Raw genomic sequence first — 55,793 nt, 5'->3', positions numbered from 1 at the left:
GGAAACTACAAGGTTGAGACTCTGGGGGTGCTATCGGGCAGCGGCCTCACGCACGGCCTTGTAGGCCAGGCCGTCGAGTGCCTTGAGGAGTCCGTTGAAGTCGACCACGAGCTTGCGTGGGTCGGTGTCGAGATCGAACCTTGCGTACCAGGTGCGCATCTCCGCGCGGACATCCTCGGCTTCAGGGCTGCGGTCGAGTTGGCTGCCGATCTCCTCTATTAGTGTGACGACGTCCTCCCGTCGGGCTTGGCTTTCGTGAGTGCGCGTGAAGTCCCTCTTGGCGCGGTTGATGCGGCTGGAGATTTTCTGGACAGACTCGGCTCGCTCGGCTTTCCGCTGGCACAGGGCGATGTGCTTGAGTAGTAGGCGGAAGTTCCCGATCGCGGTCTCGCTGTCGTCCTTGGTTGCCTTGAGATCGGCGACTGTGCCTGTCAAGGCATCGATCGTGGCGCGTGCGAACGCCACTTTGTCCAGGTGGAAGGTTGGGATTTCCGTCTTTGAGGCGATGGCCTTCTCGAGGAACTTTAGGATGCCGGAGTTCGTCGGCACCTTCCCGTCGGAACCGGTTGCGCTCGGGTAGACGTTCTCAGCGGTCAGTTCGAGGTCGAGCGGGCTTACGTTCGGAACGAACTCCCGGCAGTAGATCGTGGCCGCGAGGACTGCGACGTTGAACGGGACGATGTCCTCAATTCCTGCGATGCCGAGCGGATTGTCTGTCACTAGGCCCGCGAGGTCGTCTTGTGCAAGTTGAAGGACCAAATCTGCGTCGATGAGCTTGTCACCGTACGCGCCGCCTGCAGCGAGGTCGTCCTTCGCTTCGTTGCCGGCTTTGTCGTTGTCGAGGAGAGCAACGACGGGTGGCTTGTCGATGTCGCGCCCACGGGCCAGGTAGACGAGGTAAGGGATGTGGCGGGTACCGCCGGCGGGAACGATGGTGATGTGATTCAAGTCGAGTCGGTCGCGATCGGCGACGCCGAGCTTCTTCAGCCAACGTGACGCACCGGCGATGAGTACCTGGTCGGACGGTCCTTCGACTATGAGGTTGCAGTTGCCGATGAAGGTGGTCTCGGCGACGAAGCTACCAAACGCGGACCGCAGCGGCTCGTAGTGGTTCGCGGAGCTGCTGGTGACGACACGGGTGCCTTCGTCGTACTCGCCCTTCTCGACGACGCGGATGCGGTCGGCTTCGTTCTTATCGATGAGGAAAGGTGAGTGCGTCACGTATACGACCTGGACAGGGTCGCGACCTGCGTCCTTGGGGTCGGCGAAATCGTCGAACACCCGAAGCAGGTCCTGTTGGCCTGAGGCCGACAGGAACTGGTCAGGTTCGTCCATAAGGAGGATTTCGGGGCGACCGTCGGGCCGTACTTCGTGGGCGAGGTACTGGACGAAATACGACAGGAAGTACTTCAATCCGGCGCTGCGCTCGTCGAACCCGTAGGTGCGTCCGGTTCGGTCACGAATCATGAAGACGAGGTCGAACTCGTACAATGAGACGAACAGCTCGAACTGCGAGTCCTGGGACCACCAGTGAGGAAAGTCGAGGGCTTTCGCGAGTTCGCTGTTGATAGTGTCAACGATGCTGTTCGCGTAGCCGTTCTTCTTTTTCACATGGTCCTGGAGCTCCTTGACGAGTTCCTTCTTGATGCCGGCGACCTTGAATATGAGATCGGCGGCGAGCTTGTACATCTCGACCTCCTCCTCGGTGGCCTGACGAACGGGCCGAAATAGCTTGGAGATCGCGCCGGCATTGCTCGTGATGGTCTGATCGGACTCGAACCAATCGTTGTGCTTCTGGAATCCATCCCAAAGCTCCCGCAGGAGGTCCCGGCCCAGCGGTGCGGCCTTATTGCCCGAGACGAGGTAGTCCAGGGGTACGCTGTCTGGGAGTGGAACGTCAGCGTCGATACGGAACGGAACGGGTACACCGAGTTCTGCGAGCGCGGTGGGTTTCTCGACACGTTCCGGGCCGGTCCAGTTGTCCTTTTGCCTCACGTAGACTCGGAACTTCGGCGTATCGTTCATCCGGAAGAAGGCGACCCGCTCGACATCGTGAAGACCGCTGTGCCCCGAGATGCTCTCGATCAGTTTGACCGTCTCATCTGAGATGTCAGTGAAAACCATGCCAAACTCAGGGAGCACGATGTCGTTGTGGACGCCAAAGAACCGAGAGTAGCGGCAGAAATCACTGCGCTCGAACCCTTTGCCAGTTAGCGCGGCTTCGGTGGCACTCAGGATCTGGGACTTTCCGGACTCGTTCGCGCCGACGATGGTCGTGATGCCCGGTCGGAGCTTGATCCGGACGAATGGGTAGTCCCCCTCGGGCGTGGAATCCCACGGGTCAGGCTCGTACTTCTCACCCGATGCCCGAATGAAGTCGTAGTTGAGCGACCGATAGAAACGTGCATATATGCAGTGAAGTTTCATTTGGTGTCCTGTCTTGGGTCAGTGTGAAGACTCTGCCACGGATCCGACGTTGTGCGGCTCAAGACGAGGACTCAGCTTGCGAGCCGGTTGGATGGCTGATGCCGCCGTCTGCGCAGTCCAAGGTGCGTCATTCCGCCACTTGTGACTCAACGTACGCCGAAGGCCGCCGAGGAAGGCTCGAGACGAGAAAACCCGGCCCCAGAGGGGCCGGGTGGTGTGACTCAAGAGTAGCAGCGCCACGGCTCTGGTTACCAGGGTTGTGGTTTGACGATGCGCGTGCCGATGGTCGGCGCGAGCTGGTGGGCGTACCAGTCGGAGGGCTGCATCTGGTACCACCAGTGGTTCCCGACGCCGTCGCTGTGCGCGCCGGCGAGCTTGCCCGCACGGTAGCCCTTGGTGGGGTTGACGAGGCCGATCGACACTCGATCTCGCGCGAAGGCGATCGGGTAGGCCAGGTCGCTGTCGTTGGAGATCACCACGGCCGCGTCCACCGCCTCGGTAAGCACATCGATGAGGAGATGAGAAGCGACGTTGACATCGGAACCCTTCTCTTCGCGGCGTGCGACCGAAGCCATGAACCTGGCGTCTGGGACGTCGTGCTCGGCCCCGTCCTGCACCATCAGCGGCCACTGGGGATGACTGATGACCGGCTTGCCGTTGCGGCCGGCGATCGCGAGTGGCGCTGTGGCGACCCGCGCGACGTAGTTGCCGTAGCTGATTCGAGTGGCCGAGCCGGAGCGTTCCAGCGCTCGGAGGTAAACGTCCTGTTCGCGTTGCCCGACGGGGTTGCTAGCTCCGCTCACACGCGCAGTGCAGTAGGTGACCGTCTCGATGATCGGGTCTTGCCAGCGTGAGTGCGTCACGATCAGGTCGGAGGCAAGCGCCTTCAGGTTGAGCCACCGCCACCCGGGGGTCGAGCGACCGCACCAGCCGCGACCGCCGTAGTACAGGTTGTACCCGTCGATGTAGACGCCGACTCGCATGACTCAGACCGTAGGCGGAGGGTCCGACACTCGCCGAGGCTCGACCGGCATGCAACACGCGGGAAGAATAGGAGCAATGAACGACCGAGTGGTTGACGATCCCGCGCCGGCGGTCGATCGCGCAATGGTCAGGAAGCTGATCGACGACCTCGCCCATTTCTCACCCGCCCAGGTATGGATGGTCGAGCTCTCGCGACGTGATCCGAAGTCCGATGAACCCTTGGCCTCCGGCGAGAAGCCAGAGAGACATCGCGCTGGAGGGAGCCGGCAACGAGACGCCATCGAGGGACGGACGCGGTCTCACCGGAGCGATCGGCGAGGTGCGCGTCAGAGGCATTCACTTCCGCTCCCGGCAGGGACCACGCAGGCACTACTTCCGCCGCTTGTGGCCGACTACGCGGACGGTCTGACTCAGGTTCAGATCGCGGAGAAGCATGGGATCCATGTCCAGACGGTTCGGAAGCGGCTCATCGCCGCTGGCGTTGACACGCGCATTCGTCTCCGGGCGTTGAACGACGACGAGATAGGTGCGGCTCTGGTCACGACAGGCGAGGGAGCAAGCATCAGAGAGATCGCCCGCGGACTCGGCGTCGCGCATACGACACTGGCCCGATCATTGGCACATCGTCACGAGATACCGAAATCACCATCGCGCACCACGAAGGCGGGGTCGCGGACCTCGACGACGTCGGTCCGGGCACGGCGATCACCATTGCGCACCAGCACGGAAACAATGTCTGACCAGGACAAACGCAAGAATCAAACCAGCCCCAGCATCGAGATGCTGGGGCTGGACCCTGGGTGAGTAACGGGACTTGAACCCGCGACCCCCTGGACCACAACCAGGTGCTCTACCGACTGAGCTATACCCACCATGTGCCCGTCACCGGGCAACCAGAAGATTCTCTCACAAACCGGAGGCGAACGACGACACCGTCGCCGCGGCCGTGTCGCGGGCCTCTTCGCTCGTGGGTCCGGGCTCGGGGACGAAGACCGCCTGACGGTAGTAGGCCAGCTCGCGGATCGACTCCATGATGTCGGCGAGGGCGCGATGGCCGCCGTCCTTCGACGGCGCCTGGAAGTAGACACGCGGGTACCAGCGGCGCGAGAGCTCCTTGATGCTGGACACGTCGACGTTGCGGTAGTGGAGCCATCGGTCGACCTGAGGCATGTACTTGGCGAGGAACATGCGGTCGGTGCCGATCGTGTTGCCGGCCAGCGGCGCCTTGCCCTCGGGTGCGAAGCGCCGGATGTAGGCGAGGGTCTCGGCCTCGGCCTCGGCGAGCGGGACGCCGTGCGGGATCTCGGCGAGCAGCCCCGACTTTTCATGCATCGCGGTGACGAAGTCGCCCATGTTCTCGAGCGCCGCCGCGCTCGGCCTGATGACGATCTGGAACCCGGCATCGAGCTGTCGCAGCTCGAAGTCGGTCACGACGACGGCGATCTCGACCAGCTCATCGACCGCGAGGTCGAGACCGGTCATCTCGCAGTCGATCCAGACGAGGCGATCGTTCTCTGCGGCACTGACCATGCGGACCATCCTAATGACGGCGTCAGACACGCACTCCGGCGGCGCTACTCTGGATGTCTGCACGTCTGTTCGTGCGTGCGCATGCCCCCGTAGCTCAGTGGATAGAGCGGCGGCCTTCTAATCCGCGGGTCACAGGTTCGAATCCTGTCGGGGGCGCCAGCACGGCCGAACCACGTCTACCGGCTCAGGCGCAGGCACTCGACGGCCTCGTCCGCCGACCAGAACTCGCCGATCGTGCGGAACGACCGCGTCGGCGCGTGGAACCGCTGCGCGCGAAAGCGGATGTCGTCGCTCTGCGCGTGCCGTTCGAGATGTCCGAGCACGCGGCCCCGGCGATCGAGCACCCGCCATCTCCGCTCGCCGACGGCGATGAGCGTCGCGTTCGGCGGTGCCGCCGGCACCGAGGTTCTCTCCAGAAGTGCGACCATGACTGCTCTCTTCTGAGGAGAACATACGTGCGACCTCCGACATCGATCCGACGGCCCGGACGGCCGCTGCGACGCCTACGATGGGAACGTCAATCCCAAGGAGATCTCATGGAGACCTACACCCTGGCCGGTGGCTGCTTCTGGTGCCTCGACGCGGCCTACCGCGCGCTGCGCGGGGTCGAGAACGTCGAGTCGGGCTATGTCGGCGGATCGGTGCCGAACCCCACCTACGAACAGGTCTGCACGGGGACGACGGGGCACGCCGAGGCCGTACGAGTGACCTTCGACCCCGCCGTGATCCCCGGCGACGTCATCCTCGACGCGTACTTCACGATGCACGACCCGCGTCAGGCGAACGGTCAGGGCAACGACATCGGGCCGCAGTACCGCTCCGCCATGTTCCCCGTCGACGACGAGCAGCGCGCCGCGTTCGAGGCCGCGAAGGAGCGCGCGTCCGAGTGGTGGGGCGGCGGTCTCGTCACGACCTTCGAGGACCCGGAGCCGTTCTACCCGGCCGAGGACTACCACCAGGACTTCTTCGCGAAGAACCCGGGCCAGGGCTACTGCCTCGCGGTCGCCGTGCCGAAGGTGAACAAGGTGCGGGCGCGCTTCGCCGACTACGCGCTCGCCTGAGTCCTCGTCCCCAACCGCCTTTTTCTGCGATCTGTCCTCAGATCCGCCCGATCGCGCTCCGCGGCGCCGGGCGGCGATCGACGATGTGAGTGCTCCGGCACCCGCCCAGGGCACACGGGTGCCGGAGCAGCCGGGGACCGTCCCCGGACTCTACGAGAGGACACGCATCATGCACGATCGCATCACCGTCGTCGGCACGGTCGCCACCGTTCCCGAACGGCGGCGCACCAGCACCGGCGCGCCCGTCATCAGCTTTCGCCTCGCGAGCACGCACAGCCGCCTCGATCCGCAGACCCGGCAATGGGTGCAGGAGCAGACCAACTGGTACACGGTCAGCGCGTTCCGCTCGCTCGCGGAGCACGCGCTGGTCTCGTTCCACAAGGGCCAGCGCGTGATCGTGGCGGGTCGCTTCCGGCTGCGCGAGTGGGAGGCGAACGGCAGGCAGGGGCGCGAGGCCGAGATCGAGGCCGACGCGCTCGGCCACGATCTGCTGTGGGGCACGACGGCGTACGCGCGCGACGAGTCGCACGCACCGCAGACCCTGCACGCCGCTCCGCAGCATCCCCTCGATGGGGCCGCGCCCGTGGCCGACGCGTGGGCGCCGCCGCCGGCGGGCGACACGCCCGAGGAGAGGCCCGCTCTCGTCTCCGTCGCCGCGAGCGCACCGCCGACCGCGGGCGACTGGCACGCGCGCACGGGCCCGGACGACGAGGTGCCGTTCTGAACGCCGGACGTCGCGCGTGCACGGCGGGGAGTCTCTCTAGACTCTCCGCTGTGCCCCTTCGACATCCTCGCGCCCTGCGCAGGGCCGCCTCGCTGATCGGCGCCGCCGTGGGCGTCGCGCTGATCCTCAGCGCGTGCACGCCGACCGACGAGCCCGCGCCGGTGCCGACGAGCACGCGCACCGCGACGCCCACCGAGCCGACGCCGGAGCCGACCCCCTCGGGTCCCGTGCTCGTCGCCGACGGCACCGCGGTCGACAACCTGCCGATCTTCGAGGTCACGGTGCAGGCCGTGGCGGGCTCCGACGCACGCATGGCCGCCGGAGCGTACACGGCCGCCCTCGTCGCCGCGGGATTCGGCGCGGAGACCGTTCAGGCCACGGCCGACCGCACGAGCGTCGGCGACCCGGTCGACAGCCTCCAGATCGCCGTCGGCTGGGCGGGGGAGTGCCTGCTCGCCCACATCCCCGCCGGCGATGCCGGCGCCGTCGTGACGATCGTGCCCGCGCTCGCGTCGGGCGGATGCCTCGTGGGCGACGTCGCGGGCGCCGGCGGCTGAGGGCACACCGCGGGCGCCCGCTCCGGCCGCGTAGACTGGGACGCCTATGGCTGAGTACATCTACCAGATGGTCCGTGCCCGCAAGGCTGTGGGCGAGAAGCTGATCCTCGACGACGTGACGATGGCGTTCCTCCCGGGCGCGAAGATCGGCATGGTCGGCCCCAACGGGGCCGGAAAGTCGACGATCCTGAAGATCATGGCGGGTCTCGATCAGCCATCCAACGGCGAGGCGACGCTGACGCCCGGCTTCACCGTCGGCATCCTCATGCAGGAGCCCGAGCTCGACGAGTCGAAGACCGTGCTGGAGAACATCCAGGACGGCATCGCCATCAAGGCGAAGGTCGACCGCTTCAACGAGATCTCCGCGCTCATGAGCGATCCTGACGCCGACTTCGACGCGCTGCTGGCCGAGATGGGCACGCTGCAGGAGGAGATCGACGCGGCCGACGCGTGGGATCTCGACTCCCAGCTGGAGCAGGCGATGGACGCCCTGCGCACGCCCCCGTCGGACGCGCAGGTGAGCGTGCTCTCGGGCGGCGAGAAGCGCCGCGTCGCGCTGTGCCGCCTGCTGCTGCAGAAGCCCGACCTCCTGCTGCTCGACGAGCCCACCAACCACCTGGACGCCGAGAGCGTGCTCTGGCTGGAGCAGCACCTGCAGAAGTACCCCGGCGCGGTCATCGCGATCACGCACGACCGGTACTTCCTCGACAACGTGGCGGAGTGGATCGCCGAGGTCGATCGCGGCCGCCTCATCGGCTACGAGGGCAACTACTCGACCTACCTGGAGAAGAAGCGCGAGCGCCTCGAGATCCAGGGCAAGAAGGACGCCAAGCTCGCCAAGCGCCTCGCCGACGAGCTCGAATGGGTGCGGTCGAACGCGAAGGGCCGTCAGGCGAAGTCGAAGGCGCGACTGGCGCGCTACGAGGAGATGGCGGCCGAGGCCGAGCGCACGCGCAAGCTCGACTTCGAGGAGATCCAGATCCCGCCGGGTCCGCGACTCGGCAGCGTCGTGATCGAGGCGAAGAACCTGCAGAAGGGCTTCGACGGCCGCTCGCTCATCGACGGGCTCAGCTTCAGCCTGCCGCCGAACGGCATCGTCGGCGTCATCGGCCCCAACGGCGTCGGCAAGACGACCCTCTTCAAGACGATCGTGGGCCTCGAGCCGCTCGACGGCGGCGAGCTGAAGATCGGCGAGACGGTCAAGATCAGCTACGTCGACCAGAGCCGCGCCAACATCGACCCCAACAAGACGCTGTGGGAGGTGGTCTCCGACGGGCTCGACATCATCACGGTCGGCAAGACCGAGATCCCGTCGCGCGCGTACGTGTCGAAGTTCGGCTTCAAGGGACCCGACCAGCAGAAGAAGGCCGGCGTGCTCTCCGGCGGCGAGCGCAACCGCCTGAACCTCGCGCTCACCCTCAAGGAGGGCGGCAACCTGCTGCTCCTCGACGAGCCGACCAACGACCTCGACGTCGAGACCCTGCAGTCGCTCGAGAACGCGCTGCTCGAGTTCCCCGGCTGTGCCGTGGTCATCACGCACGACCGGTGGTTCCTCGACCGCATCGCGACGCACATCCTGGCCTATGAGGGCACGGACGAGCAGCCCGATCAGTGGTACTGGTTCGAGGGCAACTTCGAGGCCTACGAGCAGAACAAGATCGACCGTCTGGGCCCCGAGGCGGCGAAGCCGCACCGCTCGGCGCACCGGAAGCTCACCCGTGACTGAACCCGTGACGGGCGCTCGCCTGCACGTGCCCGTCCACCTGCGCTGGGGAGACCTCGACGCCTACGACCACGTCAACAACGTCTCGCTGCTCAAGCTGCTCGAAGAGGCCCGCATCCGCGCGATCTGGAAGGCGAGCGGCGGGCAGACCCACCCGACGGCGGTGGTCGAGCCCGAGGAGGTCTCCGGCGTGCAGACGGTGGTCGCGCGGCAGGAGATCGAATATCTCTCGCCGGTCCCGTACGGCCCCGAGCCGCTGGACGTCGAGCTGTGGTTCGGGCATCTCGGCGGCTCGAGCGCGGAGATCTGCTACGAGGTGTACAGCCCCGTCGGCGAGGAGCCGCGCACGCTCTACGCACGTGCGTCGGCCGTCCTGGTCGTCCTGAGCGCGGAGACGGGGAAGCCCGCGCGCCTCACGGAGCCGATGCGCACCGCCTGGACGGAGTACGCGGGCGCGCCGATCGCCTACGGCCGCCGCCGCTGACCGTCGCTCGCGGTCAGGACTGCGCCGGAACGCGCACCATCGACTCCTGGGCGACGCTGGCCACCAGGGTGCCGTCGCGGGTGTAGAGGTGGCCGCGGGAGAGGCCCCGGCCGCCTCTCGCGCTCGTGGACTCCTGTGCGTACAGCAGCCACTCGTCGGCACGGCCGAAGCGGTGGAACCACATCGCATGGTCGAGGCTCGCGCTCTTGAGGCCGGGATGGCTCCACGAGAGGCCGTGATTGCGCAACGTCGACTCCTGGATGGTGAGGTCGCTCATGTAGAGCAGCGCCGCGCGATGCACGTCGGGGTCGTCGGGAAGCCGGGCGGTGGAGCGGAGCCAGAGATGCTGCCGCGGACTGCGGTGCTCGGCAGGATGCTCATGGATCGCGCCCTCGACGTGGCGGATCTCCATGACGTCGCCGAGCAGGAAGCCGCCGCTGGCCGTGCGCATCGTGCGCTCGTTCTCGCGCCCGATCTCCTCGGGTCCCGGGATGCCCTCGGGCATGGGGGCCTGGTGCTCGAGGCCGGGACTCGAGGTCTGATAGGAGGCGATCATCGAGAAGATCGGCACGCCGTCCTGGTACGCCTGCACGCGGCGCGTGGCGAACGAGCGACCGTCGTGCAGGCGATCGACCGAGAAGGTGACCGTCTGCGTGTCGTCGCCGGGCCGCAGGAAGTACGCATGCATGGAGTGGGCCGCGTGATCCGCCGACACCGTGCGGCCGGCGGCCACGAGCGACTGGGCGAGCACCTGCCCTCCGTAGATGCGCCGATGCGGCATGAGCTGCGAGCGGCCGACGAAGATGTCCTCGGTCGTGCGGGCACCGACGTCGGAGAGCTCGAGCGTCTCCAGCAGGGTGATCGCCGCCCGGCCGTCGTGCCCCGAGTCAAGTGCGTTCACGGAGTCTCCTCGCGAATCTCTGGCCGTCGTGCTTGGTAGCTTAGTTCGGATGACCGAACGACTTCTCTTCGACAGCGCGCAGGCGGCGCGCGATGTCGTGACCTTCGCCGAGCGGGCCGCGCACGTGGGCGACGGGAACGTGCGGCTCCGTGCCGCCGGCGGGCTGCTGACCGTCAGCGCCGCGCCGCTGGCGCCGCAGACGCTGCTCGACGCGACGCCGACGGTGCTCGGCATGCGCGTCGCCGCCGTCGACCCCGAGCTGGTGTGCGACCTGGTCGTGGATGCGACCGGCCTCGCCGTGTCGGGGACGGCCGTCACGCTGCCCGAGACGGGCACGACGGCGAGCTGGGCGGGCATCTCGCCTCCGCGGGGCGGCTGGGAGGCGGTCGCCGAGATCCCGGCATCCCTCCTCGCATCGCGCGCGCAGGCGGGGATGGCCGAGGTCGCGGAGGCGCTGCCCGCGAGCCCGGGCGAAGAGGTCGTGCAGCGGGTGCGCGCGGACGTCTGGGGGAGACCGGACCCCGCTCTCGGCGGTCTCGCTCACGGGATCGCGTTCGCGGCCTTCGCGCTCGGGTTCATCGGCGGCGACGAGCCCGCGACGGTGCGACGCAGCGGTCCGTGGACGCGGGTGAGCCTCACCCGCGGCCACGTTCTCACCCGTGTCAGCGTGCGCGAGGGGCTGACGACCGTGATGCCTACCGGTCGGACGAGGCCGTAGCGGACGGCGTCGGCTCGAAGGTGTTCACGAGCGCGTGCGCGGCGCGCTGCAGGTAGTCCCACATCGTCTCCTCGTGCAGGGGGGAGAGCTGCACCTCGTCGAGCGCCGTGCGCATGTGACGGAGCCAGCGGTCCCGTGCGTCCGGGTTGACGTGGAACCCCATGTGCCGCAGGCGGAGCCGCGGATGCCCGCGCTGCTCGCCGTAGGCCGTCGGCCCGCCCCAGTACTGCTCCAGGAACATCCGCAGGCGCACGGCGGCGGGGCCGAGGTCCTCCTCCGGATACATGGGACGCAGCACCTCGTCCGCGGCGACCTCGCGGTAGAAGGCGTCGACGAGGCGCACGAACGTGTCGTGGCCGCCCACCTGCTCGTAGAACGTGCTCGGCTCGTCGCTCATTCGTCGTCCCCTTCCGCGGGCGCGTCGTCGTCGGGCGTCGCGCGCGTGTCGGCGTCGCGCCCCGGACGCTTCTTGGCCTTCCAGATGCCCTTGCCCGACGGCGGCGGGACGGGCGTCGGGCGCGTGCGCGGAGGATTCGCGCCGCGCACGCGCTGGGCGCCTTCGAGCCCCGTGAGCATGACGGAGCTCATCTGCGCCGATCCGACGCCCATCTCGTCGAACGCGCGCTTGAGCCGCACGCGCAGCTCGCCGGCGACGTCGTCCTTCGAGCCGGCGAGCGTCTTGATCACGAGCCGCATGACGAGCGCGTCGCCGGTGATCGACTCCAGGCCCCACACCTCCGGGTCTTCGAGGATGCGCGACCGCCACTTGGCGTCGTGCGCGAGGCCGCGGGCCGTGTCGAGCATCACCTGCTCGACGTCGTCGATGTCGGCGTCGACGGGCACCGTGAGGTCGATGATCGCGCGCGACCAGCCCTGCGACATGTTGCCGACGCGCGTGATCTCGCCGTTGCGCACGTACCAGAGCGTGCCGTTGACGTCGCGCACGTGCGTGATGCGCACGCTCACGTACTCGACGACGCCGGATGCCAGGTCGAGGTCGACGACGTCGCCGATGCCGACCTGGTCCTCGGCGACGAGGAAGATGCCGTTCAGCACGTCCCTGACGATGTTCTGCGCGCCGAAGCCGAGCCCCGCGCCGACGGCGGCGGTGAGCAGGGTGAACGAGCCCAGCGCGTTCGGCGCGATCGTCTGCACGACGAGGAGCAGCGCGATGACGACGAGCGAGACGTTGACGATGTTCTGCAGGATGGAGCCGAGCGTGCGCGTGCGCTGCACGAGGCGCATCGCCGACAGCGGCGACGACTCCAGCGCCTGCGTGTCGGTGACCTGCGCCTTGCTCTTCGCGCCGCGCACGATGCGCGTGACGACCCGCCGGATCACCAGCCGCAGGATCCACGCGGCGAGCACCGCGCCCACGATGATGAGGGCGACCTGGATCAGGTTGACGCCCGCCTTGCCCAGCCAGACGGCGACGTCGCCCCAGAAGCTCGGATCGAGCACGTCGGGAGCGTCGTCGGTGGTGTCGAGGGGACGCAGGATCATCCCGTCGATTTTAGTGACGTAGCCTCTGCGAAGGCTGATGCTCAGTCTTCGGGCGCCGAGCCCCGCGCATCGGGCGGCACGTGGCCGTGCCGGTGCGCGATGATCACGGCGTGCACGCGGTCGCGGGCGCCGAGCTTGGCGAGCACGCGGCCGACGTGCGTCTTCACGGTCGACTCGCCGAGATAGAGCTCCGCCGCGATCTCGGCGTTGGTCCGGCCGCGCGCGATCGCGCGATAGACGTCGCGCTCGCGGTCCGTCAGGGCGTCGGCGGGGTCCGGTCCGGGCGGCGACGGCGCGGCGGGATGCTCCACGAGCGTGTCGAGCAGACGGCGCGTGACGCTCGGCGCGAGCGTCGCGTCGCCCCGGTGCACGGCGTGGATCGCGGAGACGAGCTCCTGCCGCTGGGCATCCTTCAGGAGGAATCCGCTGGCGCCGGCGCGCAGGGCGCCGAGCACGTACTCGTCGAGGTCGAACGTCGTGAGCACGAGCACGCGCGACCGGGGCTGCTCCGCGACGATGCGCGCCGTCGCGGCGACGCCGTCGAGACGCGGCATCCGGATGTCCATCAGCACCACGTCGGGCAGCAGCCGACGGCACGCCTCGATCGCGGCCTCGCCGTCGGCCGCCTCGCCGACGACCTCGAGATCGGGCTCGGCGTCGAGCACGAGCCGGAACCCGAGCCGGATGAGCTCCTGGTCGTCGACGAGCAGCACGCGGATGCGCGAGGTCATGGGGCCTCCGGAACGGGTCGAGCGGCGTCCGGCGCGGGGGCGGCGCCGTCGGCCGAGAAGGGGAGATGCGCGTGCAGCCGCCAGCGACCGGGCGCGACGGGACCGCTCGAGAGCGTGCCGCCCACGTGCGCGACGCGTTCGCGCAGGCCGGTGAGGCCGTATCCGCCGCCGCTCGCCGAGGTCTGCTCGACGCCGTCGTTGCGGATCTCGACGGCGATCGCGTCGGCGAGCGACACGACGGAGACGTCGATGGACGTCGCGCGCGGCGCATGGCGCATCGCGTTCGTGAGCCCCTCCTGCACGATGCGGCCCAGCGCGAAGCGCACGGCCCGGGGCGCGTCGACGACGCCGGACAGCGTGAAGGTCACGGGGAATCCGGCCTGCCGCGCGCGATCGATCGCCTCGGCCACGGCGTCGTCGTCGACGGGGGAGAGCGGCGCGTCGCCGCGCTCGTCGCGCAGCACGCCGAGCATCGCCCGCATCTCGCGCAGCGCCGTGCGCGCGGTCGCGGCCGCCTGAGCGCCCGCCGCCCGCGCCCGCTCGCGGTCGTCGGTCGCCGCCGCGCCCTCCGTGAGCGCGACGATCACGGTGAGGGAGTGCGAGACGATGTCGTGCATCTCGCGGGCGATGCGCCGCCGTTCCGCGTCGGCGGCGAGCCGCGCCTGCTGGTCGCGTTCGACGAGCAGCTGGCGCGAACGGTCGATGACCGCCTCGAGGTAGCGCTTGCGGTTGCCGACGTTGACGCCGACGAGCGATCCTACGAGCGCCGAGACGGTGTGGGCGAGCACGGTGTTCGCACTGGCGGAGAAGGGCAGGAGACCCGCCGAGGTGGCGGCGGTCGCGACCACGAGCAGGGCGGTGGCGAGGATGCCGAACCCCGCCCAGCAGGCGCGCGACGAACGATACACGGCGAGCGTGTAGCAGGCGACCAGGACCGGCGACGAGCCGAACGGCGTGGCCGCGAGCAGGCAGGCCAGGCTCGTGCACAGCGCGGCGGCGAAGACGGCCCGCGGCCACCGGCGGCGCAGCACGAGCATCGCGCACGCGGCGATCATGACGACGCCGAGCACGCCCGTGGTCAGGGGCGCGGACACCGTGCGCACGTTGGACGCGACGACGGTCGACGGCAGCGCGGTGAGGAAGACGACCAGCGCGACGAGCACGTCGGCGACGATCGGATGCCGGGCCCAGAACCTCCGGATGACGCCGGGCGGACGTGGCAGGCGCAGTCCGTCGTCGGTCCCGGCGGGACCGGCGACGGACTGCGGTGCTGCGGACATCGACCCGACTCTACGCGTCGCGTCGGCGCAGCACGCCCCAGGCCGCGACGAGCCCCGCGACGATCCAGACGGCGACGCCGAGCAGCGCGGGTCCGTCGGCGAGGCCGTACTCGTCGCCGACGCTGGTCAGCGACTGCGCGAGGTTCATGGGGAGGTACTGCGCGATGTCGCGCACCCACTGCCACGCCGGGTCGCCGTAGGGGAAGCTGGCCGCCACGATCGGCAGCACGAACATCACCGCGATCGTCGCCGAGATGGCGCCGGCGCCGCTGCGCAGGAGGAACCCGAAGGAGAGGCCGATGAGCGTGAACATCACCATGCTCAGCGCACCGCCGAGGATCGGTAGCACCGACTGCGCGGGGTCGGACCAGTCGACGGGCTCCCTGAGGATCGGTGCTGTGACGGCGACCGAGAGGAGGAACACGACGAGGCTCACGACGAACATGAGCGTCGCCGTGACGATCGCCTTGGCCACGAGGACGGCGCCACGACGGGGCGCGGCCGTGAACGTGGACCGGATCATGCCCGTCGAGTACTCTCCCGTGATCGCGATGGCGCCGAGGATGCCGGCGAGCAGCATCGTGAACTGCAGCGGCGAGACGATGGCCATGATGGGCATGTAGCCCGGCCCGAAGTCGTTCGCCGCGCTCGCCATCATGGCGGAGACCGCGACGGACAGCACCGCGACGATGCCGACCGACCACCAGGTCGACCGCAGCGTGGAGAGCTTGATCCACTCGGCCCGCAGCAGGTGCGGGAAGGTGAGGCGGGGTGCCGGCGCGTTCGTCGCGTCGAGCGGCGTTCCGGCGGTGACGGCGGTCATGCGAGCTCCTTGGTGCGGTATTCGACGGCCTGCTCGGTGAGGGCGAGGTACGCCTCCTCGAGCGACCCGGTGGTGGGCGTCAGCTCGTGCAGGGCGATGCCTCGCTCGGCCGCGGTGTCGCCGATCTCGGCGGCCGTGAGGCCCGTGACGACGAGCTCGTCGGCCGACGGCGCCGCGATCTCGACGGCCGGACGGGCGAGCGCCTGGGTGAGCTCGGCGGCGCGCGGGCTGCGCACGCGCACGACGCTCGTCGTCCACGCGCGCACGAGGTCGTCGATCGGCGCGTCGGCGAGGACCTTTCCCCGCCCGAGCACGATGACGTGGTCGGCGGTCTGCGCCATCTCGCTCATCAGGTGGCTGGAGAGCAGCACGGTGCGACCCGCGGCGGCGTGACGCCGCACGAGCTGGCGGACCCAGCGCACGCCCTCGGGGTCGAGGCCGTTGACGGGCTCGTCCAGGATGAGGGTCTGCGGGTCGCCCAGGAGGGCGGCCGCGATGCCGAGCCGCTGTCCCATGCCGAGCGAGAAGCCGCCGGCGCGCTTGCCCGCGACGGACCCGATGCCGGTGAGCTCGATCACCTCGTCGACCCGGCGGCGGCTGATGCCGTGCGTCGCGGCCATGGCCCGCAGGTGGTTGCGGGCGCTGCGGCCCGTGTGCACGGCCTTCGCGTCGAGCAGCACGCCCACCTCGGTGAGCGGTGCCGGCAGGCTCGCGTACGACTGGCCCGAGACCGTGACGTGACCCGCCGTGGGGCGGTCGAGCCCCACGATCATGCGCATCGTGGTCGACTTGCCCGCGCCGTTGGGCCCGAGGAAGCCGGTCACCTTGCCGGGCTGCACGGTGAAGGAGACATCCGCCACGGCGGTCTTGTCCCCGTACCTCTTCGTGAGATTCTCTGCGACGATCATGCCCTCGACGCTACGTCGCGGTCGTGTCGCCCCGCGTCCGCCTGCGGTACCGATGTCGGTCTCCGGCATCCCCCTCGCGACGGACGCCCGCGACGATATGATGGATTCATCATGCCGTTCAGTCAGCGCCAGCGCCCCCTCTACGAGGTGAAGGCCAACCTCTTCAAAGGGCTCGCCCACCCGTTCCGCATCCGTGTGCTCGAGCTGCTCGCGGCGTCGCCCGAGGTGAGCGTCGCAGAGCTCCAGCGCGAGACGGGCCTCGAGGCCTCCCATCTGTCGCAGCATCTCTCGGTGCTGCGCCGGCACCGGCTGGTCGAGGCCGAGCGGCGGGCGAGCCACGTGTACTACCGGCTCGCGGATCCGCGCGTCGCGGATCTGCTCGCGGTCGCGCGCGGCCTGCTCCTCGGCATCCTCGAGTCCGACGGCGCGCTGCTCGACGACGCTCAGGGGCTCCCCGCCATCGGCGGGACCGCGGCATGAGCGTGCGCGGTCAGGTGCTGTCGCTGCTGCCCTCGCGCGCCGACTACCGCGGGCTCGGCCGCACCTGGCGGGGAGATCTGCTGGCCGGCCTGACGGTCGGCATCGTCGCGCTGCCGCTCGCCCTCGGGTTCGGGATCAGCTCGGGCCTGAGCGCGGAGGCGGGGCTCGTGACCGCCATCATCGCGGGACTGGTCGCCGCGGTCTTCGGCGGCTCGCACGTGCAGGTCTCGGGCCCCACCGGCGCGATGGTCGTCGTGCTCGCGCCCATCGTCGCCGCGCACGGCGCGGGCGCCGTGGCCGTGGTGTCGATCATGGCGGGTCTCATCGTGCTCGCGGCCGGCGCGCTGCGACTCGGGCGAGCGGTCTCGTTCATCCCGTGGCCGGTCATCGAGGGCTTCACCCTGGGCATCGCGGTCATCATCTTCCTGCAGCAGGTGCCCGCGCTGACCTCGCCGCACACGCCCGCCGCGGGCGAGCACAGCGCGAACGCCGTCGTCGCCGCGATCGAGTCTCTCAGCGCGGCGCAGCCGGCCTACCTGCTCTGGGCGCTCGGCGCGGTCGCGATCGTCGCGGCCTGCATGCTCCTCGCCCCGCGCATCCACTCGTCGCTGCCCGGCTCGCTCATCGGCATCGTCGTGGTGACGCTGCTGCTCCTGGTCGTGCCCGCGCCGCTCGCGCGCATCGGCGAGCTGCCCTCGTCGCTGCCGGCGCCGGCGATCCCCGCCTTCGACGCCGCGCTGCTGTCGTCGCTCGTGCTCCCCGCGCTCACCGTCGCGGCGCTCGCGGCCATCGAGTCGCTGCTCTCGGCCCGCGTGGCGGCCTCGCTCGCCGACACGGGACCGTACGACGCCGATCGCGAGCTCGTCGGCCAGGGGCTCGCGTCCGTCGCGTCCGGGCTCTTCGGGGGGATGCCGGCGACGGGCGCGATCGCCCGGACCGCCGTGAACGTGCGCTCGGGGGCGCGCACCCGCGTCGCCTCGTCGTTCCACGCCGTCGTGCTGCTGCTCGTCGTGCTCGTCGCCGCCGGCCCCGTCGGCACCATCCCGCTCGCCGCCCTCGCGGGCGTGCTGATGGTGACCGCCGTGCGCATGGTGCACGCCGCGACGGTGCGCTCGATCCTGCGCTCCACGCGCGCCGACGCGGCCGCCTTCGTGCTCACCGCCCTCATCACGGTCGCGTTCGACCTCATCGTCGCGGTCGTCATCGGCGTCGTCGTCGCGGGGTTCTTCGCGCTGCGCAACCTGTCGCGCTCCAGCGCGGTCGCGCGCGAGCCTCTCGGAGACCCGCGTCCCGGCGACGAGCGGATCGCGCTCATCCGCTTCGACGGCCCGCTCATCTTCGCGGCCGCCGATCGCGTCTTCGACGAGGTGAACCGCCTGCGCGACGTCTCCGTCGTGATCCTGCGGATGTCGCAGCTCGAGCTCGTCGACGCCACGGGAGCCCGCGTGCTCGGCGACATCGTCACGACCCTCGAGCGGCGCGGCGTCACGGTGCTCATCAAGGGCGTGCGGTCGGGGCACCACGAGCTCTTCCGCACCGTGGGGGTGCTCGCGTCGCTGCGACACCACAAGCACCTGTTCACCGACCTCGACGCCGCGATCGCGCACGCGCGCAGTCACATCGACCGAGAACGAGACGCGTCGAGCGCATAGGCTTGACGGGTTGTCCCGCGCCACCCGCGCCGCATCGATCACAAGGGAGCCACACGTGCCCGGAGAGAACCTCACCCGCGTCGAGGCGCAGCAGCGCCGCGCGATCGTCGACACGCAGTCCTACGAGGTCGCGCTCGACCTCACGCGGGGCGCCGAGGTGTTCGGCTCCCGCACGGTCGTGCGCTTCACGGCGGCCGAGGGTGCGGCGACCTTCATCGACCTGATCGCCCGCGAGGTGCGCGAGATCACGCTCAACGGACGGGCGATCGACCCGGCCTCCGCGTTCGCCGACTCGCGCATCGCGCTCGACGGCCTCGGCGCCGAGAACGAGCTCGTGGTCGACGCCGACTGCCTCTACACGAACACGGGGGAGGGCCTGCACCGCTTCGTCGACCCCGTCGACGGCGAGGTGTACCTGTACTCGCAGTTCGAGGTGCCCGACTCCCGGCGCGTGTTCGCGGTGTTCGAGCAGCCCGACCTGAAGGCGACGTTCCGGTTCACGGTCACCGCCCCCGAGCCGTGGAAGGTCGTCTCCAACTCGCCCACGCCCGAGCCGCAGCGCCACGGCGACGGCACCGCCACCTGGGCCTTCGAGCCCACGCCGCGCATCTCGTCGTACATCACGGCGCTCATCGCCGGCCCCTACGAGGCGACGTTCTCGGAGCTGACGAGCGCGTCGGGCCGCGTCGTGCCGCTGGGCGTCTACGGGCGCCGGAGCCTGTGGCAGCACCTCGACGCCGACTACGTGTTCGAGAAGACCCGTCAGGGCTTCGCCTACTACGAGGAGAGGTTCGGCGTCCCCTACCCGTTCGCCAAGTACGACCAGCTGTTCGTGCCCGAGTTCAACGCGGGCGCGATGGAGAACGCGGGCGCCGTCACGTTCACCGAGACCTACGTGTTCCGCTCCAAGGTGACGGATGCCGTCAAGGAGCGCCGCGTCGTCACGATCCTGCACGAGCTCGCGCACATGTGGTTCGGCGACCTCGTCACCATGAAGTGGTGGAACGACCTGTGGCTCAACGAGTCGTTCGCCGAGTGGGCGTCGACGATCGCGACCGCCGAGGCGACCGAGTGGACCGAGGCGTGGACGACCTTCAACGCGATGGAGAAGACCTGGGCGTACCGCCAGGACCAGCTGCCCTCGACGCACCCGGTCGTCGCCGAGATCAACGACCTCGAAGACGTGCAGGTCAACTTCGACGGCATCACCTATGCCAAGGGCGGCTCGGTGCTCAAGCAGCTGGCCGCGTGGGTCGGGATCGAGGCGTTCTTCGCGGGCGTGTCGGCCTACTTCCAGAAGCACGCGTGGGGCAACACCGAGCTGTCCGACCTGCTCGTCGAGCTGGAGGCGACGAGCGGCCGCGAGCTGACCACGTGGTCGAGGAAGTGGCTCGAGACGGCCGGCGTCAACACGCTCTCGCCCGAGGTCCGCACCGACCTCGACGACGTGATCACGCGGTTCGCGGTCGTGCAGACGGCGCCCGCCGACTACCCGACGATCCGTCCGCACCGCCTGGGCGTCGGCTTCTACTCGCTGCAGGACGGCGCGCTCGTGCGCACGCACCACGTCGAGATCGACGTCGACGGCGACCTCACCGAGGTCCCCGCGCTCGCGGGCGTGCGGCGCCCCGATCTCGTGCTGCTCAACGACGACGACCTCGCCTACGCGAAGATCCGCCTCGACGAGCGATCGCTGGAGACCGCGATCGCCCACATCGGGGACATCAGCGACCCGCTCGCACGCTCCCTCGTGTGGGGCGCGGCGTGGGACCAGACGCGCGACGCGGAGTCGTCGGCATCCGACTACATCGATCTCGTGCTGCAGGGCATCGGCGCCGAGACGGAGTCGACGACGGTGCGCACGACGCTCGCGCAGCTGCAGCTCGCGGCGAACGCGTACGTCGACCCCGCCGATCGCGACGCGTCGCGCGAGCGCGTCGCCGACGGGCTGTGGCGGCTCGCGCAGGACGCCGACGCGGGCAGCGACAGCCAGCTGCAGTTCGTGACGGCCTTCGCGTCCGCCGCCGCGACGCCCGCGCAGTGGGAGCAGGTGCGCGCGCTGCGCGAGGGCGCCACGACGCTCGACGGCCTGGAGATCGACGCCGACCTGTCGTGGCAGCTGCTCGTGTCGCTCGCCGCGGGCGGCCTCGTCACGAGCGCCGACATCGACGCCGCGCTGGCCGCCGACAACACCGCGAAGGGCGGCGAGTTCGCCGCGCAGGCGCGCGCGGCGCTGCCTGCGCCGGAGGCGAAGCAGGCCGCCTGGTCGTCGCTCGTCGACAGCGCCGACCTGCCGAACACGATCGTGCGCTCGGCCGCGCTCGGCTTCGTCCACCCCGCGGGCGTCGAGACGCTGCGCGCGTTCGTCGCCCCCTACTTCGACATGCTGCTGCCCGTGTGGAACGAGCGCACCTATCAGATCGCGAGCTACCTCATCACGGGCCTCTACCCGGCGCCCCTGGCCGACGTCACGCTGCGCGACGCGACCCGGGCCTGGCTCGACGAGAACGACGACGCGCCCGCCGCGCTGCGCCGCCTCGTCGCGGAGAACCTCGCCGGCGTCGAGCGTGCCCTGGCCGCCCAGGCGCGCGACGCCGAGTGATCGCTTCATAGGATGGAATCCATGCGCATTCACATCGCCACGGATCACGCCGGCCTGGAGTTCTCCACACAGCTGCAGCAGCACCTCGCCGCTCAGGGACACGAGGTCGTCGATCACGGTCCGATCGAGTACGACCCGCTCGACGACTATCCGGCGTTCTGCATCCGCGCCGCGCAGGCCGTCGCCCGCGACCAGCAGGCGGGCATCGAGACGCTGGGCGTCGTGTTCGGCGGCTCGGGCAACGGCGAGCAGATCGCGGCGAACAAGGTGCGCGGCATCCGCGCGGCCCTCGTCTGGAGCCTCGCGACCGCCGAGCTCGCCCGCGAGCACAACGACGCCAACGTCATCGCGATCGGCGCCCGTCAGCACACGTTCGAGGAGGCCGTGTCGTTCATCGAGCGGTTCATCGCGACGCCGTTCCCGGGCGAGGAGCGTCACGCGCGCCGCATCGCGCAGCTCGCCGACTACGAGGCCGACGGGACGCTCCTCCCCGACCCGCGCGCCTGATCGTCGCCCGATGCCCGAAGGTCACTCCGTCCACCGCATCGCTCGTCAGTTCGAGCGCAACTTCGTCGGCCGCCCGGTGTCGGCGTCGAGCCCCCAGGGCCGCTTCGCCGACGGCGCCGCCGTGATCTCCGGGCGCGAGACCGTGGCCGCACGGGCCGTGGGCAAGCAGATGTTCCTCGGCTTCGAGGACGACCTCTGGCTGCGCGTGCACCTCGGCATGTACGGCGCCTGGGACTTCGCGGGCGAGATCCTCGTCGACCCGACGATCGCATCGGCCAACGGGCGGATGGGACAGACGAACCAGCGCGGCACGGTGCTGCCCGCAGACGGCGACGAGCCCGTGTTCGACGTCGCGGGGGAGAACTCCCTGGCATCCATCGGCGCGCCCCGCCGCGCGCGCGGCCACGTGCGCATGAGCGAGCAGACCACGGGCCTCGGCGACGACGACGAATGGCCGCCGCCCGTCGTCGGCCAGGTGCGGCTGCGCCTCATGACCGTCGACACCTGCGCCGATCTGCGCGGCCCGACGACGTGCGCGCTGCAGACGCCCGACGAGATGCACACGACGATCGCAGGGCTGGGCCCCGATCCGCTCGTCGACGGCGACGCGGGCGAGGAGCGCTTCACGGCGGTCGTGCGACGCAAGCCGACGCCCATCGGCCTGCTGCTGATGGACCAGTCGGTCGTGAGCGGCATCGGCAACGTCTATCGCGCCGAGATGCTCTTCCGCGCGCGTCTCGACCCGCACACGCCCGGGCGCGACCTGCCGGAGGAGACCGTGCGGGGGCTCTGGCGCGACTGGGCGTACCTGCTGCCCATCGGCGTCGAGACCGGGCAGATGCTGACGATGGACGGGCTCGACGCCGACGCGCTGCGCCGTGCGATGGCGAACCGCGCCGACCGTCACTGGGTCTACCACCGCGCCGGCCTGCCGTGCCGCGTCTGCGGAACCGCCATCGTGCTCGAGGAGATGGCGTCGCGCAAGCTCTACTGGTGCCCCGGATGCCAGAGATGACCGCGTCGTCGCAGCGGGAGGAGACGGGCGGATGAGACAGAACCCCAGCTTCGCGATGACCGACGTCGCCGAGCTGCGCCGGGTGATCGACGAGAACCCGTGGATGACGCTCGTGAGCGACACGCCCGACGGGCTCGTCGCATCGCACTACGCCGTGCTGCTCGACCAGACCCGCGACGACCTCACGATCGTCGGGCACGTCGGCAAGCCCGACGACGCGATCCACGGGCTGGGGGAGCGCGAGCTGCTCGTGATCGTGCAGGGCCCGCACGGCTACATCTCGCCGGGCTGGTACCCGCCGGTGCCGAGCGTGCCGACGTGGAACTTCGTCTCGGTGCACCTGAGCGGCGTGCCCGAGATCCTCGGCCCCGACGAGAACCTCGCCGTGCTCGACCGGCTGGTCGCGCGGTTCGAGTCGGCGATGCCGCAGCCGCGGCTCATGTGGCAGCCGCCGAACGACGAGGAGTTCGTCCGTCGCCTGGAGCGCGGCACGGTGGGCTTCCGGCTCACCCCGACGAGGGTGGTCGCGAAGCGCAAGCTCAGCCAGAACAGGCCCGACGAGGTCGTCGACGAGATCATCCGCGGGCTCGAGGCGGGCGAGGCCGGATACGCCGACCCGCGGCTCGCGGCCGAGATGCGACGGGCGCACCAGGCGATGCGCGCCGCGCGGGACGCGTCGTGAACCGCGGAGAGCGGGTCGACGTCATCGCCGACGTGCGACTGACCGGCATCGATCGCATCGACCCCTTCGGCACGGAGCCGGTCGACGTGCACCTGGCGCAGGGTCGCATCGCGGACATCGCGCCGGCCCGCGCGCTGCCGCGCCGCGGCGCCGTGCTCGACGGTGCCGGCGGCTGGCTGATCGCGGGGCTGTGGGACCACCACGTGCACGTCACGCCGTGGGCGCTGGCCGCGCGCCGGCATCCGCTGGGCGAGGCGGCGTCGGCCGCCGAGGCGGCCCGCGCGATGGGCGACGCGCCGGTGCTCGCGGACGGCCGGCGGGTGGGAGCCGGCTTCCGCGACGCCCTGTGGCCCGACGCCCCGACGCGGGCGCTCCTCGACGCCGCCACGGGCGCCGTCCCGACGTATCTGATCAACGCCGACCTGCACAGCGTGTGGCTGAACACGGCGGCGCTGCGGCGCGAGGGCATGCCGCTCGACGACTCCGGGCTGCTGCGCGAGGAGCCCGCGTTCGAGATCTCGCGCCGCCTCGGCGCCCTCGATCCCGCCGCGGGCGACGCACTGGTGCGCACGGCTCTGGACGCCGCGGCAGCGCGCGGCGTCGTCGGCATCGTCGACTTCGACATGGCCTGGAACGCCGAGTCGTGGCATCGGCGTCTCGCGGCGGGGTTCGACGCGACGCGCGTGTCGTTCGGCGTCTACGCGGAGCTGCTCGACCGGGCGATCGTCGAGGGCTTCGCGACGGGCGACGCGCTCGACCCCGACGGCCTCGTGCGCATGGGACCGTTCAAGGTCATCACCGACGGGTCGCTCGGCACCCGCACGGCGGCGTGCTCGCACCCGTATCCCGGCGACGCGCACGGGCGCGGCGAGCTCACGGTCGCGCCCGACGCGCTCGTCGAGCTCATGACGCGCGCGACGGGCGCGGGCATCGCGTGCGCCGTGCACGCGATCGGCGACGTCGCGAGCTCGCACGCCCTCGACGCGTTCGCCGTGACCGGCGCCGTCGGCAGCATCGAGCACGCGCAGCTGGTCGCTCATGCCGACATCCCGCGCTTCGCACGTCTCGGCGTGGACGCGAGCCTGCAGCCCGAGCACGCCCTGGACGACCGCGATCTGACCGATGCGCTGTGGGCGGCGCAGACGGCGCTCGCCTATCCGCTCCGCTCGCTCGCCGACAGCGGTGCGAACCTGCTCTTCGGATCCGACGCGCCCGTCGCCCCGCTCGACCCGTGGGCCGCGATCGCCGCCGCCGTGCAGCGCACGCGCGACGACCGCCCGGCCTGGCGCGCGGAGGAGCGCGTGGATGCCGCGACCGCGCTGGCCGCGTCGACGGCGGGCGGCTCGCTCACGGGCTGCGCGCTGGAGCCCGGCGACCTCGCCGACCTCGTCGTGTGCGACCGCGACCCCCTGGCATCCGACGATCTGCGCGGCACGCGCGTCGCGGCGACGATGATCGCGGGCCGGGTCACGCACAGCGCGATCTGACCGGCCGCCGAGGTCGCACCGGGCGCGGCGCGGGGAAACGCAAAGTCCCGGGACCCGCCAGGGGCCCCGGGACTTCAGCGAGAGCGTGAGGTCAGCCGGCGAGGTGAGCCGAGAGGAACCAGCGGTCCTTCTCGAGCTGCTGCTTGATGCCGATGACGATGTCCTGGCTCGTCAGGTCGATCTCGTCGAGACCGTCGATCGCGGCCTGCACATCGGCGATGACGGCGTCGATGTCGCCGACGATCGCGGCGATCGTGTCGTCCCACTGGGCGAACCCGGCGGCGACGGCGCTCTTGGGGGCCTTCTCGGCGACCGTGGCGACGCGGGCGTCGATGGGCAGTCCCAGGGCGACGACGCGCTCGGCGGCCTCGTCAGCGGCGGCCTGCGCGTTGCTGACGACCTGGTCGAGAAGCTCGTGGATGGCGATGAAGTTCGCGCCGCGCACGTTCCAGTGCGCCTGCTTGCCGTTGACGGCGAGCGCCTGCAGACCCAGGACGACGGGGGTGAGGAACTGGGCGGTTCCTGCGGCGACCTCGGGGTTGGCGGCGGTCATGGGGATGTTCAGCGTCTTGGTCATTTCTCTTCTCTCGCTTTCGTCTCAGCGGGCTCTCTGTCTCGCTTCGAATACAACGGTACTCAGCCTCAGATATTCCGCAAGCAAGAGAAGGCTGAGCTTAAGAAGGACGTGCTTACCTGGGATTTCATGTTTCACGATATCGTCGTTGCATGACGATCTCCTCTGACGCCACCCTTCTCTCCGTCGACGGCAAGACCCCACGGATCGATCCGTCGTGCTTCATCGCCGCGGGCGCCCGCGTGATCGGCGACGTCACCCTCGCCGAGGGTGCGAGCGTCTGGTACAACGCCGTCGTACGCGCCGACGGCGCATCGGTCGTGATCGGCGCCGGCAGCAACCTGCAGGACAACGTGTCGGTGCACGTCGACCACGACAGCCCGGCCGTGATCGGCGAGAACGTCTCGGTCGGCCACAACGCCGTCATCCACGGCTGCACGATCGGCGACGCATCGCTGATCGGCATGGGCAGCGTCGTGCTGTCGGGCGCGGTCATCGGCAGCGGCGTGCTCGTCGCCGGGGGAGCGCTCGTGCTCGGCGGAACGGTGATCCCCGACGGGGTGCTCGTCGCGGGCGTTCCGGCCAAGGTCCGCCGTGAGCTCACCCCGGAGGAGAAAGACGGCCTGCGGCGCAACGCCGACGTCTATCGCGCCCATGTCGCGCAGCACGAGGCGGCGGAGAGCGCGATCTAGCCGCATCGGCGGCGCCCGCACGCGGAGCGGCGGGCGCCGCCGATGCCGGGGCTCGCTCAGGCCTCCAGCGTGGCCCGGGTGGCGCCCTCGGGACGTTCGGCGGTACGACGTCGGAAATCGGCTCGCCGCTCCGGATCCAGCGCGATGTCGAGCGTGGTCCAGGCCATCGCGATCGCGGCGTCGAGGATCGCGTCGTCTGCGGCGGGGGTGATCGCCGACCGGGTGAAATCGGGGTTGTGCGCGGGGCCGACCTCGCCCAGGAAGCCGATCGTCGCGTGGATCGCGGGCACGACCTGCGTGACGTTGCCCATGTCCGTCGATCCCATGCCGGGCTTGGCCGTGGGCACGACGAGCTCCCGGCCGCGCGCCTCGAGGTTGCGGTCCCAGAGGGCGGCGAGGGTCGGGTCGGGGACGACCGGCGCGTACGGATGCTCGGTCGCGGCCCACTCCCACGTGCATCCCGTCGCGATCGCGGCGCCCTCGAAGCAGGCGGACACGCGCCTCTTCAGCTGGCGCCAGACGTCGATGTCGCGGGCGCGCAGCTCGACCTGCAGCACGCTGCGGTCGGGGATGATGTTGGTGGCCTCGCCCCCGTGGGACACGAAGGCGTTGATGCTGGTCTCGGCGGGCAGATGCTGGCGCAGCAGCGCGATCGCCGTGAGCGCCAGCGTCGCGGCGGCGCCGGCGTTGATGCCCTGCTCGGGGAAGGCGGCGGCGTGCGCGGTCTTGCCGTGGAAGACGACCTCCAGGCGCTCGACGGCCATCGACCGGTAGATCCCGGCCGAGCGGTCGTTGCCCGTCATCCCGTGCGCCATCATCGAGAAGTCGACGTCCTCCCACGCGCCGGCGAGTAGCAGGTCGACCTTGCCGCCGCCGTGCTCCTCGGCGGGTGTGCCGAGGAGCTTGACCCGCAGGCCAGCCTCCGCGGCGACGGGCGCCAGCGCCAGCGCGGCGCCGACGCCCGCCGCGGCGATCACGTTGTGGCCGCACCCGTGTCCGATGCCGGGGAGCGCGTCGTACTCGGCACAGATCGCCACCGTCAGGTCGCCGTCTCCGTAGACCGCCTCGACGGCCGTCGCGAGACCGTAGGCGCCGACCTCGACGGCGAATCCGGCCCCGCGCAGCGCCTCGGCGACGAGCGCGGCGGCCTCGTGCTCCTCGTACGCGAGCTCGGGCCGGGCATGGATGGCGTGGCTGAGCGCGGTCAGCTGCGCCCGGCGGCTCTCCGCCTCGGCGGCGGCGCGCGCCTTCGCCTCGGTCACGGGCGGCCACGGGGCGGATGACGTCGTCACGGTCGGTCGACTCCTTAGTGTCGGTGTTCGTTCCCGCCGACAGAGAGATCGGCGAGCGTACAACGACTTTACGGATATGCCTGCCGACGGCGCCCGACGCTGCCGAGAGTCTGCGGGATCATCGAACCGATGCGGAAAAGCATCGGGAGAGGAGTCTTCATACCGTCCCTCCTGCTCGACGAGCTCGACAGGCGGATCGTGCACGCCCTGCAGATCGAGCCGCGGGCGGCGTGGACGAGTCTCGCCCCCGTCATCGGCGCGGACGCGGCGACGCTCGCGCGGCGGTGGGCGCGTCTCACCGACGAGGGACTGAGGCTCACATCCGACGGTTCTCGCGGCTACGTCACGGCAACAGGAGCGTCTTTCCAGTCGTGGTGCGAGAGTCGATCGCGGCGTGGGCTGCGGCGGCGTCATGGAGGGGGAAGGTCTGCCCGATGGTCGGCCGGAGGCTTCCCTGGGCGGCGAGGTCGAGGGCACGCTCGGTGAACGAGAACAAGTCGTCGGGGTCGGCGCCGATCGCGGAGAGGGGGATCACCGTGATGTCCTTGCCGGCGGCGGTGGCCGGGTCGATCGTGCCCCAGCTCCCGCTGGCGGCGCCGTGCTGCACGTATCGCCCGCCGGGGCGGACGAGTGCGAACAGGGCTGTGGTCGTGTCGGCGCCGATCCCGTCGAAGACGACATCCACTCCGTCCGGTGCCGCTGCACGGAGGCGGGTGGTCCAGTCGTGGTCCCGGTAGTTCACGGTCGTGTCGGCGCCGAGGGTGCGGGCGTGGTCGAGCTTGTCGGCGCTCCCGGCGAGGGCGATGACCTGCGCGCCGGATGCCTTCGCGAGCTGGACGAGGAGGCTGCCCACCCCGCCGGCGGCGGCGGTGACGACGACGGTCTCGCCAGGCCGGATGCCGGCGGCGTGATGCAGGCCCACGGCCGTCCGTCCGTCGGCGAGCAACGCGGTCGCTTCGGGGATGCCGAGCGATTCGGGGACGCGATGCAGGTCGGCGGTGCGGGCCAGCGCGAGGCTGGCGTAGCCGCCGGTGCCTCCGGTCGGGGTGACGACACGGGCGCCGATCCACGCCGGGTCCACATCCGGCCCCACCCGGTCGATGAGGCCGCCGACCCCGTTGCCGAGGACGACGGGGAACGTCGCGGGCGGCGCGACGGGGCTGCCCGCGCGGATCAGCGTGTCGATGAAGGTGATCGCCGCGACCTCGACGGCGACCCGTACCTGCTCGGGGCCGGGCTCGGGATCGGGCAGCGTGATCGGATGCAACACGTCGGGGGCGCCGGGATGGTCGGCGATGACGGCTCTCATGTCATGGTCCTCGTCTCTGGATGTCGGGCGTCTGTCGATAGCGGGGGTGGTCCTGCGGGCAGGAGCAGCACGATGACGAGGGCGACGCCGAGGAGGCCCAGCGTCCACGCGAAGGTGTGCGCGAACGCCGCGTCGATCCCGCTGCCGCTTCCGGGTTCGGCGGCGAGTTGTCGGTGGAGGATGAGTGCGACGACGACGGTGCCGAACGAGGCGCCCACACGCTGGACGACGTTGAGCAGGCTGGTGGCCCGCGGGATCGACGCAGGCTCGACATCGCGGTAGCTGGTCGCGGAGACGGCCACGCCGATGCCGCCGAGCCCGGCCCCGAGTGCCACGAGCCCCGCCGACAGCACGACCAGCGACGCGCCGCCTGCGAAGACGAACACCCCGAGCCCGCCGCCGGCGAGCACGGTGCCGGTGAGGGCGACGATCCGTGGGCCGGTCCGGTCGGCGTAGCGTCCCGCGACCCAGAGCCCGGCCATCAGCCCGAGGCCCTGCGGCGCCAACAGCCAGCCGACCTCTGCCACGGGCAGGCCGCGGGCCTGCTGGTAGAACAGCGGCAGGAGCAGCATCGGGCCGTACAGGCACACGCCGGACAGGAACATCATCACGGCCGCGACCGAGAACGACCGATAGCGGAAAAGGCGCAGATCGAGCAGCGCCCGGTCGCCGCGGCGCCGGGCGTGCAGCACGAACCCGGCAAGCAACACCACGCCTCCGGTCAGCAGCACGATCGGATCGGCCGACAGGTCACCGATGAGGGACAGGCCGGCCAGGATCGCCACCGTCGCCGGAACCATCAGCAGCGCGCCGATCCAGTCCAGCCCGGTCTGTCGTCGGGCATCCGCCGGGTGCAGGTGGCGGTGGGCCAGTGCGAGGGCGAGCAGGCACAGCGGCACGTTCACCAGGAAGATCCACCGCCACCCGAGCGAGCCCAGGATGAGCCCGCCCAGCACGGGACCGAGGAGCGGGGCGAGCTGGCCAGGAATGCCGATCAGCCCCATGACCCGGCCCATCCGGCGGGGACCGGCGGCGCGGGCGAGCATCGCCTGCACCAGCGGCAGGATGAGCCCGCCGCTGAGACCCTGCACGACCCGGAAGGCGATCAGGCTCTCGATCGACCACGCGAGTCCGCACAGGATCGAGCCGGCCAGGAACAGCCACAGCGTCACCAGCCAGACCCGCCGGGCACCCCATCGGTCGGTCAGCCAGCCCATCATCGGGATCGCCGCGGCCATCGCGAGCAGATACGCCGTCGTGGCCCACTGAGCCGCCTGCACCGTCGTGTCGAACGCCTCTGTCAGATCGGCGATCGCGACGGCCACGATCGTCGTGTCCAGCAGCGCGACCGACGCTCCGACCAGCAGCACCCCCATCAGGCCCAAGAGGGCACGGTCGATCCGGCCCGAGTCCGAACTGATTGCTGGCATGCCAACATCATACCAATGTTGCTGGCATGCCAACAGTCTCGCTATCCTGTCACACATGACAAGCCCCGCAGATGACCGCGACAAGGACGCCTCACCGCCCCGGCACGTCGGCACCACCATCGAGGGCGCGCCGGTCGGGTCACTGCTGTTGCAGGTTGTCCGCGCCCACGCACGAGTGGGCACCGAACTGCTGAACGAGGCCGGCGTCGCGTCTCCGCACGAGATCGTCCTGCTCTACCTCGACGCCCACGGCCCGGTGCCGCAGACCGAACTGGTCCACTACATGGGCCGTGACCGCTCCACCGTCACCGCGACCCTCCAGGCGATGGAACGCGCCGAACTCGTCACACGCACGCCATCGCCTTCGGACAAGCGCGCCATGAACGTCCGACTCACCAAGAAGGGACGCGCCGCCGTTCCTCGCGCCCTGGCCGCCTGGCACGAACTCGAACGCCGCACCACCCGCACCCTGAGTCCGTCCCAGCGCGCAGAGCTAATGACAGCCCTCGCGGCGGTGCGCGACGCCCTCAACGAGACCCGCGAGTAGTCCCCGCTCCCTTTGTCCGTAGCAGCAAGGAGAGCCGTGAGCGTGACACACGCATTGCCGGCATCACCATGTTCAACGACACGGTGCTCGCCTACGTCCTGGAGACGACGCCCGCCGCGCTGCTGACCCCGCCCGAGGACGCCCGGACCCTACCGGCGTGCCCGAGGGCCAGTATCTCGATGAGGAGATCCGGGCACGGCTGAACGGGTACGCACCGCTCACCGTCAAGGGCCTCGTGTGGCACTGGCGTGGGCAGACCGAGACGTCACGGCGGAACATCCCTTCGCAGCCCACCTCGGCAACGCTGAGCACTTCTTCTCGCACTTCGACAGGAAATAGCCTCTGATCTGGAATTAAAATCCCAGATCAGAGGCTATTCTCATGCTGTGCGCGAGGGGGGACTTGAACTGATCCGTTCCCCCTCGCACACGAAATCGTGAATCGGCGTTCTGCCGCATGATTCCGCGGTTTCTGCGAGGCCCACCTGTGGATAACTGCACCGCGATTCACAACCTAGCAGCGTCGGTAGCACATGAGTTAGCACATGAAATCGGGCCGGATCACGAGAAGCGGCCTATCCGATGGCCACGCCAAAGAGTGCCCCAATGGCGTATGTGGCGATCATGGTCGCTGAGCCCATGACCACGTTCCGGAGAATTGCGCGACCGCGCGGCGCGCCACCGAGCGCAGCGCTGATCCAACCGGTGAGGAAGAGGCCGATCACAACTGCGATGGCTGCGATCCAAACTCGGTGTCCGCCGACGGGGAGCAAGATCATGATGAGTGGGATCAGCGCTCCAACGGCGAACGCAATGAACGATGACACGGCGGCTGCCCACGGGCTTGTGAACTCTTCATGGTCGATTCCGAGTTCGACCTCTGCGTGAGCGGCGAGAGCGTCCGTCTCGGTAAGCTGCACCGCGACCTGATGTGCGAGGTCATCTGAGAGGCCCCGCTGTCGATAGAGCTCGGTGAGTTCTTCAAGCTCCTCCTCGGGCATGGTTTCGAGCTCCCACCGTTCTTTTGCGATGAGCGCTTTCTCTGTGTCGCGTTGGGTGCTCACCGAAACATACTCTCCGCCAGCCATTGAGAACGCCCCGGCAACTACGGCGGCGATACCGGCCGTCGCGATTGCCAGTACGTTGTTTGGTGTAGCGGCAGCGACACCGACGACAACACCCGCGGTAGAGACGATGCCGTCGTTTGCGCCGAGCACCCCTGCACGTAGCCAGTTCAAACGTTGGCCCACGTTCTGCAGGTGGGCTTCGCCGGGATGCGGCGTGGTGCTTGAGTCGGATGCCATATTGTTCATTTCCTGTCTTGGGTCGTGCTGAAGTGAAGTTGTTCCGTCGATGCGACTGGTGATGATCGTGTGATTCGCTCAGATCGTGGGCCGACTGCACGGAGTGCGCCGAGGATGGCCACCAGGTCAACGACTTCTTGCAGCCACGCGCCGAGGAGTGCTGGGAGGAACCCGAAGGCGGCGATGAGCATGAGGCCGACGCTGATGATGATGCCGAGCCAGATGCTTTGCAGTGCGATCCGCACGGTGTCCTTGCCGATGCTCACCGCGCGCGGCAGGGCCGAGAGCGTGTCGTAGCGGTTCACGATGTCCGCAGACTCCGATGCTGCGGTTGCACCGCGCGCCCCCATTGCGAAGCCAATATCCGCAGCAGCGAGCACCGGGGCATCGTTGAGGCCGTCACCGACCATGATGAGCGGGCGGGGCTGCACGCTACTGACAATGCGAACTTTGTCGCCGGGGCGGCACTCCGCGTGCACCTCGCTGATTCCAAGGCGCCGCGCGATGGGTTCGGCGGTGGCTGCAACGTCTCCGGTGACCATGAGCGTACGCTCGATACCGAGTGCGCTCAGCTGACGGAGAGCCTGGGCTGCTTCTTCGCGCACTTGGTCGCGCATGACGATGGCTCCGGCGAAACGGCCATCGACTGAGACGTAGATTGCGAGTTCCCCTGGAGCAAGGTCTGCCAGCACGAGGTCCGGCGCGGAGTGGCGCACCCAGGAGGGCTTGCCGACACGAACCGTCACTGCCTCAGGTGCGTCAGGAGTGCGGAACACAGCCGCGACTCCGTTTGTCGCGATCTCCTCGGCATGTTCGGCTTCGACGAGCGACAAGCCGTGCTGTTTCGCGGCCTGCACGACGGAGTCCGCAAGCACGTGAGAGGAGTACACCTCCGCTGAGGCTGCGAAACGCAGCAGCTCGTCTTCGCTGGCGCGGTCGGCTGGCAGAAGGCGTTCGAGCACTGGCTTGCCGGTAGTGATGGTGCCGGTCTTATCGAATGCCGCCGAGCGGGCTCGTGAAAGCTGTTCGAGGGTGCCGCCGCCCTTGACGATCAGCCCGAACCTCGCGGCACGGCTCATGCCACCGAGAAACGCGACCGGCGCGGCGATCAGCAGCGGGCATGGGGTCGCCACCACCAGCACCTCGGCAAACCGGACAGCCTCTCCACTGACCGCCCACGCGATCCCGGCGATCACGAGCGCGAGCACTGTGAACGGCACCGCGTACCGATCTGCGAGCCGCACGACTTTGGCTTTGCTCCCCGCGGCTTGTTCGACGAGCCGAACAATCTGCTGATACTCGCTCTCGGCGGCCGGAGCCGCAGCCCGCATGGTGACTGCGGCTTGTCCATTCACGGCACCGCTCGACACTTTCTCTCCCGCGTCACGCTCAACGGGCAGACTTTCACCGGTCAATGACGACTCATCGAACACGGCGTGCTCGGAGACGAGGATCGAGTCCACAGGCACGAGTGCACCCGGCCGCACCAACAACAGATCACCCACCTCGACTTCTTCGACCGGTATGTCCTCGGTCGTGACCTCGGCAGTATGCCCGTGCATGTCCGCGCCGGGTGCGCTTGGGGCGAGGATGCGCGTGGCCTGCTGGGGTGCCTTACGCAGCAGCGCGGTCAGTTCCCGCTTCGAACGGTTCTCAGCGTAATCTTCGAGGGCCGCCCCGCCGGTGAGCATCAGCACCACCACGAGCGCCGCCCACGGCTCCCCAACGAGCACTGCAGCGGTGATTGCCGTCACCGCAAGAATGTCGAGCCCGGCGTGCCCTCGGATGAGCTGCCGGATCATCCCGACCGCCTCCCACCCGGCAATCACGAGCGCATACGCACCCACAATCCAGCTGGCCGACTCAATGGCCGGAGTCGCTAAAAGAACCAACCCGATCATAGCCACCAACAGTGTTGCGATCACGAGTGGATATGCCCTGACCAGAGATGAAAAACGGCTCATGCTTCAATCCTCCCAGGCGGGCACGCTTCTCGCATTGTAGGCCAGCCTCGCTTGAGTATCCGCGTAGCGCGTTCAGAGCAGCAATGCCCCGGCTCCTGCGGCCCCGAGCACTACCGCCCATGCCGGTGTTTTCCAGGACGTGAGTGCGACAAACGCGAGTGCCGCGACGACGAGTGATGCGGCGTTCGTGACACCCGCGGTGAATACGGGGTCGTACAGCGCGGCGGCGAGCAGCCCGACGACTCCGGAGTTCACGCCCGTCAGCACACGCTGCACTCTCGGCGCACGACGCAACCGCTCCCAGAAGGGCAGCACCGCCATCACGAGCAGCGCAGACGGCAGAAAGATCGCGAGCAGCGCAATGGATGCGCCGAGCAGCCCACTCGGGCCGCCCGTGGTGACCGCTCCGAGAAACGCGGCGAAGGTGAACAGCGGCCCTGGCACCGCCTGCGCGGCACCATACCCCGCGAGGAACGCACCCGGCTCCACCAGTCCAGTCTGCACTGTCTCAGCCTGCAAAAGCGGGAGCACGACATGCCCGCCGCCGAACACGAACGACCCCGCACGATAGAAGGTGTCAATCAGGCCTACCGTGGCGTTGCCGGTGAACACAGCAAAAATCGGCAACCCTGCGAGCAGCATGACGAACACAGCCAGGCTCAACCATCCGACTGCGGGCCGCAGGCGCACCCGGAAACGCGGTTCATCGTTCTCGGTCGTGCTCGGGGATCGACAGACGAAGAACCCCGCGATCCCGGCCAAGGCCATCGCGCCGAACATCGTCAGCGGGCCGGGTACGAGCAGCACGACAGTGAGCACCCCGACAGCAATCGTCGCTCGTCGCGCATCAGGCGTGAGTGACTTTGCCATCCCGAGCACAGCATGACCCACGACCGCGACCGCCGCAGCCTTCAGGCCCAGCACCCATCCAGCCTGCGATACGTCGCCAAGGGTCGATACGCCGAGCGCGAACCCGAACAGCAATACCGCAGATGGCAGTGTGAACCCGAGCCATGCCGCGACAAGACCGAGTATTCCAGCTCTCTGCAAACCGATCGCCATGCCGACCTGGCTTGATGCCGGGCCGGGAAGAAACTGGCACAATGCGACAAGATCCGCATACGCGCGATCACCCAGCCATCTGCGTCGCTCGACGAACTCTGCTCGAAAATATCCAAGATGAGCGACCGGGCCACCGAACGACGTGCACCCTAACCTCAAGAACACCAGAAGGACCAGCAATGGCGCGCCAAAGTCGGTTCGACGGCCACCTTCTGCGGATAACATTTCTTACTCAGAATGGGGCACCATCCGGGACTGGCGCTACTCGCCGCGCTGCATTCACGCAGTGTTCACTCGCGGCTCAGAAGCCGTCACCGACTTACGCGAACCTTCCGTGTCGCACAGTGCGATTCTAAGATCGCTCTGCTGACTTCTGAATGAACGTATGCTACCGTGGTAGGTAACACAGTTTCTGTATTAGAAACATCAGGTGGTGGTCCTCATGCATGGCGGCGTGATCCTGTTCCGGAGAACCGGAGCCGACGCGCGCCGCTATGTCGAAGCTGACCGTTCCCGCGCTGACGATTACTACCTCGGGGACGACGCCTCTGTCGCGCAGTTCACGACCCTCGACAGTAAGGGCAACGTCACCGCTGCTCTCGGGCTCGACCCGGAGGCCTACGCCGGATGGGTGGACTGGGTGAACCCGGTCACGGGCGAGTCGATGGGAAAGCCGCGACTGCCTGGTCAGGGGCGGCAGGGATCGCCGCGGTTCGCGGAGATGGTCGTCAACGCCCCCAAGTCTTTGTCGATCGCCGCCGCACTCCACCCGGAGGTCTCCGATGCCCTCGACCTGGCGGAACAGGATGCCGTGGCGGAGATTCGGCGATGGATTGCCCAGCACTCCGTTACTCGCGTCGGCCCTCGCGGGAAGCAGGAGGTCGTGCCCGCCCGCGAGGTGCAGACGGTTGCCGTGTCGCACCGCACGAGCCGTGCGGGTGATCCGCATCGGCATATCCATTTCCAGATCGGCACCCGCGTGCAAGCGGCCGGGAAATGGCGCGCCTTGGATACGGCGGCGTTGTTCAAGCAGCAGGGAGCGATCCGTGCCCTCGGCACCGCCGTCATCGCCGCGCACCCCGAGCTCGCCGAGGTGCTCGACCGGCACAGCCTCACCCTCGACACCATGACGGGTGAGGTGGTCGAGCTCGAACGGTTCAACCCCGTGATGAGCAAACGCGGCGAGCAGGTGCGCAAGCATCTGGAACGGTTCGAGGCCGAATGGGAGGCGGCGCATCCGGGCGAGACGATGGGGCCGGTCGTCTCCGCCCGCCTCGCGGCGAAAGCGTGGGCGCACGAGCGCCCCGCGAAGAAGACCACCACCCTGCACGAGGAACAGGCGTGGATCGCGGAGTTACGGGAGGCCGGCTACGACCCCGACACGTTGCAACGCCCCGCCCCACGTGCACGGGTATCGCTCGATGACCTCTCCGTGCAAGAGGTGGCGAGTCGTGCACTCGATCGCTGCGCGGCAGGCGGGTCGGCGTGGACGCGGCACAGCGTGCAGGAGCACGCGACTCGCGTCATGACCGACTACGGCGTGCACGCCACCCCTGCCGAGATACGCGAGTTCGTCAGTATCGCAACGGGGTTGGTGTTGGAGGATTGCTTATCGATCCTCCCGCCCGGCGCACCGACGCCCGAGCATGTTGCGCACCTCACGAGCGTGCGGGTGGTGCAGGCCGAGACCGAGCTGCGCGACCTCCTCACCCAGTGCGCACCGAAGCGCGAACCGCGTCACCCCGACCTGGACGAGACCGCGCACGCGCACGGTCTGGACGCCGGGCAGACGATCGCGGCTGCCGCGGTCGCGTCGCGTGATCCGCTTGTGGTCGTGGAGGGTGCGGCCGGTGCGGGCAAGACCACGATGCTCGGCGCTGCAATCGAGGTCGCAGCGCAGCACGGTCGGGCGGCTCGAGTCGTGGCGCCGACGTTGCGTGCCGCGCAGGTCGCGCACGACGAACTCGGCGTGCCCGCGACGAGTGTTGCAGCGCTCGTGCACGCCCACGGCTGGCGCTGGAACGACGACGGTGTTTGGACGCGCCTCACCCCCGGCGACACCGACCCCGAGACGGGCCGCACCTACAACGGCCCGAACATGGAGGCGCGGCTTGCACGGGGTGAGCGGGTGATCGTGGACGAGGCCGGGATGCTCGACCAAGACACCGCCCTCGCCCTCCTCACCATCACCACCGAAGCGAAAGCGACGGTCGCGCTCGTTGGGGATCGTGCGCAGCTTCCCGCGGTCGGTCGTGGCGGGGTGCTCGACATGGCCGCGCAGATTCGGGGTCGCACGTTCGACATGGCCGAGGTGCACCGCTTCACCGACCCCGCCTACGCCGACCTCACCTTGCGCATGCGCGACGGCACCGACCCCGGCGATGTGTTCGACCGACTCAACGCCGAGGGGCTTGTACGGCTCCACGCCAGCGGCGAGGACGCGCACGCCCATGTCGCCCGGCAGCGGGAGGATGGTGAGGCGGTGACAGTGAGCACGAATGACGAGGCCCGCACCGTCAACGCCGCCATCCGCGAGGTGCGTGTCGCTCAGGGTGTCGTCGACGATACCCGCACCGTCTACGGCAGCGATGATCTCGCTATCGGGGCGGGTGATCTGATCCAGACGCGACAGAACGACTCCGGTATCGGGGTGGCGAACCGGCAGCAATGGATCGTGCAACACGTCGAGGACGACGGTGCGCTCCGCGTCCGCGAACACGGGAACGGGCGCAAACAGCAGCACACCGTCCGCCTACCCGCCGCATACGTGGCCGAGCACGCCCACCTCTCCTACGCGGCAACCTCCTACGGGGTCCAGGGCGCAACCGTGACGGGAGCGCACACGCTCCTCACCGACGCCACGAGCGCCGCGAGCGTCTACGTCGGCATGACCCGAGGCCGCGACCACAACCTGTTGCACGTGGTGGCGGAGAGCGAGGCGGATGCGCGGGCGCAGTTCATCGAGGCGATGGCACGCGACCGCGCCGACCGCGGCCTCACCACCGCCACACGGCGCGCCACGGAAGCCGTAGCTGGGCTGACCGACGACGGGCCGGTGAAGTTCGTCAACGAGAAGATCGCCGCGCTGATGCACCGCGCCCAGACCGCCGAGGTGCAGGCGGCATGGTGGCAGCAGGTCGGCACCGCCCTCGCCGACCTCCGCGAACGCGAGACGGCTAGCCGGGAAAGGGCACGCGCGGCCGAGGAGGCGGCAAGGCAGCGGGCCGTTGAGGTGCGTGCCGAGGTCGCCGCCCCGGTCGTATCAGCGGCAGAGGCGGCGCTGAGCGACTGGCAGGATGCCGACGCCGCCGAGCAGAGAGCAGCCGATCAAGTACAGGCGGTGTCGTGGTTCGGGAAGCGTCGTGCCCGCACCGACCACGAAACCGCGCAGGCTCGCGCCCAGCAGGCACGCCAGCATCTCACGGACGAGTGGGGCGGCCCGCCGAAGTGGAGCGAGAACAGCGAGGCGTGGGTGCAGCGCGTCACCGGGCCGTTGGTCGACGGCGACTCCCGCGTGACCGAGGCTGAGCGCGAGCACCGGGAAGCGCGCGACGCCCTGGTCGGTCGGCCCGAGCAGGCGCAGATGGCTCGGTTGGCAGCGTACGCGCGCGCGTTCGGCACTGAGAGAGTGCACCGCAATCGAGAGAACTACCTCAACGCCAATCCCGCGCAGCAGGCGGCGCGGGCGGCACAGGCGGCGAAACAGGCAAGGGAGGACGCCGAGCTGCTCGCCACCCTCACTCCTGCAGAGGCGACGGCGAGGATCGAGCAGAGCCAGTCTGAGCAGGCCGCGCGCGAGGCGCGGCGTGTCGAGCGGGAGCGCGCGCTTCTGCACGATGTCGAACAGGAGCACCGCACCACGCCCCGCCGCGAGGGACCGGGCCTGAGCTTCTAATCTGTCGTGAACGCGGCTACCGACGGTGGTCCTCGACTAGAGTTCCTTGTCTCTCAGCAGGAGGAAGCCGGGATTCCGGTTCCGAGTGTCTGCGGGTCTAGAGCTGCCGCGAGCATGGTCAGGATCTCGGGCACGATCGCGTAGTAGGCCCACTTGCCACGCTGCTCGCGGGTGACGAGACCGGCGTCGACGAGCTGCTTCATGTGATGGGAGACGGTGGGCTGGGAGAGGCCGACCGGCTCGGTCAGATCGCACACGCACGCCTCCCCGTCGGACTGCGCGGCGATCATCGACAACAACCGGACCCTGGTCGGATCACCCAGCGCCTTGAACATCCGCGCCAACCGCTGCGCGTCCTCGACCGCGAGCACACCGCCCGTCACCGGGGCGCAGCATCCTCCGGCATCAGTCGCGATCAGCGGTAATGAGGTCGTCATGATCCTGATCCTACGGCACGCATTGACAACTGTCGATACATCGAAGAGTATCAATGCGTAGAGATGCACGATCCCGAGGAGTAGATGATGAGCGAGAACACCGAGCTGCGCGAACAGATCCGCGCCCGCTATGCCCAGGCCGCGACCGCGGTCACCGGCGGCACCCGCAACGCCGACCTCCTGATCGAGGAGACGCCTGTCTCCTCGTGCTGTTCGAGCGTGCCTGCTGCCGAGGGCACGGGCTCGGATTCGGGTTCGTGCTGCGCCCCGACCGAGCGGAGCTTCGGCGCGGGCCTCTACGACGAGGCCACCGCGGCCGGTCTGCCCCTCGAAGCTGTTGAGGCGAGCCTGGGCTGCGGCAACCCCACCGCGGTCGCCGAGCTCCACGAGGGTGAACGCGTCCTCGATCTCGGCTCCGGCGGCGGCATCGATGTGCTGCTGTCTGCCCGTCGTGTTGGGCCGACCGGGTTCGCCTACGGGGTGGACATGACTGACGAGATGCTCGCCCTGGCCGAGAAGAACAAGACCGAGGCCGGTGCGGAGAACGTCGAGTTCCTCAAGGGCACCATCGAGGAGGTGCCGCTTTCGGACGGGGCGGTGGATGTGGTGATCTCCAACTGCGTCATCAACCTCTCCACCGACAAGCCCGCCGTGCTCGCCGAGATGTTCCGCGTCCTCACCCCCGGCGGGCGGATCGGGGTCTCCGATGTCGTCGCCGAAGACCGCCTCACCCCCGGGCAGCGGGCCGAACGCGGCTCCTACGTCGGCTGCATCGCCGGAGCCCTCTCCCAGACCGAGTACCTCGACGGACTCGACAAGGCGGGGTTCACGGATGCGAGCGTGAAGTTCACCCACGAGGCCGCGGACGGGATGCACGCCGCGATCATCCGAGCCACCAAACCCACCAACTGAACTGACGAGGAGATAGAGCGTCCCGATGCCCGCACCCCAGAACACCACGAACACTCCAGCGCCTGCGGCTGCGGCGACGCGGCGGTTGTCGACGCTGGATAAGTGGCTGCCCGTCTGGATCGGGCTGACCATGATCGCCGGCCTCCTCCTCGGACGCTTCATCCCCGCCCTGGCCGACGTGCTCGCCCGGATGGAGGTCGCGGGCATCTCGGTGCCGATCGGCCTGGGCCTGCTGGTGATGATGTACCCGGTGCTGGCGAAAGTCCGCTACGACAAGATCGCCGCCGTCACCGGCGACAAGAAGCTCTTGGCGTCGTCGCTGGTGCTGAACTGGCTGCTCGGCCCCGCGGTCATGTTCGCCCTCGCCTGGGTATTCCTGCCCGACCTGCCCGAGTACCGCACCGGCCTCATCATCGTCGGCCTCGCACGCTGCATCGCGATGGTCGTGATCTGGAACGACCTCGCCTGCGGCGACCGGGAAGCAACAGCGGTGCTGGTGGCGATCAACTCGATCTTCCAGGTCGTGATGTTTTCCGTGCTCGGCTGGTTCTACCTCACGATCCTCCCCGGCTGGCTCGGCCTCGACACGCAGGGCTTGGACGTCTCGGTGGGGCAGATCGCCCTCAACGTGCTCGTCTTCCTTGGTGTGCCGCTGGTCGCGGGGTTCGCGACCCGGTGGATCGGCGAGAAGCACCGCAACCGCGAATGGTACGAAGAGAAGTTCATCCCGCGCATCGGGCCGTGGGCACTCTATGGACTGCTGCTCACGATCGTGCTGCTCTTCGCCCTCCAGGGCGAGGCGATCACGCAGAATCCCCTCGATGTGGCCCGGATCGCGCTGCCGCTGCTGGTGTACTTCGCGCTCATGTGGTTCGCGGGCCTCTTGCTCGGCAAGGGCATCGGCCTCGGCTACGCCCGCTCCACGACGCTGGCGTTCACCGCGGCGGGCAACAACTTCGAGCTCGCCATCGCCGTCGCCATCGGCACGTTCGGCGCCACCAGTGGACAGGCTCTCGCTGGGGTGGTCGGGCCGCTGATCGAGGTGCCCGTTCTTGTCGGTCTCGTCTACGTCTCCCTGTGGGCTGCACGCCGTTGGTTCCACACCGACCCCTACCAGACAGAAACGAGCCCCCGATGACCGCCGAAGCCATACCGTCCGTGTTGTTCGTCTGCGTCCATAACGCCGGACGCTCCCAGATGGCCGCCGCCTTCCTCACCCACATCGCCGCGGGACGCATCGAGGTTCGCTCCGCCGGGTCCGAACCCGCCGATCACCTCAATCCGGCTGTCGTGGAGGCGATGCGTGAGGTCGGCATCGACATCACGGCCGAGCGTCCGAAGCTGCTCACCATCGACGCCGTGGAGACCGCCGATGTGGTCATCACGATGGGCTGCGGCGACACGTGCCCGATCTTCCCCGGCAAACGCTACGAGGACTGGCAGCTCGACGATCCCGCCGGCCAAGGCCTCGACGCCGTGCGTGCTATACGCGACGACATCGCATCCCGCATCCGCGACCTCGTTTCTGAGCTCACCTGACACCAGATCGCGCCTATACAGAGGGCTCATCTCTCGGATGGGGTGTCCTACCGTCCGAGGGTCGGCGGTTCGCGGCGGCTGGTCGGGCCAGGGTGTTCCGGCCAGTCTGGCAGTTCAGGCGGCGCTGCGAGCCGTCTTTGGGGCGGCAGTAGCCCGGTCGGTAGCACCCGTTCCAGAGGCTTCCGCCGTGCCCGCTGTTCCCGTTCCAGTTGACCGAGCGGCGCGCCGGGCGTCTGACTCAGGGTGCGAATCATGGTCTGCGCGTCACGTTGGAGACCGATGTAGGCCGGAGCGGTCTCCCGTCCGAGGTAGCCGGGGCGTGCCTGGGCTTTGGCAAAGACGGCGGCGTAGCCCTGCAACCAGTCAAACGCCTCGCGCACCCTAAATGGGCGGTGCTGTTCCCGGCGAAGCACGGCTGCCGCCTCAGCGGGCCGTTCCCAGTCCCCGGCGTCGGTGCGCGTGTTGTCGAACAGGAGCTGTTCGCGGGAGAACACCTGCATCCGTTGGACGTGCGGGAGCGCTTCGAGCGCGGCCACAACGCCCGCCGACTCCAACAGCGCGCTTTCGTGAGCTTGGGGCGGTGTCCAGCGACCCACGGCCGGGTATCCGGCGTCGAGGGAACGCATCTCCGCCGACAGTCGGGAGACCGCCGCCGGGGTCGCCACCGCGACGACCTCGACCCGGTACCCGGCTTCGGCGAACCGGGTCGCGGTGGCGGTGACCATGCCCACGTCGCGGAACGTGCCCTCCAACAGCACCGAGTACCGATGTGCGAGCGCGTGGTCCAGGGCCAGGCTGACGAGGCCGCCCGAGACGGGGGCGGTCGCGGCGGGCATCTCCAATGGTGCGTGATCGGCCAGGCGCGCATAGTCGGGGTGGTACTCGCGCAGATCATCTCCGGTGATCTCGACCAGATCATCGGCGGCGTGCTCGCGGAGGATCACTCGCTGTGCCCGTGTCTTTCCCGGCGCCGGTTGCCCGCCGAGGAGCACCAGAACGGGAGCTGCTTGGTCGGGAGCGTGCCCGGTAAAGAGTTCGTCGCGAACGTCAGCGTCGAAGGCCTGGGCGAGCCAGGCGTGGGAGCCGACCGGTTCGGTCACTCGGTGCCAGTGAGGGCGAGCTTTTCCAGCCGCCACACTTCGTCTTGTGCGATGAGCCCGGCCCGGTCGTCCGCGTCCAGTGCCCGGACCTGCTTCTTGACCAGGCGGCGTCGCGCCGCCCAGTGATCGCGCTCAGTATCATCGGCGGCGTCGTTCTTGCGGGTGAGGAGGATCGAGGAGAGCACCGAAGCGGTGTGCCGAGCGATGTCGTAGACCATCGCGTCGGAGACATGCTCGAAGTCCGCCCGCGCCTGCGGCGGCTGGGTCAGGATCGTGTCACTCATGCGCTCCTCCGTTCCTCATCTACTAGGAGTTTACCGCGGTCGACTGACCGTGCCCAGGGCGGTGGTGCCGATTCGGCACACCCGGCAACGTCTCATCCGTCCTCGGGGCGGACATCGGCGAACAGGGCGAGGAACTTCTCGCGCGGGATCACGACCCGGCGGCCGAGCCTGACCGAGGGGATCGTGCCCTCGTTGATGCTCGTTGTGATCGTGCGGGGATCGACCCCGAGGGCTTCGGCGGCTTCTTTCCGGGTGATGACCAGGCTGCGCCGCCTGCGCAAGTCTTCCATGTCGAGAGTGCTCTGCCGCATCATCACACCATCCGTTCCAGTTACGCGCGCGCGGGGTGCATACCAAGATAGAACGACCGGGCTTGCGCTGTCAAGCATCGCGTTGTAGATTTCTTACATGGAAACAGAACGAGTACGGGGCAACCCCGCAGGCATCACGAACACGCACGTCGCCAACAACATCCGCACCGCCCGGCAGGCGATCGGCATGGACTTGCGCACCCTCTCCGACGGCATGGCACAGGCCGGGCGGAAACTCTCCCCGTCGGGGATCAGCAAGCTAGAGGCCGGAGACCGCCGCGTCGACGTGGACGACCTCATCGTCATCGCCTACCTGCTGCGCACCAGCCCCGCCGCGCTCCTGACCCCGCCAGGGCAGGCGACGACGCTCACCGGCGTACCCGACGACTACGAGCCGGAGGAGATCGACCGGTGGATGCGCGGGGAACTCGTGCTCACCGACGAGGGCCTGTTCAACTACTGGCAGCAGGAATGGGTCATCTGCACCGACCGCATCCACTACCTCGAAACCACGCTCGCGGGCATGACTGCACCGAGTCAGGACGATCCTGAGAAGCCGCAGGCGCATCCCAAGACGATTGCCGCCTACCAGGAGCGCTTGGAGACAGCGCGGGCGCGAGCGCGGGCGATCCGGGAACGCGGCGTGCAACTCGATCCCGAGGGGCGCGTGTTCAACGCCGCCGACTACATCGACAACTACGCCCAGACCCACCAGCCCGGACAGACGACAGCAAGGAGCACCCTGTCATGACCATTAAGACCCCATCCGGTGCCGATGAGCGCGGCGGGGGTGAGAAAAAGCAGCGGCGTTCCAGGTCGCGGCATCAGGGATCGCTGGGCGACTACCAGACCCGCAAGGGCAAGCGGTGGAAGTTCCAGATCTATGTGCTCATCGACCCCGAGAAGCCCGAGCTGGGCGAGAAGCGAGTCACCCGTGGCGGGTTCACCGACCTCGAAGAAGCCCAGGCCGCCCTCACCGAGGCATTGAAGAAGAAAGCGAAGAACGAGAAGTTCCTCGGCAAGGTGCCCACCCTCGCCGTCTACGCCGATCACTGGGCCGACAGCCTCCGGTTGGCGGACTCCACGATCAAGGGGTACCGGAAGATCATCCGCAACCACATCACCCCCGATCTCGGCAAGATCAAGCTCGACAAGCTCACCGCAACCCGCATCGGCTCCCACTACCGAGAGCTGGAGAAGCACGGCCGCAAGGACGAGCATGGCAAGGGCAAGCCCCTCTCAGCCAACAGCGTCCACAAGGTGCATGTCGTGCTCGGAGCGATCCTCGATGCCGCGATCGACGACGGGCTGATCTCGGTGAACCCGTCGAAGAAGCGCCGCACCGTCAACGCGCCGAAATCGAGCGAGGTGCGGGCGCAGAAGCCCGAGATCGTCACCTGGACAGGCGAGCAGTTGCACACGTTCCTCACCTGGAACCGCGACGACCGGCAAGACGAGATGTTCCCGCTGTGGCGGCTCATCGCCTACACCGGTATGCGACGCAGCGAAGCCCTCGCGCTGAAGTGGAACGACATCAACACCAGAACAGGTCGTGTCAGCATCCGTCGCGCGGTCAACACCGAGGACTGGACGGAGACGAAGACCACGAAGACGGGCAACGCCCGCGTGATCGACGTGGACGCCGCGACCCTTAAGGTGCTCGCCTCGTACAAGGTCGCACGCGCCGAGGTGTCGTTCGAGCTGGCGAAAGCCGACGCCTATGTCTTCGGTGACGATGACGGGAAGCTGCGCTCACCCGACGCGATGACGAGCCGCTGGGATCGCCGCATGAAGTGGCTGAGCAAGCAGCACCCGAGCCTCCCGCGGGTCACGATCAAGGGGCTTCGCCATACGCACGCCACGCTCCTGCTGGAGCTGGGCGAGCATCCCAAGGTGGTGCAGGAGCGCCTCGGGCACTCCACCATCACCACCACGATGAACATCTACAGCCATGTCACCCCGACGATGCAGAAAGCCGCAGCCGACCGCTTCGCACAGCACCTCGGGAACGCTTAGCACATATTTCAGCACATGGCATGAAAATGACCCCCGGCCCGGTTATCAAAACCCCAGGTCAGAGGCCATTTTCCATTCGTGCGCGAGGGGGGACTTGAACCCCCACGCCCTATACGGGCACTAGCACCTCAAGCTAGCGCGTCTACCTATTCCGCCACCCGCGCGAGGTGGTTTCGATGCTTGCGCAACGAGGAATGACATTACCACGTCTGCGGGGCAATGAGTAACCGGCGACCGCGGTAGCGTGACACCCATGTCTTCGCACGACGACCTTCCCGAGGTCGCGCGCATCGCGCGCGACCTGATCCGCATCGACACGACCAACTGGGGCGAGGGGCGCGCCCGCGGCGAGCGCGAGGCCGCGGAGTTCGTGGGCGCCTATCTGGAGGGCCTCGGGCTGACCCCCGACTACTACGAGCCGATCCCGCGGCGCACGAACGTGTCGGCGCGCATCCCGGGTCGGGACCGCTCGAAGCCTGCGCTCGTGCTGCACGGCCACCTCGACGTCGTCCCCGCGATCGCGGAGCAGTGGAGCGTCGACCCGTTCGAGGGCGTCGTGCGGGACGGCATGCTCTGGGGCCGCGGCGCCGTCGACATGAAGGACATGGATGCCATGATCCTCACGTCGGTGGCCGACATCCTGCGCGCCGGCGAGCAGCCCGCACGCGACATCGTCGTGACGTTCTTCGCCGACGAGGAGAACGGCGGCGCAGAGGGCTCGATGCTGGTCGTGCGCGATCGCCCGGAGTGGTTCGCCGGAGCGGGCGAGGCGATCAGCGAGGTCGGCGGCTACTCGATCTCGGTGTCCGGCCGCCGCGCCTACCTGCTGCAGGTGGGGGAGAAGGCGCTCGTCTGGGTGCGCCTGCACGCCCGGGGCCGCGCCGGGCACGGCAGCGGCGTGCACCCCGACAACGCGGTGACGCGGCTCGCGGAGGCCGTCGCGACGCTGGGGCGCACGGAATGGCCGATCGAGCTCGTCGACACGACCGCGCTCACGATCGAGGGCCTCGCGGAGCTCTCCGGCGTCGACGCCGGCGACCCCGACGCGGTCGCCGCGACGACCGGGCCGACGGCGGCGTTCGTGCGGTCGACGCTGCGCACGACGGCCAACCCGACGGGGCTGACCGCGGGGTACAAGCACAACGTGATCCCGGACGCGGCGCTCGCGGCCGTCGACATCCGCACCCTTCCGGGGCAGGAGCAGCGCGTGCTCGCCGAGGTGCAGCGGATCGTGGGCGACGACATCGACATCGAGATCGTTCAGCAGGCGCGGGGTCTGGAGGTACCCTTCAGAGGTGACCTCGTGGAGGCCATGGTAGGGGCCCTCGGGCGCCACGACCCAGGCATCCCGGTCATCCCGTACCTCATGGGCGGCGGCACCGACAACAAGGCGCTGGCCGACCTCGGCATCGCCGGGTACGGATTCGCACCGTTGCGACTGCCCGCCGACCTGGACTTCACCGGGATGTTCCACGGTGTCGACGAACGCGTGCCGATCGATGCGCTCGTGTTCGGTCAGCGGGTGCTGACCGATCTGATCCGTACCTACTGAAGGACACCCATGCAGCTCATCGAGGCGATCATCCTGGGGCTCGTGCAGGGACTCACGGAGTTCCTGCCCATCTCCTCCAGCGCGCACCTCCGCATCATCGGCGAGTTCCTCCCCTCGGCGCAGGACCCGGGCGCCACGTTCACCGCGATCACGCAGATCGGCACCGAGCTGGCCGTGCTCGTCTACTTCTGGGGGCGCATCACGCGCATCATCGGCCGCTGGTTCCGCTCGTTCACGGGGGGCGTGCCGAAGAACGACCCCGACGTGCGCATGGGCTGGATCGTGATCATCGGCACGCTGCCGATCGGCGTGCTCGGCTTCCTCTTCCAGGACGTCATCCGCGACACGTTCCGCAATCTCTGGCTCGTCGCGACGGTGCTGATCGTGTTCGGCCTGCTGCTGTGGGCCGCCGACGCGTTCGGACGCCGCACGCGCACCGAGAAGGACCTCACCTACTCGCACGGCCTCGCGCTCGGCGTCGCGCAGTCGCTCGCGCTGGTCCCCGGGGTCTCGCGCTCGGGCGCCACGACGACGATGGGCCTCGCCCTCGGCTACACCCGTCCCGCGGCGGCCGAGGTCGCCTTCCTGCTCGCCGTCCCCGCCGTGTTCGGCAGCGGCCTGTACGAGCTGCTGCAGGCGATCCGGGAGCCGGGCGCCGCGGTGTTCACGCTCTTCGAGACGGCCGCCGCGACGATCGTCGCGTTCGGCGTCGGCTGGGCGGTGATCGCCTACCTCATGCGCTACCTGAAGCGCGGCAGCTTCCTGCCGTTCGTGATCTACCGCCTCGCCCTCGGCGTGCTGCTGATGGTGCTGCTCGCCACGGGCGTGCTGCAGGCGTTCTAGCGCCGCGGCCCGTCCCAGCCGGACGGGCCCTTGTCGCCGGGGCCCCGCTCGCCCGGCCCGTCGCCGCGACGACGGAGGTAGCGCTCGAACTCCTGCGCGATCGCGTCGCCCGAGGCCTCGGGCGAGTCCCAGGTGTCGCGGGTGCGCTCCAGCTGCCGGATGTACTCCGTCATGTCCTCGTCGTCGGCCGCGGCCGCGTCGATCGACGCCTCCCAGGCGAGAGCCTCGGCGGGGAGGTCGCCGCGGGCGATGTCGGAGCGGGCCAGCTCGGCCAGCCGGTCGAGGAGCGCGAGCGTCGCCTTCGGCGACGGCGTGTGCCCGCCGATGTAGTGCGGCACGCTCGCCCAGAGCGAGGCGGAGGGGATGCCCGCCTCTTCGGCGGCCTCCTCGAGGACGCTGAGGATGCCGACGGGGCCCTCGTACGTGGGCCGCTCGAGGCCGAGCGCCGCGCGCAGCGTGTCGTTGTCGCTGCCCGAGTAGATCGTGATGGGGCGCGTGTGCGGCACGTCGGACATCATCGAGCCCAGCGTCACCATGCCCGTGATGTCCTCGCCGAGCGCGACGTCGATGAGATCGGCGGTCAGGTGCTGCCAGGCCCGCGCGGGCTCGACGCCCGTGAGCAGCCAGAACGACACCGGCCCGTCGGTCTTCCGCGGACGCCACACCGTGATCTCCGGCCAGGCGATGCGACGCACGCCGTCGTCGCCGACCCGGAGCTGCGGCCGCGTGTACTGGTAGTCGAAGTACGGCTCCGGATCGGCCGAGAAGATCGGCTCGTACTCCGCCATCCGGCGCAGGTGGGCCGTCGCCGACGATGCCGCGTCACCCGCGTCGTTCCAGCCGTCGAACGCGACCACCAGGACGCGCTCGCCCAGTCCGCTCACAGAACTCCCGCTCACAGAACTCCCCTCATCGGCATCCACGATACGCGCCGCCGGGTGCGCGCAGGCCGGACATCGCGCGCTGGCTACGATGGACCGGTGACATCCGCGCTGCCTGCCGCCGTTCTCTGGGACATGGACGGGACCGTCGTCGACACCGAGCCGCTGTGGATGGCCGCCGAGGTCGCCCTCGTCGCCCGTCACGGCGGGCGGTGGACGCACGAGCAGGCCCTGGGCATGGTCGGGCTGGGGCTCGACGACGCGGCCGCCATCCTGCAGAGGGTGGGCGTCGAGATGGACCGCGACGCGATCGTTCAGCATCTGACGGACGAGGTCACGACGGCGCTCCGCGACGGCGGCGTGCACTTCCGCCCGGGGGCGCGCGAGCTGCTCGCCGCGCTGCGCGAGGCGGGCGTGCGGACGGCGCTCGTCACGATGTCGCTGCGCAGCATGGCGGAGGCGATGGTGGAGAGGCTGCCGGACGGCAGCTTCGACGTCATCGTCGCCGGCGACGACGCGACCCGGCCCAAGCCGTATCCCGACCCGTACCTGCAGGCGTGCGCGGCCCTGGGCATCGATCCCGCCGCCGCCGTCGCGATCGAGGACTCGCCCACGGGCGTGCGCGCCGCCGTCGCCGCCGGAGTGGTCACGGTGGGCGTGCCGCTCATGGTCCCGCTCGACGACGCCGGCGCCGACACCCTGTGGCCGACGCTGGAGGGCCGCACCCCGGCCGACCTCGGCCGCGTCCACGCCGAGAGAAGGACACGTCCATGAGCATCGACCTGCGCCCCAGCGGACCCTTCCGCTACGGCGACCGCGTGCAGCTGACCGGCCCCAAGGGCCGCCTGCACACCGTCACGCTGCGCGAGGGCGGCGAGCTGCACACGCACCACGGCGTTCTGCGGCACGCCTCGATCGTCGGCCTTCCCGACGGATCGGTCGTGACGGGAAGCGGGGGACACGAGTACCTCGCGCTGCGCCCGCTGCTGCGCGACTTCGTGATGTCGATGCCGCGCGGCGCGGCGATCGTCTACCCGAAGGACGCCGCCCAGATCCTCGCCGCGGCCGACGTCTTCCCGGGCGCGACCGTCGTGGAGGCCGGCGTCGGCTCCGGCGCCCTCTCGCTGTGGCTCCTGCGTGCGATCGGCGCCGCCGGCCGGCTCGTCTCGTTCGAGCGCCGGTCGGAGTTCGCCGAGGTCGCCGAGGCGAACGTCGAGACCTTCCTCGGGCATCGGCCGGACACGTGGGAGGTCGTCGTGGGCGATCTGGCCGAGGCGCTGCCGTCGGCCGTGGCCCCCGCGTCGGCCGATCGCGTCGTGCTCGACATGCTCGCCCCGTGGGAGTGCCTCGACGTCGTCGCCGACGCCCTCACGCCGGGCGGCGTCGTGCTCTGCTACGTGGCGACCGCGACGCAGCTGAGCCGCATCGCCGAGAACCTGCGCGGCAGCGGCCTGTTCACCGAGCCGGAGGCGACGGAGACGATGGTGCGCGGCTGGCACGTCGAGGGCCTCGCCGTGCGTCCCGACCACCGCATGGTCGCGCACACGGGCTTCCTCATCACGGCGCGACGGCTCGCCCCCGGGGCGATCCCGCCCGACGTGCGCAAGCGCGCGCTGAAGAAGCCGAGCTACGCCGACGAAGACGTCGAGCTGTGGACGCCGGGGGCGGTCGGCGACCGCGAGATCACCGACAAGAACCTGCGGAAGCGGGTGCGCGACGCCCAGCGCGCGGCCGAGGGCGCGCGGCGCGCCGTCGGGCAGGACGAGCCCACGCCGTAAACTGTTGCGGTGCGCCAGTTCCCTGCTCTCCTCGCCGTCGTCGGCCTGTCCGCTCTCGCCCTGACGGGCTGCAGCGCGGGAGGCTCGGCCGACCCCGCCTGCGAGCGTCCGTCGGCCACCGGCGGCGGGCTCGACCACGTGACGGTGTCGGGGGAGTTCTCGCGCCCCAGCGTCACCCTCGCAGAGCGCGTCGTCGCGGTCGGCACGGTCTTCGGCGACGTCACGGCGGGCGACGGCCCCGCCGTCGTCTCCGCCGACCAGGAGGCGCAGTTCACGATCGCCATCGCCGACGGCGAGACCGGCGAGGTGCTGCTGCAGGGCGCCGCGGCACCCACCTTCGTCTCCAACTGGGAGACCGACTACCCGGTCATCGCCGAGATGCTGATGTGCGCGTCGGCGGGGTCGCGGATCGTGGCGGCCGCCCCGGCCGGCGGGTTCTCGGCCGCGGCCGCGGAGAGCCTCGGGATGACGGAGGACTCGTCCGCCGTCATCGCGATCGACCTGCAGAACGTCTTCCTCGCGCGCGCCGACGGCACGCCCCAGCGCGTCGGATCGTCGCACCTCCCGTCGGTCGTCCTCGCGCCCGACGGACGTCCGGGCATCGTCGTCCCCTCGTCGTCCCCGCCCGAGGAGCTCTCGGTCGAGGTGCTCAAGGAGGGCGACGGCGAGGCGGTCGGGGCCGGTGCATCGGTGCGCGTGCAGTACACGGGCGTCACCTGGGCCGAGCGCGAGGTCTTCGACTCGTCCTGGTCACGCGGCACGCCGACGACCTTCCCGCTCGACACCGTGGTCCCCGGCTTCGCGCAGGCGCTCGAGGGGAAGACGGTCGGCTCGCAGGTGCTCGTCGTCATCCCGCCCGACCTCGGATACGAGGACAGGGAGCTGCCCGGCATCCCGGCCGGCTCGACGCTGATCTTCGTCATCGACATTCTCGGAATCGACACCGCGGAGAACTGAGAGGCACGCGTGGCAGGCCCACCGATCCGCACGGCCCCCGAAGAGCGGCTCGTGAACCTCGTCGTCGCGCTGCTCGCCACCGAACAGGGACTGACGAAGGACGCGATCCTCACGTCGGTCTCGGGCTACCGCGAGCAGCACGAGGCCGGGGCGTCCAAGGACGCGCTCGAGAAGATGTTCGAGCGCGACAAGGAGAACCTCCGCGCGCTCGGCGTGCCCGTGCAGACCATCGGCGACGCCGCCGACCCGCTCGATCTCCGAGACGCCCGCTATCGCGTGCCGACCGCGGAGTACGAGCTCCCCGAGGACATCTCCTTCACGCCGGCCGAGCTCGCGCTGCTCAATCTCGCGGGCGGCGTCTGGAGCGAGAGCTCGCTGTCGGTGCAGGCGCGCAGCGGCCTGCGCAAGATCCAGGCGCTCGGCATCGACGTCGATGCGCCGATCGTCGGCTACTCGCCGCGCATCAGCCTGCGCGAGCCCTCGTTCGCGCCGCTGCAGCGGGCGATCGAGTTCGGTCGCGTCGTCGAGTTCGACTATCTCAAGGCGGGCGAGCACGCGGCCCGGCGCCGGCGGCTGCAGCCCCTCGCACTCGTGGAGTACGACGCGCGCTGGCACGTCTTCGGCAACGACCTCGACCAGCGCGCCGAGCGCACCTTCCTGCTCTCGCGCGTCGTGTCGGACGTGCGGCTCACGCGGACGCGATTCGACCCCCGGCTGCGCGACGGCGCGGGGGAGCGCGCGCTCGCGGGGCTCGGAGAGGTCGCGGCGCGGCAGCGCGCGCTGCTGGAGGTCGTGCCGGGCACGGAGGCCGCCCTGCGGCTCGCCCGCCGCGCCCAGCCGGCGGTCCAGGGCATCCGCGTGCCCTACGTCGACGTGCACGTGTTCGCCGACGAGCTGGCGTCATACGGTCCCGAGGTGCGGGTCGTCGAGCCCGTCGAGCTGCGCGACCAGGTGGTCCGGCGGCTCGAGGCCGTGCTCGCCGCGCATGCCGGCGCGCCGGGAGGTGCCGCATGAGCGAGAGGCTGTCGCCGGCGACCGATCGCGCCGCGCTCATCCTGCAGCTCGTGCCGTACCTCATCGCGCGCGGCGAGGTGTCGCTCGAGGAGGCCGCCGAGGCGTTCGACGTCTCGCCGGGCCAGATGCGCGAGATGGTCGAGAAGCTCACCGTCATCGGACTGCCCGGCGACGGCGGCTTCTGGCAGATGGCCAACGACCTCTTCGACATCGACTGGGACCTCCTCGACGAGCAGGGGCTCATCTCGATCACCAACAGCGTCGGTCTCGAGCGGAGCCCGCGGCTCACCGCGGGAGAGGCGGCCGCCCTGCTCGCCGGGCTGCAGCTCGCCGCGAGCCTGCCCGGCGTGGGCGACGGCCCCGTCATCAAGGGCCTGCTCGCCAAGCTCGCCCGCGGCGCCGCGGCGGCCCCCGCCGACGTCATCGTCGCGCCGACCGAGGTCGACGAGGCGCGGCGCGTCGTCGGCGAGGCGCTGCAGCGCGGCGTGGCCGTGAGCTTCGCCTACAAGGCGCCGGATGCCGAGCCCACGACGCGCACGGTCGATCCCGCGCGCATCAGCATCGCCGACGGGCAGTGGTACCTGCAGGGCTGGTGCCATCTGCGTCAGGCGATGCGCACCTTCCACGTCGAGCGCATCTCCGACGTCCGCCTCACCGACACCCCGATCTCCCACCGCGACGTGCCCGTCCCGGCGCTCTTCGAGCCCTCCGACGGCGAGATCATCGCCGAGCTGCGCGTCGCCGCCCGCGCAGCGCGGCTGCTCACCGACGCGCTGCGCGGCGCGGTCGTGACCGACGACGGCGACCACCACACGCTGCGCGTGCGCGTGGCCGACCCGTGCAGCCTCCGCCGCCTGGCCGCGCGACACGCCCGCGAGGTCGAGATCGTCGCCCCCGGCCCGGCGCGCGCCGCCGCGCATTCCTGGGCCGCACGCGCCCTCGAGCAGTACCGCTGAGGCTCGTCGTGCAGACGTGCACCACGTTCATAGCGTGGACGACTAGACTGAAGGTCATCACATCCGTTTGGGGGACGTCATGAGCAATCTCTTCGCAGGTCCGCACCTGTGGATCATCCTGATCGTCATCCTGCTGCTGTTCGGTGCCGCCAAGCTTCCCGCCCTGGCGAAGAGCATGGGCCAGTCCGCCCGCATCTTCAAGGGCGAGATGAAGGCGATGAAGGACGACGAGACGCAGGGTACGGCTCAGAACACCGCGGCCGACACCCCGCCGGCCGGCCCCGAGAACCCGCCGGCTCCGCCCGCCAGCGACCCCAAGTCATAGCGGGACGTGGCCACTGACGAACGTCCGCAGGTCAAAGCGGACGACGTTCCGCTGCGCGACAAGCGCATGTCGCTCGCAGATCATCTGCGAGAGGTCCGCAAGCGCCTGATCATCTCGGCGATCGGCATGGTCGTCGCCATGATCGTGGCGTTCATCCTGACGGATCCGATCATCGTGGCGATGACGGAGCCGGTCCGCATCGTCCAGGAGCTCCGCGGCGAAGAGGCGAACGTGTCGTTCATGTACACGACCATCACGGGCGCGTTCGACCAGCGTCTGCGCATCTCCTTCGCCGTCGGCATCCTGCTGTCGGCGCCTATCTGGCTCTGGCAGATCTGGGCGTTCCTCATGCCTGGGCTGACCCGCAAGGAGATCCGCTACACGATCGGGTTCGCAGCGGCCGCCATTCCGCTCTTCTTCGCGGGGGCCTTCGTCGGCTGGCTCGTCATGCCGCACATCATCGAGGTGATGGCGGGCTTCACGACCGACTTCGCCTCGAACAACTACGACGCGAAGCTCTACTACGACTTCATCTTCAAGCTGGTGCTCGCCGTCGGCATCGCGTTCGTGCTCCCCGTCTTTCTCGTGGCTCTCAACTTCGCGGGGATCATGAGCGGAAAAGCCATCGCGAAGGGCTGGCGCACCGCCGTGCTCATCGCGTGCCTGTTCGCAGGTCTCGCCACGCCCGCAGCCGACATCCCGAGCATGCTCCTGCTCGCTGGTGTGCTCACGGTGCTGTACTTCCTCGCCGCCGGTCTCACGCTGCTCCTCGACCGACGCCGGGCCAAGCGCGCTCCCAAGCTCCTGGAGCCCTCGGCGTGACCGACGCGGCGTCGCGTTACGCACGCGCCGAGGCCGCCCGCGCACACCCGCTGACCGCGTCGTTCGCGGCGCGCCAGCGGTTCGAGCTCGACCCGTTCCAGGTGGCGGCGTGCCACGCGCTCGAGGACGGCCGCAGCGTGCTCGTCGCGGCGCCCACGGGGGCGGGGAAGACGATCGTCGGCGAGTTCGCGATCGACCTGACGATGCGCACCGTGACGGAGAAGGCGTTCTACACGACGCCCATGAAGGCGCTGTCGAACCAGAAGTTCCGCGAGCTGCAGGACGTCTACGGAGCGGGGGAGGTCGGTCTCCTGACCGGGGACACGAGCGTCAACGCCCACGCCCGCGTCGTCGTGATGACCACCGAGGTGCTGCGCAACATGATCTACGCGGGCTCGTCGGCGCTCGACGACCTGAGCTACGTGGTCATGGACGAGGTGCACTACCTCGCCGACCGCTTCCGCGGAGCAGTCTGGGAAGAGGTCATCATCCATCTTCCGCCGCACGTGCGCATCGTGTCGCTGTCGGCGACCGTCTCGAACGCGGAGGAGTTCGGCGACTGGCTCGACACCGTCCGCGGCGACACGGAGGTGATCGTCAGCGAGACGCGTCCCGTGCCGCTGGAGCAGCACATGCTCGTGCGGGGCGACCTGCTGCCGCTCTTCGACACCGGCGGCGGCCCGTCCGCACGCGTGAACCGCGATCTGCTCCGGCTCGGCTCGGTCGGCGGGGCCGGCGGCGCGAGGGGCCGCGGACACCGTGGCGCGCCCCGTCCGCGCCCGGTCCGTGCCGAGCGCATCGACCGTCCCCAGGTCGTGGAGCTGCTGGGACGGGCGACGCTGCTGCCGGCGATCTTCTTCATCTTCAGCCGGGCCGGCTGCGACGCCGCCGTGCAGCAGCTGCGCCGCGCGGGCGTGCGTCTCACCTCGCGCGAGGAGCGCGACGAGATCCGCGCGCTCGTCGAGCAGCGCACCTACGACCTGGGGGACGAGGATCTCGGCGTCCTGGGCTTCTGGGAGTGGAAGGACAACCTGGAGCGGGGCATGGCCGCGCATCACGCGGGCCTGCTCCCGGTCTTCAAGGAGATCGTCGAAGAGGCCTTCCAGCGCCGCCTCGTGAAAGTGGTGTTCGCGACCGAGACGCTCGCGCTCGGCATCAACATGCCGGCTCGCACGGTCGTGCTCGAGCGGCTGGAGAAGTTCAACGGCGAGGCGCGCGT

General features: G+C 69.4%; 54 protein-coding genes, 3 tRNA genes and 1 pseudogene (1 of these 58 only partly in view). 33 read left to right on the top strand and 25 right to left on the bottom strand.

The window, feature by feature from the left end; all coding sequences use genetic code 11:
* Window positions 1-30: 30 nt before the first annotated feature.
* The 4 genes from AOA12_RS10135 to orn form a co-directional block, all read right to left on the bottom strand.
* Window positions 31-2,427: an AAA family ATPase gene (locus AOA12_RS10135; protein ID WP_054682464.1), complete on the bottom strand. Its 2,397-nt coding sequence runs from the start codon at window positions 2,425-2,427 to the stop codon at window positions 31-33.
* Window positions 2,428-2,675: 248 nt separating this feature from the next.
* Complete coding sequence (locus AOA12_RS10130) at window positions 2,676-3,410, bottom strand: NYN domain-containing protein (RefSeq protein ID WP_054682463.1); 735 nt, start codon at window positions 3,408-3,410, stop codon at window positions 2,676-2,678.
* Between the two features lie 800 nt (window positions 3,411-4,210).
* Window positions 4,211-4,283, bottom strand: a tRNA-His gene (locus AOA12_RS10120).
* Between the two features lie 34 nt (window positions 4,284-4,317).
* Complete coding sequence (gene orn / locus AOA12_RS10115; RefSeq protein WP_054682461.1) at window positions 4,318-4,941, bottom strand: oligoribonuclease; 624 nt, start codon at window positions 4,939-4,941, stop codon at window positions 4,318-4,320.
* Window positions 4,942-5,024: 83 nt separating this feature from the next.
* Between orn and AOA12_RS10110 the strand changes: the two genes are divergently transcribed.
* Window positions 5,025-5,100: transfer RNA gene (locus AOA12_RS10110), tRNA-Arg, on the top strand.
* A gap of 17 nt (window positions 5,101-5,117) precedes the next feature.
* Here AOA12_RS10110 and AOA12_RS23590 read toward each other — a convergent pair.
* Window positions 5,118-5,369: a hypothetical protein gene (locus AOA12_RS23590; RefSeq protein ID WP_054682460.1), complete on the bottom strand. Its 252-nt coding sequence runs from the start codon at window positions 5,367-5,369 to the stop codon at window positions 5,118-5,120.
* Window positions 5,370-5,477: 108 nt separating this feature from the next.
* Here AOA12_RS23590 and msrA point away from each other — a divergent pair, with 108 nt between their 5' ends.
* The 5 genes from msrA to AOA12_RS10080 all read left to right on the top strand — a co-directional run bounded on the left by msrA (window position 5,478) and on the right by AOA12_RS10080 (window position 9,490).
* Window positions 5,478-6,002, top strand: a complete 525-nt coding sequence (gene msrA / locus AOA12_RS10100; RefSeq protein WP_054682459.1) for a peptide-methionine (S)-S-oxide reductase MsrA — start codon at window positions 5,478-5,480, stop codon at window positions 6,000-6,002.
* Between the two features lie 169 nt (window positions 6,003-6,171).
* Window positions 6,172-6,726, top strand: coding sequence for a single-stranded DNA-binding protein (locus AOA12_RS10095; protein WP_156366454.1), 555 nt, complete (start codon window positions 6,172-6,174; stop codon window positions 6,724-6,726).
* 50 nt (window positions 6,727-6,776) lie between these two features.
* Window positions 6,777-7,283, top strand: coding sequence for a DUF6993 domain-containing protein (locus AOA12_RS10090; protein ID WP_156366453.1), 507 nt, complete (start codon window positions 6,777-6,779; stop codon window positions 7,281-7,283).
* Between the two features lie 46 nt (window positions 7,284-7,329).
* The gene (gene ettA / locus AOA12_RS10085; RefSeq protein ID WP_054682456.1) at window positions 7,330-9,009 is read left to right on the top strand and encodes an energy-dependent translational throttle protein EttA; all 1,680 of its coding nucleotides are present in this window, start codon (window positions 7,330-7,332) and stop codon (window positions 9,007-9,009) included.
* The gene (locus tag AOA12_RS10080; RefSeq protein WP_197281110.1) at window positions 9,002-9,490 is read left to right on the top strand and encodes an acyl-CoA thioesterase; all 489 of its coding nucleotides are present in this window, start codon (window positions 9,002-9,004) and stop codon (window positions 9,488-9,490) included. Before ettA ends, AOA12_RS10080 begins: the two co-directional genes overlap by 8 nt.
* A 13-nt stretch (window positions 9,491-9,503) precedes the next feature.
* On the opposite strand, the gene AOA12_RS10075 is transcribed toward AOA12_RS10080, so the two are convergent.
* A complete protein-coding gene (locus AOA12_RS10075) occupies window positions 9,504-10,391 on the bottom strand; it encodes an acyl-CoA thioesterase (RefSeq protein ID WP_054682454.1) in 888 nt (295 codons plus the stop codon).
* Between the two features lie 49 nt (window positions 10,392-10,440).
* Here AOA12_RS10075 and AOA12_RS10070 point away from each other — a divergent pair, with 49 nt between their 5' ends.
* On the top strand, window positions 10,441-11,109 hold the full coding sequence (locus AOA12_RS10070) for a hypothetical protein (RefSeq protein WP_054682453.1): 669 nt from the start codon (window positions 10,441-10,443) through the stop codon (window positions 11,107-11,109).
* Here AOA12_RS10070 and AOA12_RS10065 read toward each other — a convergent pair.
* Genes AOA12_RS10065 through AOA12_RS10040 form a run of 6 tightly spaced genes read right to left on the bottom strand, consistent with a single transcriptional unit; the run spans window position 11,087 to window position 16,354 of the window.
* Window positions 11,087-11,506, bottom strand: coding sequence for a globin (locus AOA12_RS10065; RefSeq protein ID WP_054682452.1), 420 nt, complete (start codon window positions 11,504-11,506; stop codon window positions 11,087-11,089). The genes AOA12_RS10070 and AOA12_RS10065 overlap by 23 nt on opposite strands.
* Window positions 11,503-12,612 (bottom strand): mechanosensitive ion channel family protein, encoded by a 1,110-nt coding sequence (locus tag AOA12_RS10060; protein ID WP_054682451.1) that lies wholly within the window; start codon window positions 12,610-12,612, stop codon window positions 11,503-11,505. The genes AOA12_RS10065 and AOA12_RS10060 overlap by 4 nt, the downstream gene beginning before the upstream one ends.
* Window positions 12,613-12,653: 41 nt before the next feature.
* Window positions 12,654-13,343, bottom strand: a complete 690-nt coding sequence (locus AOA12_RS10055) for a response regulator (protein ID WP_054682450.1) — start codon at window positions 13,341-13,343, stop codon at window positions 12,654-12,656.
* A complete protein-coding gene (locus AOA12_RS10050) occupies window positions 13,340-14,623 on the bottom strand; it encodes a sensor histidine kinase (RefSeq protein WP_054682449.1) in 1,284 nt (427 codons plus the stop codon). Before AOA12_RS10050 ends, AOA12_RS10055 begins: the two co-directional genes overlap by 4 nt.
* Before the next feature lie 10 nt (window positions 14,624-14,633).
* Window positions 14,634-15,446, bottom strand: a complete 813-nt coding sequence (locus AOA12_RS10045; RefSeq protein WP_054682448.1) for an ABC transporter permease — start codon at window positions 15,444-15,446, stop codon at window positions 14,634-14,636.
* Window positions 15,443-16,354 (bottom strand): ABC transporter ATP-binding protein, encoded by a 912-nt coding sequence (locus AOA12_RS10040; protein WP_054682447.1) that lies wholly within the window; start codon window positions 16,352-16,354, stop codon window positions 15,443-15,445. The genes AOA12_RS10045 and AOA12_RS10040 overlap by 4 nt, the downstream gene beginning before the upstream one ends.
* A 111-nt stretch (window positions 16,355-16,465) precedes the next feature.
* Here AOA12_RS10040 and AOA12_RS10035 point away from each other — a divergent pair, with 111 nt between their 5' ends.
* The 7 genes from AOA12_RS10035 to AOA12_RS10005 are packed head-to-tail and all read left to right on the top strand — an operon-like array spanning window position 16,466 to window position 24,779.
* Window positions 16,466-16,834, top strand: a complete 369-nt coding sequence (locus AOA12_RS10035) for an ArsR/SmtB family transcription factor (RefSeq protein WP_054682446.1) — start codon at window positions 16,466-16,468, stop codon at window positions 16,832-16,834.
* Window positions 16,831-18,486 carry a SulP family inorganic anion transporter gene (locus AOA12_RS10030; protein ID WP_054682445.1) on the top strand — a complete coding sequence of 552 codons (1,656 nt, stop codon included), beginning with the start codon at window positions 16,831-16,833 and terminating at the stop codon, window positions 18,484-18,486. The genes AOA12_RS10035 and AOA12_RS10030 overlap by 4 nt, the downstream gene beginning before the upstream one ends.
* A gap of 55 nt (window positions 18,487-18,541) precedes the next feature.
* Window positions 18,542-21,088 carry an aminopeptidase N gene (gene pepN / locus AOA12_RS10025; RefSeq protein WP_054682444.1) on the top strand — a complete coding sequence of 849 codons (2,547 nt, stop codon included), beginning with the start codon at window positions 18,542-18,544 and terminating at the stop codon, window positions 21,086-21,088.
* A gap of 21 nt (window positions 21,089-21,109) precedes the next feature.
* Complete coding sequence (locus AOA12_RS10020) at window positions 21,110-21,595, top strand: ribose-5-phosphate isomerase (RefSeq protein WP_054682443.1); 486 nt, start codon at window positions 21,110-21,112, stop codon at window positions 21,593-21,595.
* A gap of 10 nt (window positions 21,596-21,605) precedes the next feature.
* Window positions 21,606-22,610 (top strand): Fpg/Nei family DNA glycosylase, encoded by a 1,005-nt coding sequence (locus AOA12_RS10015; protein WP_054682442.1) that lies wholly within the window; start codon window positions 21,606-21,608, stop codon window positions 22,608-22,610.
* Window positions 22,611-22,641: 31 nt separating this feature from the next.
* Entirely contained in the window at window positions 22,642-23,292 is a 651-nt protein-coding gene (locus AOA12_RS10010) for an FMN-binding negative transcriptional regulator (RefSeq protein ID WP_054682441.1), read from the top strand.
* A complete protein-coding gene (locus AOA12_RS10005; protein WP_054682440.1) occupies window positions 23,289-24,779 on the top strand; it encodes an amidohydrolase in 1,491 nt (496 codons plus the stop codon). Before AOA12_RS10010 ends, AOA12_RS10005 begins: the two co-directional genes overlap by 4 nt.
* A 91-nt stretch (window positions 24,780-24,870) precedes the next feature.
* On the opposite strand, the gene AOA12_RS10000 is transcribed toward AOA12_RS10005, so the two are convergent.
* A complete protein-coding gene (locus AOA12_RS10000; protein WP_054682439.1) occupies window positions 24,871-25,356 on the bottom strand; it encodes a Dps family protein in 486 nt (161 codons plus the stop codon).
* Window positions 25,357-25,505: 149 nt separating this feature from the next.
* Here AOA12_RS10000 and AOA12_RS09995 point away from each other — a divergent pair, with 149 nt between their 5' ends.
* Window positions 25,506-26,045: a gamma carbonic anhydrase family protein gene (locus AOA12_RS09995; RefSeq protein ID WP_197281109.1), complete on the top strand. Its 540-nt coding sequence runs from the start codon at window positions 25,506-25,508 to the stop codon at window positions 26,043-26,045.
* Window positions 26,046-26,101: 56 nt separating this feature from the next.
* Here AOA12_RS09995 and AOA12_RS09990 read toward each other — a convergent pair whose 3' ends face one another.
* On the bottom strand, window positions 26,102-27,337 hold the full coding sequence (locus AOA12_RS09990) for an amidohydrolase (RefSeq protein ID WP_054682438.1): 1,236 nt from the start codon (window positions 27,335-27,337) through the stop codon (window positions 26,102-26,104).
* A 129-nt stretch (window positions 27,338-27,466) separates the two neighbouring features.
* On the opposite strand from AOA12_RS09990, the pseudogene AOA12_RS24030 reads away from it, so the two are divergent.
* Window positions 27,467-27,622, top strand: a pseudogene (locus tag AOA12_RS24030) (AsnC family protein); the annotation flags it as partial.
* Between the two features lie 58 nt (window positions 27,623-27,680).
* On the opposite strand, the gene AOA12_RS09980 reads toward AOA12_RS24030, so the two are convergent.
* Together AOA12_RS09980 and AOA12_RS09975 are read right to left on the bottom strand one after the other, a co-directional pair.
* Window positions 27,681-28,646, bottom strand: coding sequence for a zinc-binding dehydrogenase (locus AOA12_RS09980; protein WP_054682436.1), 966 nt, complete (start codon window positions 28,644-28,646; stop codon window positions 27,681-27,683).
* Window positions 28,643-30,076: a DHA2 family efflux MFS transporter permease subunit gene (locus AOA12_RS09975; RefSeq protein ID WP_054682435.1), complete on the bottom strand. Its 1,434-nt coding sequence runs from the start codon at window positions 30,074-30,076 to the stop codon at window positions 28,643-28,645. Before AOA12_RS09975 ends, AOA12_RS09980 begins: the two co-directional genes overlap by 4 nt.
* A gap of 55 nt (window positions 30,077-30,131) precedes the next feature.
* Here AOA12_RS09975 and AOA12_RS09970 point away from each other — a divergent pair, with 55 nt between their 5' ends.
* Complete coding sequence (locus AOA12_RS09970) at window positions 30,132-30,623, top strand: MarR family winged helix-turn-helix transcriptional regulator (protein WP_054682434.1); 492 nt, start codon at window positions 30,132-30,134, stop codon at window positions 30,621-30,623.
* A gap of 574 nt (window positions 30,624-31,197) precedes the next feature.
* Here AOA12_RS09970 and AOA12_RS09965 read toward each other — a convergent pair.
* The 3 genes from AOA12_RS09965 to chrA all read right to left on the bottom strand — a co-directional run bounded on the left by AOA12_RS09965 (window position 31,198) and on the right by chrA (window position 35,177).
* Window positions 31,198-31,926: a VIT1/CCC1 transporter family protein gene (locus AOA12_RS09965; RefSeq protein ID WP_054682433.1), complete on the bottom strand. Its 729-nt coding sequence runs from the start codon at window positions 31,924-31,926 to the stop codon at window positions 31,198-31,200.
* 5 nt (window positions 31,927-31,931) lie between these two features.
* On the bottom strand, window positions 31,932-33,890 hold the full coding sequence (locus tag AOA12_RS09960) for a heavy metal translocating P-type ATPase (RefSeq protein ID WP_054682432.1): 1,959 nt from the start codon (window positions 33,888-33,890) through the stop codon (window positions 31,932-31,934).
* Between the two features lie 72 nt (window positions 33,891-33,962).
* On the bottom strand, window positions 33,963-35,177 hold the full coding sequence (gene chrA / locus AOA12_RS09955) for a chromate efflux transporter (protein ID WP_054682431.1): 1,215 nt from the start codon (window positions 35,175-35,177) through the stop codon (window positions 33,963-33,965).
* 205 nt (window positions 35,178-35,382) lie between these two features.
* On the opposite strand from chrA, the gene mobF reads away from it, so the two are divergent.
* Window positions 35,383-38,847, top strand: a complete 3,465-nt coding sequence (gene mobF, locus AOA12_RS09950; RefSeq protein WP_231637220.1) for a MobF family relaxase — start codon at window positions 35,383-35,385, stop codon at window positions 38,845-38,847.
* Window positions 38,848-38,900: 53 nt separating this feature from the next.
* Here the strand turns inward: mobF and AOA12_RS09945 are convergent, their stop codons facing one another.
* Window positions 38,901-39,284 (bottom strand): ArsR/SmtB family transcription factor, encoded by a 384-nt coding sequence (locus AOA12_RS09945; protein ID WP_054682430.1) that lies wholly within the window; start codon window positions 39,282-39,284, stop codon window positions 38,901-38,903.
* Window positions 39,285-39,371: 87 nt separating this feature from the next.
* Between AOA12_RS09945 and arsM the strand changes: the two genes are divergently transcribed.
* From arsM to AOA12_RS09930, 3 genes are read left to right on the top strand one after another with little or no spacing between them, the layout of a single operon-like run.
* Complete coding sequence (gene arsM, locus AOA12_RS09940; protein WP_054682429.1) at window positions 39,372-40,196, top strand: arsenite methyltransferase; 825 nt, start codon at window positions 39,372-39,374, stop codon at window positions 40,194-40,196.
* Between the two features lie 25 nt (window positions 40,197-40,221).
* On the top strand, window positions 40,222-41,334 hold the full coding sequence (gene arsB / locus AOA12_RS09935; RefSeq protein ID WP_054682428.1) for an ACR3 family arsenite efflux transporter: 1,113 nt from the start codon (window positions 40,222-40,224) through the stop codon (window positions 41,332-41,334).
* Window positions 41,331-41,735 (top strand): arsenate reductase ArsC, encoded by a 405-nt coding sequence (locus AOA12_RS09930; protein WP_054682427.1) that lies wholly within the window; start codon window positions 41,331-41,333, stop codon window positions 41,733-41,735. Before arsB ends, AOA12_RS09930 begins: the two co-directional genes overlap by 4 nt.
* Window positions 41,736-41,782: 47 nt before the next feature.
* On the opposite strand, the gene AOA12_RS09925 is transcribed toward AOA12_RS09930, so the two are convergent.
* The 3 genes from AOA12_RS09925 to AOA12_RS09915 form a co-directional block, all read right to left on the bottom strand.
* Window positions 41,783-42,835, bottom strand: a complete 1,053-nt coding sequence (locus AOA12_RS09925; protein WP_054682426.1) for a zeta toxin family protein — start codon at window positions 42,833-42,835, stop codon at window positions 41,783-41,785.
* Window positions 42,832-43,119 carry a hypothetical protein gene (locus tag AOA12_RS23585; RefSeq protein WP_054682425.1) on the bottom strand — a complete coding sequence of 96 codons (288 nt, stop codon included), beginning with the start codon at window positions 43,117-43,119 and terminating at the stop codon, window positions 42,832-42,834. The genes AOA12_RS09925 and AOA12_RS23585 overlap by 4 nt, the downstream gene beginning before the upstream one ends.
* 92 nt (window positions 43,120-43,211) lie before the next feature.
* Window positions 43,212-43,433 (bottom strand): helix-turn-helix domain-containing protein, encoded by a 222-nt coding sequence (locus tag AOA12_RS09915; protein ID WP_197281108.1) that lies wholly within the window; start codon window positions 43,431-43,433, stop codon window positions 43,212-43,214.
* 94 nt (window positions 43,434-43,527) lie between these two features.
* Between AOA12_RS09915 and AOA12_RS09910 the strand changes: the two genes are divergently transcribed.
* Window positions 43,528-44,181: a helix-turn-helix domain-containing protein gene (locus AOA12_RS09910; RefSeq protein ID WP_156366452.1), complete on the top strand. Its 654-nt coding sequence runs from the start codon at window positions 43,528-43,530 to the stop codon at window positions 44,179-44,181.
* Complete coding sequence (locus AOA12_RS09905; RefSeq protein ID WP_054682423.1) at window positions 44,178-45,446, top strand: tyrosine-type recombinase/integrase; 1,269 nt, start codon at window positions 44,178-44,180, stop codon at window positions 45,444-45,446. The genes AOA12_RS09910 and AOA12_RS09905 overlap by 4 nt, the downstream gene beginning before the upstream one ends.
* A 79-nt stretch (window positions 45,447-45,525) precedes the next feature.
* Here AOA12_RS09905 and AOA12_RS09900 read toward each other — a convergent pair.
* A tRNA-Leu gene (locus tag AOA12_RS09900) sits at window positions 45,526-45,610 on the bottom strand.
* Between the two features lie 89 nt (window positions 45,611-45,699).
* Between AOA12_RS09900 and AOA12_RS09895 the strand changes: the two genes are divergently transcribed.
* Both AOA12_RS09895 and AOA12_RS09890 read left to right on the top strand, forming a co-directional pair.
* Window positions 45,700-46,998, top strand: a complete 1,299-nt coding sequence (locus AOA12_RS09895) for a M20/M25/M40 family metallo-hydrolase (RefSeq protein WP_054682422.1) — start codon at window positions 45,700-45,702, stop codon at window positions 46,996-46,998.
* Window positions 46,999-47,007: 9 nt separating this feature from the next.
* Entirely contained in the window at window positions 47,008-47,841 is an 834-nt protein-coding gene (locus AOA12_RS09890) for an undecaprenyl-diphosphate phosphatase (RefSeq protein ID WP_054682421.1), read from the top strand.
* On the opposite strand, the gene AOA12_RS09885 is transcribed toward AOA12_RS09890, so the two are convergent.
* The gene (locus AOA12_RS09885; RefSeq protein ID WP_054682420.1) at window positions 47,838-48,725 is read right to left on the bottom strand and encodes a PAC2 family protein; all 888 of its coding nucleotides are present in this window, start codon (window positions 48,723-48,725) and stop codon (window positions 47,838-47,840) included. The two genes, AOA12_RS09890 and AOA12_RS09885, sit on opposite strands and share 4 nt — an antisense overlap.
* Window positions 48,726-48,821: 96 nt before the next feature.
* On the opposite strand from AOA12_RS09885, the gene AOA12_RS09880 reads away from it, so the two are divergent.
* The 8 genes from AOA12_RS09880 to AOA12_RS09845 all read left to right on the top strand — a co-directional run.
* Window positions 48,822-49,496: an HAD family hydrolase gene (locus AOA12_RS09880; RefSeq protein WP_054682419.1), complete on the top strand. Its 675-nt coding sequence runs from the start codon at window positions 48,822-48,824 to the stop codon at window positions 49,494-49,496.
* Window positions 49,493-50,500, top strand: coding sequence for a tRNA (adenine-N1)-methyltransferase (locus AOA12_RS09875; protein WP_054682418.1), 1,008 nt, complete (start codon window positions 49,493-49,495; stop codon window positions 50,498-50,500). Before AOA12_RS09880 ends, AOA12_RS09875 begins: the two co-directional genes overlap by 4 nt.
* Before the next feature lie 9 nt (window positions 50,501-50,509).
* Complete coding sequence (locus AOA12_RS09870) at window positions 50,510-51,457, top strand: FKBP-type peptidyl-prolyl cis-trans isomerase (RefSeq protein ID WP_054682417.1); 948 nt, start codon at window positions 50,510-50,512, stop codon at window positions 51,455-51,457.
* Window positions 51,458-51,466: 9 nt separating this feature from the next.
* The gene (locus AOA12_RS09865; protein WP_054682416.1) at window positions 51,467-52,471 is read left to right on the top strand and encodes a helix-turn-helix transcriptional regulator; all 1,005 of its coding nucleotides are present in this window, start codon (window positions 51,467-51,469) and stop codon (window positions 52,469-52,471) included.
* Entirely contained in the window at window positions 52,468-53,427 is a 960-nt protein-coding gene (locus AOA12_RS09860) for a helix-turn-helix transcriptional regulator (protein WP_054682415.1), read from the top strand. Before AOA12_RS09865 ends, AOA12_RS09860 begins: the two co-directional genes overlap by 4 nt.
* Before the next feature lie 79 nt (window positions 53,428-53,506).
* The gene (gene tatA / locus AOA12_RS09855; RefSeq protein WP_054682414.1) at window positions 53,507-53,752 is read left to right on the top strand and encodes a twin-arginine translocase TatA/TatE family subunit; all 246 of its coding nucleotides are present in this window, start codon (window positions 53,507-53,509) and stop codon (window positions 53,750-53,752) included.
* A 66-nt stretch (window positions 53,753-53,818) separates the two neighbouring features.
* Window positions 53,819-54,574 (top strand): twin-arginine translocase subunit TatC, encoded by a 756-nt coding sequence (gene tatC / locus AOA12_RS09850; RefSeq protein WP_054686940.1) that lies wholly within the window; start codon window positions 53,819-53,821, stop codon window positions 54,572-54,574.
* Window positions 54,571-55,793: the 5' portion of a DEAD/DEAH box helicase gene (locus AOA12_RS09845; RefSeq protein ID WP_054682413.1), read on the top strand. It continues 1,186 nt past the right edge of the window; the window shows 1,223 of its 2,409 coding nt (coding positions 1-1,223); it begins with the start codon at window positions 54,571-54,573; its stop codon lies beyond the right edge, outside the window. Before tatC ends, AOA12_RS09845 begins: the two co-directional genes overlap by 4 nt.

The sequence above is a fragment of the Microbacterium sp. No. 7 genome (genome assembly GCF_001314225.1).
Lineage (GTDB): Bacteria > Actinomycetota > Actinomycetes > Actinomycetales > Microbacteriaceae > Microbacterium.
Note: the sequence above shows the minus strand (reverse complement) of the source record. Positions and strands in the feature narration are given on the sequence as shown.

Bases quoted from the DNA above. Each gene is read 5' to 3' on its own strand.
- AOA12_RS10135 (WP_054682464.1), bottom strand. From the start codon at position 2,427: ATGAAACTTCACTGCATATATGCACGTTTCTATCGGTCGCTCAACTAC.
- AOA12_RS10130 (WP_054682463.1), bottom strand. From the start codon at position 3,410: ATGCGAGTCGGCGTCTACATCGACGGGTACAACCTGTACTACGGCGGT.
- orn (WP_054682461.1), bottom strand. From the start codon at position 4,941: ATGGTCAGTGCCGCAGAGAACGATCGCCTCGTCTGGATCGACTGCGAG.
- AOA12_RS23590 (WP_054682460.1), bottom strand. From the start codon at position 5,369: ATGGTCGCACTTCTGGAGAGAACCTCGGTGCCGGCGGCACCGCCGAAC.
- msrA (WP_054682459.1), top strand. From the start codon at position 5,478: ATGGAGACCTACACCCTGGCCGGTGGCTGCTTCTGGTGCCTCGACGCG.
- AOA12_RS10095 (WP_156366454.1), top strand. From the start codon at position 6,172: ATGCACGATCGCATCACCGTCGTCGGCACGGTCGCCACCGTTCCCGAA.
- ettA (WP_054682456.1), top strand. From the start codon at position 7,330: ATGGCTGAGTACATCTACCAGATGGTCCGTGCCCGCAAGGCTGTGGGC.
- AOA12_RS10070 (WP_054682453.1), top strand. From the start codon at position 10,441: ATGACCGAACGACTTCTCTTCGACAGCGCGCAGGCGGCGCGCGATGTC.
- AOA12_RS10065 (WP_054682452.1), bottom strand. From the start codon at position 11,506: ATGAGCGACGAGCCGAGCACGTTCTACGAGCAGGTGGGCGGCCACGAC.
- AOA12_RS10060 (WP_054682451.1), bottom strand. From the start codon at position 12,612: ATGATCCTGCGTCCCCTCGACACCACCGACGACGCTCCCGACGTGCTC.
- AOA12_RS10055 (WP_054682450.1), bottom strand. From the start codon at position 13,343: ATGACCTCGCGCATCCGCGTGCTGCTCGTCGACGACCAGGAGCTCATC.
- AOA12_RS10050 (WP_054682449.1), bottom strand. From the start codon at position 14,623: ATGTCCGCAGCACCGCAGTCCGTCGCCGGTCCCGCCGGGACCGACGAC.
- AOA12_RS10045 (WP_054682448.1), bottom strand. From the start codon at position 15,446: ATGACCGCCGTCACCGCCGGAACGCCGCTCGACGCGACGAACGCGCCG.
- AOA12_RS10040 (WP_054682447.1), bottom strand. From the start codon at position 16,354: ATGATCGTCGCAGAGAATCTCACGAAGAGGTACGGGGACAAGACCGCC.
- AOA12_RS10035 (WP_054682446.1), top strand. From the start codon at position 16,466: ATGCCGTTCAGTCAGCGCCAGCGCCCCCTCTACGAGGTGAAGGCCAAC.
- AOA12_RS10030 (WP_054682445.1), top strand. From the start codon at position 16,831: ATGAGCGTGCGCGGTCAGGTGCTGTCGCTGCTGCCCTCGCGCGCCGAC.
- AOA12_RS10020 (WP_054682443.1), top strand. From the start codon at position 21,110: ATGCGCATTCACATCGCCACGGATCACGCCGGCCTGGAGTTCTCCACA.
- AOA12_RS10015 (WP_054682442.1), top strand. From the start codon at position 21,606: ATGCCCGAAGGTCACTCCGTCCACCGCATCGCTCGTCAGTTCGAGCGC.
- AOA12_RS10010 (WP_054682441.1), top strand. From the start codon at position 22,642: ATGAGACAGAACCCCAGCTTCGCGATGACCGACGTCGCCGAGCTGCGC.
- AOA12_RS10000 (WP_054682439.1), bottom strand. From the start codon at position 25,356: ATGACCAAGACGCTGAACATCCCCATGACCGCCGCCAACCCCGAGGTC.
- AOA12_RS09995 (WP_197281109.1), top strand. From the start codon at position 25,506: ATGACGATCTCCTCTGACGCCACCCTTCTCTCCGTCGACGGCAAGACC.
- AOA12_RS09980 (WP_054682436.1), bottom strand. From the start codon at position 28,646: ATGAGAGCCGTCATCGCCGACCATCCCGGCGCCCCCGACGTGTTGCAT.
- AOA12_RS09975 (WP_054682435.1), bottom strand. From the start codon at position 30,076: ATGCCAGCAATCAGTTCGGACTCGGGCCGGATCGACCGTGCCCTCTTG.
- AOA12_RS09970 (WP_054682434.1), top strand. From the start codon at position 30,132: ATGACAAGCCCCGCAGATGACCGCGACAAGGACGCCTCACCGCCCCGG.
- AOA12_RS09965 (WP_054682433.1), bottom strand. From the start codon at position 31,926: ATGGCATCCGACTCAAGCACCACGCCGCATCCCGGCGAAGCCCACCTG.
- AOA12_RS09960 (WP_054682432.1), bottom strand. From the start codon at position 33,890: ATGAGCCGTTTTTCATCTCTGGTCAGGGCATATCCACTCGTGATCGCA.
- chrA (WP_054682431.1), bottom strand. From the start codon at position 35,177: ATGTTATCCGCAGAAGGTGGCCGTCGAACCGACTTTGGCGCGCCATTG.
- AOA12_RS09945 (WP_054682430.1), bottom strand. From the start codon at position 39,284: ATGACGACCTCATTACCGCTGATCGCGACTGATGCCGGAGGATGCTGC.
- arsM (WP_054682429.1), top strand. From the start codon at position 39,372: ATGAGCGAGAACACCGAGCTGCGCGAACAGATCCGCGCCCGCTATGCC.
- arsB (WP_054682428.1), top strand. From the start codon at position 40,222: ATGCCCGCACCCCAGAACACCACGAACACTCCAGCGCCTGCGGCTGCG.
- AOA12_RS09930 (WP_054682427.1), top strand. From the start codon at position 41,331: ATGACCGCCGAAGCCATACCGTCCGTGTTGTTCGTCTGCGTCCATAAC.
- AOA12_RS23585 (WP_054682425.1), bottom strand. From the start codon at position 43,119: ATGAGTGACACGATCCTGACCCAGCCGCCGCAGGCGCGGGCGGACTTC.
- AOA12_RS09915 (WP_197281108.1), bottom strand. From the start codon at position 43,433: ATGATGCGGCAGAGCACTCTCGACATGGAAGACTTGCGCAGGCGGCGC.
- AOA12_RS09910 (WP_156366452.1), top strand. From the start codon at position 43,528: ATGGAAACAGAACGAGTACGGGGCAACCCCGCAGGCATCACGAACACG.
- AOA12_RS09905 (WP_054682423.1), top strand. From the start codon at position 44,178: ATGACCATTAAGACCCCATCCGGTGCCGATGAGCGCGGCGGGGGTGAG.
- AOA12_RS09895 (WP_054682422.1), top strand. From the start codon at position 45,700: ATGTCTTCGCACGACGACCTTCCCGAGGTCGCGCGCATCGCGCGCGAC.
- AOA12_RS09890 (WP_054682421.1), top strand. From the start codon at position 47,008: ATGCAGCTCATCGAGGCGATCATCCTGGGGCTCGTGCAGGGACTCACG.
- AOA12_RS09875 (WP_054682418.1), top strand. From the start codon at position 49,493: ATGAGCATCGACCTGCGCCCCAGCGGACCCTTCCGCTACGGCGACCGC.
- AOA12_RS09860 (WP_054682415.1), top strand. From the start codon at position 52,468: ATGAGCGAGAGGCTGTCGCCGGCGACCGATCGCGCCGCGCTCATCCTG.
- tatA (WP_054682414.1), top strand. From the start codon at position 53,507: ATGAGCAATCTCTTCGCAGGTCCGCACCTGTGGATCATCCTGATCGTC.
- tatC (WP_054686940.1), top strand. From the start codon at position 53,819: ATGTCGCTCGCAGATCATCTGCGAGAGGTCCGCAAGCGCCTGATCATC.